The organism is Methanosphaera sp., from assembly GCF_016282985.1.
GTDB lineage: Archaea > Methanobacteriota > Methanobacteria > Methanobacteriales > Methanobacteriaceae > Methanosphaera.
Genome location: NZ_JAEELZ010000114.1, coordinates 1 through 57,671 on the forward strand (window position 1 = coordinate 1; position 57,671 = coordinate 57,671).

Annotated in this window: 58 protein-coding genes (1 of these 58 running past the window's edge); 30 read left to right on the plus strand and 28 right to left on the minus strand. The window is 28.5% G+C overall.

The window, feature by feature from the left end; all coding sequences use genetic code 11:
- Positions 1-313: 313 nt before the first annotated feature.
- The 8 genes from QZZ11_RS06770 to QZZ11_RS06805 all read left to right on the plus strand — a co-directional run bounded on the left by QZZ11_RS06770 (position 314) and on the right by QZZ11_RS06805 (position 10,202).
- Entirely contained in the window at positions 314-1,618 is a 1,305-nt protein-coding gene (locus tag QZZ11_RS06770; RefSeq protein ID WP_292474702.1) for a transposase, read from the plus strand.
- Between the two features lie 477 nt (positions 1,619-2,095).
- Positions 2,096-3,178 (plus strand): phospho-N-acetylmuramoyl-pentapeptide-transferase, encoded by a 1,083-nt coding sequence (locus QZZ11_RS06775; protein ID WP_292474704.1) that lies wholly within the window; start codon positions 2,096-2,098, stop codon positions 3,176-3,178.
- Positions 3,179-3,199: 21 nt separating this feature from the next.
- Positions 3,200-4,663 carry a Mur ligase family protein gene (locus QZZ11_RS06780; protein WP_292474706.1) on the plus strand — a complete coding sequence of 488 codons (1,464 nt, stop codon included), beginning with the start codon at positions 3,200-3,202 and terminating at the stop codon, positions 4,661-4,663.
- A 211-nt stretch (positions 4,664-4,874) separates the two neighbouring features.
- Positions 4,875-6,317 (plus strand): Mur ligase family protein, encoded by a 1,443-nt coding sequence (locus QZZ11_RS06785; protein ID WP_292474708.1) that lies wholly within the window; start codon positions 4,875-4,877, stop codon positions 6,315-6,317.
- Complete coding sequence (locus tag QZZ11_RS06790) at positions 6,286-7,854, plus strand: Mur ligase family protein (RefSeq protein WP_292474710.1); 1,569 nt, start codon at positions 6,286-6,288, stop codon at positions 7,852-7,854. Before QZZ11_RS06785 ends, QZZ11_RS06790 begins: the two co-directional genes overlap by 32 nt.
- A gap of 191 nt (positions 7,855-8,045) precedes the next feature.
- Positions 8,046-8,519: a hypothetical protein gene (locus QZZ11_RS06795; protein WP_292474712.1), complete on the plus strand. Its 474-nt coding sequence runs from the start codon at positions 8,046-8,048 to the stop codon at positions 8,517-8,519.
- 59 nt (positions 8,520-8,578) lie between these two features.
- Complete coding sequence (locus QZZ11_RS06800) at positions 8,579-9,796, plus strand: hypothetical protein (protein ID WP_292474816.1); 1,218 nt, start codon at positions 8,579-8,581, stop codon at positions 9,794-9,796.
- Between the two features lie 40 nt (positions 9,797-9,836).
- Positions 9,837-10,202 carry a DUF356 domain-containing protein gene (locus tag QZZ11_RS06805; RefSeq protein ID WP_292474713.1) on the plus strand — a complete coding sequence of 122 codons (366 nt, stop codon included), beginning with the start codon at positions 9,837-9,839 and terminating at the stop codon, positions 10,200-10,202.
- 10 nt (positions 10,203-10,212) lie between these two features.
- Here QZZ11_RS06805 and QZZ11_RS06810 read toward each other — a convergent pair whose 3' ends face one another.
- Positions 10,213-10,722: a multiprotein bridging factor aMBF1 gene (locus tag QZZ11_RS06810; protein WP_292474715.1), complete on the minus strand. Its 510-nt coding sequence runs from the start codon at positions 10,720-10,722 to the stop codon at positions 10,213-10,215.
- Between the two features lie 230 nt (positions 10,723-10,952).
- Between QZZ11_RS06810 and QZZ11_RS06815 the strand changes: the two genes are divergently transcribed.
- Positions 10,953-12,176 carry a proteasome-activating nucleotidase gene (locus QZZ11_RS06815; RefSeq protein WP_292474716.1) on the plus strand — a complete coding sequence of 408 codons (1,224 nt, stop codon included), beginning with the start codon at positions 10,953-10,955 and terminating at the stop codon, positions 12,174-12,176.
- Positions 12,177-12,301: 125 nt separating this feature from the next.
- Here the strand turns inward: QZZ11_RS06815 and cobK are convergent, their stop codons facing one another.
- The 3 genes from cobK to QZZ11_RS06830 form a co-directional block, all read right to left on the minus strand.
- Positions 12,302-13,075: a precorrin-6A reductase gene (gene cobK / locus QZZ11_RS06820; RefSeq protein WP_292474717.1), complete on the minus strand. Its 774-nt coding sequence runs from the start codon at positions 13,073-13,075 to the stop codon at positions 12,302-12,304.
- Between the two features lie 159 nt (positions 13,076-13,234).
- Positions 13,235-15,742, minus strand: coding sequence for a cation-translocating P-type ATPase (locus tag QZZ11_RS06825; RefSeq protein ID WP_292474718.1), 2,508 nt, complete (start codon positions 15,740-15,742; stop codon positions 13,235-13,237).
- A 1-nt stretch (position 15,743) separates the two neighbouring features.
- Entirely contained in the window at positions 15,744-16,154 is a 411-nt protein-coding gene (locus QZZ11_RS06830) for a UPF0146 family protein (protein ID WP_292474720.1), read from the minus strand.
- 148 nt (positions 16,155-16,302) lie between these two features.
- On the opposite strand from QZZ11_RS06830, the gene rimI reads away from it, so the two are divergent.
- From rimI to QZZ11_RS06850, 4 genes are all read left to right on the plus strand, one after another.
- Entirely contained in the window at positions 16,303-16,743 is a 441-nt protein-coding gene (gene rimI, locus QZZ11_RS06835; protein WP_292474721.1) for a ribosomal protein S18-alanine N-acetyltransferase, read from the plus strand.
- Between the two features lie 353 nt (positions 16,744-17,096).
- The gene (gene carA, locus QZZ11_RS06840; protein WP_292474723.1) at positions 17,097-18,194 is read left to right on the plus strand and encodes a glutamine-hydrolyzing carbamoyl-phosphate synthase small subunit; all 1,098 of its coding nucleotides are present in this window, start codon (positions 17,097-17,099) and stop codon (positions 18,192-18,194) included.
- A 26-nt stretch (positions 18,195-18,220) separates the two neighbouring features.
- Positions 18,221-21,403, plus strand: a complete 3,183-nt coding sequence (gene carB, locus QZZ11_RS06845) for a carbamoyl-phosphate synthase large subunit (protein WP_292474724.1) — start codon at positions 18,221-18,223, stop codon at positions 21,401-21,403.
- A gap of 53 nt (positions 21,404-21,456) precedes the next feature.
- Positions 21,457-22,599 carry an amidohydrolase family protein gene (locus tag QZZ11_RS06850; protein WP_292474726.1) on the plus strand — a complete coding sequence of 381 codons (1,143 nt, stop codon included), beginning with the start codon at positions 21,457-21,459 and terminating at the stop codon, positions 22,597-22,599.
- 7 nt (positions 22,600-22,606) lie between these two features.
- Here the strand turns inward: QZZ11_RS06850 and QZZ11_RS06855 are convergent, their stop codons facing one another.
- Genes QZZ11_RS06855 through glmS form a run of 3 tightly spaced genes read right to left on the minus strand, consistent with a single transcriptional unit; the run spans position 22,607 to position 25,241 of the window.
- A complete protein-coding gene (locus QZZ11_RS06855; protein ID WP_292474728.1) occupies positions 22,607-23,080 on the minus strand; it encodes a thioesterase family protein in 474 nt (157 codons plus the stop codon).
- 46 nt (positions 23,081-23,126) lie between these two features.
- Positions 23,127-23,450: a hypothetical protein gene (locus QZZ11_RS06860; RefSeq protein ID WP_292474730.1), complete on the minus strand. Its 324-nt coding sequence runs from the start codon at positions 23,448-23,450 to the stop codon at positions 23,127-23,129.
- An 18-nt stretch (positions 23,451-23,468) separates the two neighbouring features.
- Positions 23,469-25,241 carry a glutamine--fructose-6-phosphate transaminase (isomerizing) gene (gene glmS / locus QZZ11_RS06865; RefSeq protein WP_292474731.1) on the minus strand — a complete coding sequence of 591 codons (1,773 nt, stop codon included), beginning with the start codon at positions 25,239-25,241 and terminating at the stop codon, positions 23,469-23,471.
- A 174-nt stretch (positions 25,242-25,415) separates the two neighbouring features.
- On the opposite strand from glmS, the gene purC reads away from it, so the two are divergent.
- From purC to QZZ11_RS06905, 8 genes are all read left to right on the plus strand, one after another.
- On the plus strand, positions 25,416-26,165 hold the full coding sequence (purC, locus tag QZZ11_RS06870; protein WP_292474733.1) for a phosphoribosylaminoimidazolesuccinocarboxamide synthase: 750 nt from the start codon (positions 25,416-25,418) through the stop codon (positions 26,163-26,165).
- A gap of 23 nt (positions 26,166-26,188) precedes the next feature.
- Entirely contained in the window at positions 26,189-26,437 is a 249-nt protein-coding gene (gene purS, locus QZZ11_RS06875) for a phosphoribosylformylglycinamidine synthase subunit PurS (protein WP_292474734.1), read from the plus strand.
- A 2-nt stretch (positions 26,438-26,439) separates the two neighbouring features.
- Entirely contained in the window at positions 26,440-27,105 is a 666-nt protein-coding gene (gene purQ / locus QZZ11_RS06880; protein ID WP_292474735.1) for a phosphoribosylformylglycinamidine synthase subunit PurQ, read from the plus strand.
- Between the two features lie 134 nt (positions 27,106-27,239).
- The gene (cobA, locus tag QZZ11_RS06885; protein WP_292474736.1) at positions 27,240-27,965 is read left to right on the plus strand and encodes a uroporphyrinogen-III C-methyltransferase; all 726 of its coding nucleotides are present in this window, start codon (positions 27,240-27,242) and stop codon (positions 27,963-27,965) included.
- On the plus strand, positions 27,965-28,744 hold the full coding sequence (locus tag QZZ11_RS06890; protein ID WP_292474738.1) for a uroporphyrinogen-III synthase: 780 nt from the start codon (positions 27,965-27,967) through the stop codon (positions 28,742-28,744). Before cobA ends, QZZ11_RS06890 begins: the two co-directional genes overlap by 1 nt.
- A gap of 13 nt (positions 28,745-28,757) precedes the next feature.
- On the plus strand, positions 28,758-29,039 hold the full coding sequence (locus tag QZZ11_RS06895; RefSeq protein ID WP_292474739.1) for a signal recognition particle subunit SRP19/SEC65 family protein: 282 nt from the start codon (positions 28,758-28,760) through the stop codon (positions 29,037-29,039).
- A 28-nt stretch (positions 29,040-29,067) separates the two neighbouring features.
- Entirely contained in the window at positions 29,068-30,492 is a 1,425-nt protein-coding gene (recJ, locus tag QZZ11_RS06900; RefSeq protein WP_292474741.1) for a single-stranded-DNA-specific exonuclease RecJ, read from the plus strand.
- A gap of 162 nt (positions 30,493-30,654) precedes the next feature.
- Positions 30,655-31,446, plus strand: a complete 792-nt coding sequence (locus QZZ11_RS06905; protein WP_292474742.1) for a winged helix-turn-helix transcriptional regulator — start codon at positions 30,655-30,657, stop codon at positions 31,444-31,446.
- 15 nt (positions 31,447-31,461) lie between these two features.
- Here QZZ11_RS06905 and QZZ11_RS06910 read toward each other — a convergent pair whose 3' ends face one another.
- Positions 31,462-32,343, minus strand: coding sequence for a pantoate kinase (locus QZZ11_RS06910; RefSeq protein ID WP_292474743.1), 882 nt, complete (start codon positions 32,341-32,343; stop codon positions 31,462-31,464).
- A 73-nt stretch (positions 32,344-32,416) separates the two neighbouring features.
- On the opposite strand from QZZ11_RS06910, the gene QZZ11_RS06915 reads away from it, so the two are divergent.
- Positions 32,417-33,088: a histidinol phosphate phosphatase domain-containing protein gene (locus QZZ11_RS06915; protein WP_292474745.1), complete on the plus strand. Its 672-nt coding sequence runs from the start codon at positions 32,417-32,419 to the stop codon at positions 33,086-33,088.
- A gap of 13 nt (positions 33,089-33,101) precedes the next feature.
- Here the strand turns inward: QZZ11_RS06915 and QZZ11_RS06920 are convergent, their stop codons facing one another.
- The 7 genes from QZZ11_RS06920 to QZZ11_RS06950 form a co-directional block, all read right to left on the minus strand.
- Positions 33,102-33,749 carry a 2,5-diamino-6-(ribosylamino)-4(3H)-pyrimidinone 5'-phosphate reductase gene (locus QZZ11_RS06920; RefSeq protein ID WP_292474746.1) on the minus strand — a complete coding sequence of 216 codons (648 nt, stop codon included), beginning with the start codon at positions 33,747-33,749 and terminating at the stop codon, positions 33,102-33,104.
- 8 nt (positions 33,750-33,757) lie between these two features.
- Positions 33,758-34,147: a hypothetical protein gene (locus tag QZZ11_RS06925; protein ID WP_292474748.1), complete on the minus strand. Its 390-nt coding sequence runs from the start codon at positions 34,145-34,147 to the stop codon at positions 33,758-33,760.
- 9 nt (positions 34,148-34,156) lie between these two features.
- Complete coding sequence (locus QZZ11_RS06930) at positions 34,157-34,915, minus strand: TatD family hydrolase (RefSeq protein ID WP_292474749.1); 759 nt, start codon at positions 34,913-34,915, stop codon at positions 34,157-34,159.
- 12 nt (positions 34,916-34,927) lie between these two features.
- Positions 34,928-35,695 carry a polyprenyl diphosphate synthase gene (uppS, locus tag QZZ11_RS06935; RefSeq protein WP_292474751.1) on the minus strand — a complete coding sequence of 256 codons (768 nt, stop codon included), beginning with the start codon at positions 35,693-35,695 and terminating at the stop codon, positions 34,928-34,930.
- A 1-nt stretch (position 35,696) separates the two neighbouring features.
- A complete protein-coding gene (gene mtxX, locus QZZ11_RS06940) occupies positions 35,697-36,398 on the minus strand; it encodes a methanogenesis marker protein Mmp4/MtxX (protein WP_292474753.1) in 702 nt (233 codons plus the stop codon).
- Positions 36,399-36,532: 134 nt separating this feature from the next.
- Positions 36,533-37,798, minus strand: coding sequence for a glutamate-1-semialdehyde 2,1-aminomutase (gene hemL / locus QZZ11_RS06945; protein WP_292474755.1), 1,266 nt, complete (start codon positions 37,796-37,798; stop codon positions 36,533-36,535).
- 14 nt (positions 37,799-37,812) lie between these two features.
- Positions 37,813-38,448 (minus strand): cobalt-precorrin-8 methylmutase, encoded by a 636-nt coding sequence (locus QZZ11_RS06950; RefSeq protein ID WP_292474756.1) that lies wholly within the window; start codon positions 38,446-38,448, stop codon positions 37,813-37,815.
- Positions 38,449-38,712: 264 nt separating this feature from the next.
- On the opposite strand from QZZ11_RS06950, the gene QZZ11_RS06955 reads away from it, so the two are divergent.
- Positions 38,713-41,217, plus strand: a complete 2,505-nt coding sequence (locus tag QZZ11_RS06955; protein ID WP_292474758.1) for a DUF5814 domain-containing protein — start codon at positions 38,713-38,715, stop codon at positions 41,215-41,217.
- On the opposite strand, the gene arfB is transcribed toward QZZ11_RS06955, so the two are convergent.
- Together arfB and QZZ11_RS06965 are read right to left on the minus strand one after the other, a co-directional pair.
- Positions 41,218-41,913 (minus strand): 2-amino-5-formylamino-6-ribosylaminopyrimidin-4(3H)-one 5'-monophosphate deformylase, encoded by a 696-nt coding sequence (arfB, locus tag QZZ11_RS06960; RefSeq protein WP_292474759.1) that lies wholly within the window; start codon positions 41,911-41,913, stop codon positions 41,218-41,220.
- Between the two features lie 11 nt (positions 41,914-41,924).
- Positions 41,925-42,404 carry an RNA-binding protein gene (locus QZZ11_RS06965; RefSeq protein ID WP_292474761.1) on the minus strand — a complete coding sequence of 160 codons (480 nt, stop codon included), beginning with the start codon at positions 42,402-42,404 and terminating at the stop codon, positions 41,925-41,927.
- Between the two features lie 278 nt (positions 42,405-42,682).
- Here QZZ11_RS06965 and QZZ11_RS06970 point away from each other — a divergent pair, with 278 nt between their 5' ends.
- The 3 genes from QZZ11_RS06970 to oadA all read left to right on the plus strand — a co-directional run bounded on the left by QZZ11_RS06970 (position 42,683) and on the right by oadA (position 45,329).
- A complete protein-coding gene (locus tag QZZ11_RS06970; RefSeq protein ID WP_292474762.1) occupies positions 42,683-42,928 on the plus strand; it encodes an LSm family protein in 246 nt (81 codons plus the stop codon).
- A 214-nt stretch (positions 42,929-43,142) separates the two neighbouring features.
- On the plus strand, positions 43,143-43,328 hold the full coding sequence (locus QZZ11_RS06975; RefSeq protein WP_292474764.1) for a 50S ribosomal protein L37e: 186 nt from the start codon (positions 43,143-43,145) through the stop codon (positions 43,326-43,328).
- 294 nt (positions 43,329-43,622) lie between these two features.
- On the plus strand, positions 43,623-45,329 hold the full coding sequence (gene oadA, locus QZZ11_RS06980; protein ID WP_292474766.1) for a sodium-extruding oxaloacetate decarboxylase subunit alpha: 1,707 nt from the start codon (positions 43,623-43,625) through the stop codon (positions 45,327-45,329).
- A gap of 13 nt (positions 45,330-45,342) precedes the next feature.
- Here the strand turns inward: oadA and QZZ11_RS06985 are convergent, their stop codons facing one another.
- From QZZ11_RS06985 to larC, 3 genes are read right to left on the minus strand one after another with little or no spacing between them, the layout of a single operon-like run.
- Complete coding sequence (locus tag QZZ11_RS06985) at positions 45,343-45,903, minus strand: DUF2284 domain-containing protein (RefSeq protein WP_292474768.1); 561 nt, start codon at positions 45,901-45,903, stop codon at positions 45,343-45,345.
- An 8-nt stretch (positions 45,904-45,911) separates the two neighbouring features.
- Positions 45,912-46,595 carry a 7-cyano-7-deazaguanine synthase QueC gene (gene queC, locus QZZ11_RS06990; RefSeq protein WP_292474770.1) on the minus strand — a complete coding sequence of 228 codons (684 nt, stop codon included), beginning with the start codon at positions 46,593-46,595 and terminating at the stop codon, positions 45,912-45,914.
- Positions 46,588-47,817, minus strand: coding sequence for a nickel pincer cofactor biosynthesis protein LarC (gene larC, locus QZZ11_RS06995; RefSeq protein WP_292474771.1), 1,230 nt, complete (start codon positions 47,815-47,817; stop codon positions 46,588-46,590). The genes queC and larC overlap by 8 nt, the downstream gene beginning before the upstream one ends.
- Before the next feature lie 252 nt (positions 47,818-48,069).
- On the opposite strand from larC, the gene QZZ11_RS07000 reads away from it, so the two are divergent.
- Genes QZZ11_RS07000 through QZZ11_RS07010 form a run of 3 tightly spaced genes read left to right on the plus strand, consistent with a single transcriptional unit; the run spans position 48,070 to position 49,938 of the window.
- Positions 48,070-48,591, plus strand: a complete 522-nt coding sequence (locus QZZ11_RS07000) for a hypothetical protein (protein ID WP_292474773.1) — start codon at positions 48,070-48,072, stop codon at positions 48,589-48,591.
- 8 nt (positions 48,592-48,599) lie between these two features.
- Positions 48,600-49,397, plus strand: a complete 798-nt coding sequence (gene cobS, locus QZZ11_RS07005) for an adenosylcobinamide-GDP ribazoletransferase (protein WP_292474774.1) — start codon at positions 48,600-48,602, stop codon at positions 49,395-49,397.
- A gap of 13 nt (positions 49,398-49,410) precedes the next feature.
- Complete coding sequence (locus QZZ11_RS07010; protein ID WP_292474776.1) at positions 49,411-49,938, plus strand: tRNA (cytidine(56)-2'-O)-methyltransferase; 528 nt, start codon at positions 49,411-49,413, stop codon at positions 49,936-49,938.
- A gap of 70 nt (positions 49,939-50,008) precedes the next feature.
- On the opposite strand, the gene QZZ11_RS07015 is transcribed toward QZZ11_RS07010, so the two are convergent.
- From QZZ11_RS07015 to QZZ11_RS07030, 4 genes are all read right to left on the minus strand, one after another.
- Positions 50,009-51,112: an inositol-3-phosphate synthase gene (locus QZZ11_RS07015; RefSeq protein WP_292474777.1), complete on the minus strand. Its 1,104-nt coding sequence runs from the start codon at positions 51,110-51,112 to the stop codon at positions 50,009-50,011.
- 128 nt (positions 51,113-51,240) lie between these two features.
- A complete protein-coding gene (locus tag QZZ11_RS07020) occupies positions 51,241-52,128 on the minus strand; it encodes an HD domain-containing protein (RefSeq protein WP_292474779.1) in 888 nt (295 codons plus the stop codon).
- A 57-nt stretch (positions 52,129-52,185) separates the two neighbouring features.
- Entirely contained in the window at positions 52,186-53,031 is an 846-nt protein-coding gene (locus tag QZZ11_RS07025; protein WP_292474780.1) for a type II secretion system F family protein, read from the minus strand.
- A gap of 25 nt (positions 53,032-53,056) precedes the next feature.
- On the minus strand, positions 53,057-54,394 hold the full coding sequence (locus tag QZZ11_RS07030) for an ATPase, T2SS/T4P/T4SS family (RefSeq protein WP_292474782.1): 1,338 nt from the start codon (positions 54,392-54,394) through the stop codon (positions 53,057-53,059).
- Positions 54,395-54,482: 88 nt separating this feature from the next.
- On the opposite strand from QZZ11_RS07030, the gene QZZ11_RS07035 reads away from it, so the two are divergent.
- Entirely contained in the window at positions 54,483-55,421 is a 939-nt protein-coding gene (locus QZZ11_RS07035; RefSeq protein WP_292474784.1) for a methyltransferase, read from the plus strand.
- Here QZZ11_RS07035 and QZZ11_RS07040 read toward each other — a convergent pair whose 3' ends face one another.
- From QZZ11_RS07040 to QZZ11_RS07055, 4 genes are all read right to left on the minus strand, one after another.
- The gene (locus QZZ11_RS07040; RefSeq protein WP_292474785.1) at positions 55,422-56,660 is read right to left on the minus strand and encodes a tripartite tricarboxylate transporter permease; all 1,239 of its coding nucleotides are present in this window, start codon (positions 56,658-56,660) and stop codon (positions 55,422-55,424) included.
- A gap of 122 nt (positions 56,661-56,782) precedes the next feature.
- Positions 56,783-57,049 carry an elongation factor 1-beta gene (locus tag QZZ11_RS07045; RefSeq protein ID WP_292474787.1) on the minus strand — a complete coding sequence of 89 codons (267 nt, stop codon included), beginning with the start codon at positions 57,047-57,049 and terminating at the stop codon, positions 56,783-56,785.
- A gap of 32 nt (positions 57,050-57,081) precedes the next feature.
- Entirely contained in the window at positions 57,082-57,246 is a 165-nt protein-coding gene (locus QZZ11_RS07050) for a zinc finger domain-containing protein (protein ID WP_292474788.1), read from the minus strand.
- 1 nt (position 57,247) lies between these two features.
- On the minus strand, positions 57,248-57,671 hold the 3' portion of the coding sequence (locus QZZ11_RS07055; protein WP_292474790.1) for a delta 1-pyrroline-5-carboxylate synthetase. 236 nt of this gene lie beyond the right edge of the window; only the last 424 of its 660 coding nucleotides appear in the window; the start codon falls outside the window, past its right edge — the gene reads right to left on this strand; it ends in the stop codon at positions 57,248-57,250.

Sequence of the window (57,671 nt, forward strand, 5' to 3'; positions counted from 1 at the left end):
GAGTATCTGACAAAATTATCTTTTTATTTGTTTTTGTAATACTTTTTATCATTTTGACATTTTTTTGTTTATTATTATATTTATTTGATTATGGGTTTTATATTAGTTATCAGTTCCCCTTTTATTTGTTATCATGTCTGGATTACATTTATATATGTGTTTGTATAGAATATTATTATAAAATCATAAGTTTATTCAATAATTTTATAAATTATAAGTATATTTTATATTTTATGTTATTGTTTACTCTTTTATGATTTTTTTTTATAAAAATGGAATAATAAGGGGTGAAATTTTTTTTTAGTTATTTGTTATGTGTGTTAATGATAATTTGTATTTGACTAAGAGTATTCTGGTTCGTGGGCTTTCTAAGGAGCAGTTTAATGTTTTGGTGGATATTTCATCTAAACTTAATGATTTAAGAAATTATGCTGTAGAAACAACCTATTTAATTAAGAAAAGCGATGAAAAACATTATAAAAAAATAAATTATAAAACCATTATTAATAAAGTTAAATCTAAATATGATGATGTTTATTCTTTTATTCAAGCTCATTTGGCAAATGCTGCTATTAAAAAACATGTAGGTTCTTTTAATGGGTATGTTGCATTATTGAATAAAAAAATTGATAATGAATTTGATCGAGAGGTTAATAGTCCTAAAAAGCATGATAATCGTTTACATAATATTATTATACCGAAAGAGTCTATAACATCTTCTAAAAAGAAACTTGCTGAGGGTTTTATTGAATTACCTCTTAGTAGGAAATATAAGAAAGAATTAGATGATGTGAAATATAGGCCTAGGATTAAAATTCCAGAGGATATACGTGATAAAAAGATCATTCAGGTGGAAATAATACCAATAGACAATGGTAAAATGTTTAAGGCAAACTTTACTTATCAAATAGAAAAAGAACCACTCGGTTTGGATAAAGATAATGTTATGGGTATTGATCTGGGTGTTAATAATTTTGCAACACTGGTTACAACGGAAGGGACTCCATTTATTGTGGACGGGAGATTTCTAAAAAATCAAATAGCCTTCAAAAGCAAAAAAATAGCACATTACCAATCAATATTAAATAAACAAGGTCTAAAAAAATCCAAAAGAATAACAAAGATAAACACCACGTTTAAACAAATACAAAACAACTATTTAAATCAAGTCACCAAGTTTATACTAAGTATATGTGAAAAACAGGATATTGGTACAATAGTTCTCGGATATAACAAGGATTTTCAAAACCAAAGCAATATGAGACCACCTCAAAATCAAATATTCGCGCACATGGCATTCAAACAATTCAAAGAAAAACTAGAAAACAAATGCAAAATACACGACATAACACTAATAATCCAAGAAGAATCCTACACCAGCAAAAGCAGCTTCCTAGACAACGACATACTACCCAAATACCAGCCAAACAATAACAAATCTTATGAATTCAAAGGAACAAGAATAAAAAGAGGACTATACAAAACAAGTAAAGGAAAACTTATCAATGCCGATGTAAATGCTGCCGCCAATATTATACGTAAATGTAAGCAGAAATTCCATGTTGAACGACTGTATAAGTGGGTCCAGTACGCTCCAAGTAAAATTAAGCCCATTTAAACAATTTAGAAAAAAATTATGATTATGTCATAATTATTTTGTAATAATTGTTAGTTTGATTTTGCAAAGACAATCATTATTTTTATAAGATTAAAAGGATTATCCCAAAGGGAGTAATACTTTTTTTCTATCAAAAATAATTTTGTCAAGTACTCAATCTTCTGACTTATTTTTATTAACTTTTTTTAATAGTCCTATTTTTAAATTATTAATGATGATTTATTATTTTTAATATTTATTTGCAATATTTTGATTAGATGAGTATATGAAACTAAATGCAACGTATAGTCAATCAAATACAATTTAGGATTATATTTGGATTAAGAAAATTGTGATATTTTCCTTAAAATTATCTTGGATTATTTTTCTAATCTCATTTAAAGTATAGTTTTTTCAGAGTAGTTACTTATTTTAATCTTGAATTAAATAAATAATTAATATAAATTTATAGTTTTTTAACTTTAGGGGGTTAAAAATATGATTGGCCAAATGGATGTATTAATCTTTATAATAACGATTGTGGTTACTGCATTATTTACTGCAGTAGTTAGACGAGAATTGTTATTGGCAGATATTAGAGATAATCCTATTGTATCAGAACATAGGCAAAAAAGTGGAACACCAACGATGGGTGGTTTTGGAATATTAATTGGTGTTGCATTAATGGCTTTGGTAACGTTTACCTGGAATGCTGTCAGTTATTTGCATATAATGGTAATTATGATGTTTGTTGCCGGTATTTTTGGTATGTTTGATGATTTACTGGGATTTAAAGTTAAAGAATATCAAAAAGTTGTAAGAAACAATGGTGATGAACCAGTTAAAATAGGATTGTTATCTTTACAACCTGGTGAAGAAGCTAGAGTTGCTTCACCTCAAGCTAAAAAAGATTATGCAAAAATTGTAGAAAAGGATCATAAATTGGAATTAATTGATGAAATCCCTATTAAAACAGAAACTTCTGAAACATATAAATTATTTACTCAATTTATATTAGCATGTTTCTTGATTGTTCCTGGAGTTTTATCAACTAATATTAGTGGTTTTGAAATTGGTATTTTGATGATTCCTTTAGCAATTTTAGCAATTATTGGTTCAATTAATGCAGTTAATCTAATAGATGGTATGGATGGTTTAGCAGCAGGAATTATTGCAATTGCTTCTGTAGCATCAGCACTTTATTGTGGTGCAATAACGGGTTCCGTTGCATCATTACCATTTGTGGTACTTGCTGGGGCATGTGTTGGATTTTTAGTTTTAAATCATTATCCTGCAAAAATATTTATGGGGGATACAGGATCTTATGCATTAGGTACAGGTTATATGGTGGCAGCATTATTAGGAAATTCTTTAATTTTCTCAATTATTGCGTTAGCAGTTCCTATCATTTCAGTAATAATTAGTTTATTGCATAGGGCACATATAATTACATTACCTGTCGAACCGTTACATCATACATTAAATTATCATGGAATGTCAGAACAAAAAATCATATTGTTATATTGGGGCGTTACATTAGTTGTTTCAATAATCGCTTTATTATTATTTGGAATAATTTGATTTAATTATTGAGGAAATAAAATGAGTAATATCAACACATTGGATTTGTCAAAAAAGGTTGAAGGAAAGTTATATGGTTCAAATATCGAATTAAAGGGTAATTTTACTTTTCTTAACAAAGCATCTAAAAATGATATTGTTATAAGACATTGGATTAATGAAAAAGGTATTCAAATTGCCCATGATAAGGGAATATCTTGTTTAATTACACAAAATCCGCAAGGAAATTCGATAGATGTTGCAAAAGAATTGAATTTGCCATTAATAGTTACGGATCATATTGAATATGCAACTGCTTTTGCATTAAACACTTCCGTCAATAAATATGCTAAAGATGCATTTAAGATGTCTGTAACAGGTACGAATGGTAAATCCACTACAACTCATCTTCTTTTTACTATTTTTTCAGATTTGGGATTTAATACATATACAAATACTGATGCGGAATCTGAGGGGAATACTTTAATAGATCCAAGGGTATCTGATGAACTAACTGAATTTTATAATAATAATGGGGATATTGAAATAATTGCTTTAGAAGTCTCTGAAGTCCAAGGATGGGATGATAAATTAATGAAAAATCATTCTTGTCAAATGATTAATGCATTAGGTGCTGATGTAGCAGTAATTACTAATGCTTCTTTTGATCATATGAATTTAGTAGAATCCTTTGATGAATTATTATATGAAATTGGAGGGGCTGCTAGGGCTTTAACAAAACAAAATAAAGATACATTACTTGTTTTGAATAATGAAGATCAAAATATTAAAAAAATGTCAGAAATTGTTGAAAATAATTCAAATGTAAAAGTAATGTACTTTGGAGATTACGATTCTTCAAATTTATTGGATATTTCTTATAAAGAAAATGTTGGAATATTCTCTAAAGATAAATTGTATATTAAATATGATGATTTACCGTTTACTTCTTATCATTTTATTCAGGATATTATGGCCGCAATAGCAGTTTGCGAATATAAAGAATTAAATAAATATGATGTAATTTCTTCTTTAAAAAATTATAAACCATTGGCAAGACGATTCATAAAACTTAGAGAAAATCCGGTTATTATAGATGATTTTGCACATAATCCTTCAGGAATTCATTTAACGATTGAAAATGGCGCTAAATTGGGAGAACATCTTTATGTTATTGATGCTATTCGTGGAAGTCGGGGGGATGATATTAATGAGGAAATAGCCGAATCTCTTGTTGAAGTATTGGCTAACCGTGAAAATTATTCATTAATATTAACAACCAGTACTGATGTAGTAAATCATCTTAATACAGTAACTGATTCTGAATTAAGAGTATTTACCAATGTTTTAAAAGAAAATTCTATTTCATATGAATTATATGATACATTAGAAGAATCATTAATCTCAACATTTAATCATGCAAATGAATCCGATGTCATATTATTGTTGGGTGCACAAGGTATGGATCCTGCAAGAAATCTATTAGAACAAAATGATATAATTTAACCGCCTTATTTATTTTTATTTTTCTTTAATTTTAACAAAACAAAATAATATTAGAAATATTTCTTATTCTTTCTATATTTTCTGTTAAACACTATTTTTAAGTAATAATTACAGTTAGAAAAATATATTATTTATAAAAAAAAGATATGTAACTAAGATATTATATATTGATACTTAATAAATTTTTTGATAAAATAAGGAGTTGTTTTTGTTGAAATTTAAAAATTGTATTGTGATAGGTGCCGGAAATGCGGGACGACCTGTTGCTAGATTATTAAATCATCAGGGTGTTGATGTAACAATAGCCGATTCAAAAAAATATGAAGAATTTACTGAAATACGTCAGGATATGTTGGATGTTCTTAAAAGCGAAGGTGTTAAATTAAATTTGGGTGTTGATAATCCTAATATTTCTGAATATGAAGCAATATATCTTGCTCCAACAATACCTGAAACAGCACCAATTTATGAACAAATTAAAGAAAATGATATTACAATTGTCACCAGTAAAACAATAAGTGATTTGATTAACACTATTATCGATATGGATAAAATAGGTATAACTGGGTCATATGGTAAAACTACCACAACAACTATGATAACACATATTTTCAAAAAAGCAGGGTATAAAGTATACCAATGTTCGTCTATGAAATGGAATTTGGTAAGTGAAGCAATAGTTGATGATATTGTTCGAGGTGAATATAAAGGTGCAGATTTAGCAATATTAGAATTACCTCATGGAACTTTAGGTTTATTAAGTGATGTACAATTGAAAATGGGTGTTATTACAAATCTTCATCAAGAACATTTAAGTGAATTCGATGGTTCAATGCAAAGATATATAGATAGAAAATCTTTGATTTTAGATATGTGTGATAAGTTAGTTGCAAATATTCAATGTGCTGATTTACTAACATACAAAAGAGAAGATACTATTTACTTTGATTTTGAAAATAATAATAAGGATGCTGACAAAAACAAATACTCTCCTAAATATTTAGCTTCATATGATAAAGGTAATTATATTTTCAAAGTAGTTGGTGAAAATCCTTTTGAAAAAACAGATATAAATATTGATACTGTTGCTTCTTATAATTATGCAAATTTAACAGCAGCTATCTCTGTATGTTTGGAATATGGAATTTCATGGGATATTATAAAAGAAGGATTAGCTTTATTCACTGGAGTAAGTGGAAGAATGGAACATTTAGGTACTTTTAATGGTGTTGAAGCTTACTTTGATTCCTCTTGTTCTGAATTATCTATTAGACAGGCTTTAGATTTTATTAAAGATGAAAATATAATTGTTGTATTTGGTTGTGTTGATTCAACAACTATCCGAGATAATACTGAAAGTGGTAGGACTGTTGGAGATTATGCAAATATGGTTATTGCAACAGGATTTGTTGAAATAACTGGTGAATTACATATGGATTCTGCATTAGGTCTTTTAAATGCTATTGAAAATGATGATGTAATAAAATTAGCAGTTTGTACTGTTGATGAAGCAGCTGAATTGGCAATGAAATATGCTAAACCTGGTGATTACATAGTTCATTTAGGTATCGGAGGAACTACTTCTTATAATGAAGTTAAAGAAAAATTAATCAACGGATTAAATGAGGGTTGTAAACGATATGCAAATAACTGATATTAAGGAAAATTCTGTATTTGGCGTTATTGGTGTTTGTGGAGTTAATGGTAATTTAATTGCCAGAATTTTAATGGATCATGGATATAAAGTTCAAGCTACTGATATGGTGGATAAAGATAATTGTCGTTTTGGTAGTTCATTAAATGATTATCCAAATATGGAAATTTATTATGGTGAAATGCCTGAAGATTTTATTTCTTCATCAGACTATATAATTATGCCAACACAGTTAATAGAATCAAAATCTAATTTATTCAATAAAGTTCAAGAATTAGGTGTTCCAATATTAACTGTTGAAGATATTTTTAAATTATTTGAACCAGCACATCCAGTAATTTGTATTACTGGTACAAATGGAAAAACAACTACTACAACTTTATTAAAACATTTGGCTTCGGATAATGGATTAAAACCATGTGAACATAATTTAGCAAATATGCAAGGTAATCTTGCAGATATTCCTCCGTTACAGGCACGTTTAAATGGTGATTTAAGCATTTTAGAAACAGGAACATTTGGTTTTGAAGGAAGTTTAAACAGATTAATCACAAATTGTAAAGCAGATGTTGGTTTAATAACTAATATTACAGAAGATCATCTTACAAATAGTCATGACTTTTTAAATTATGCAAAAGTCAAAGGTGAATTTGTAGAATTACTTAAAAATAAGACTCTTATTGTAAATAGTGATGATCCAACAATCATGTCATTACTTAAAGAATTAAATTATGTTGGAAATTTAATAACTTTTGGTATAGATGCTAAATCATTTAGAAAATCAGTCAAACAGTGTTTTTGTGGTAATGATGTAGAAGTTTGTGAGTTTATAGCAGGCGTTGGTAAATATAATTGTGTTTGCGGAGTATCTTATTCACAACCTGATTATCTTGCAACTAATATTAATGATGAACATGATCAGTTTACTTTAGTTTGTAAAGATGGAAAATTTGATTTTAAACTTAAACTTAAAGGATTACATAATATTTATAATTCTCTTGGTGCAATTATTGTTGCTAACCAAGTCTTGGGAATGTCATTTGATGATATTAAAAAATCCCTCTTAAAATTCGGTGGCGTAAATGGTAGAATGCAAAATATTGGGGTTATTGGTGATAAAGAGATAATGATTGATTATGCACATAATCCTGCAGGTATTACTACAGTTTTAAAAGAATTAAAAAATATATATGGAATTATTGTCAATGTTATTACAACTTCTTCTGAATCGGGTATGGTTGGAGATATGGAAATATTGAATTGTTCAGCAGATTATTCCGATTATATAGTTCCTGCTTCATATAATGCTTATTTATGTGCTAAAGAAGCATTGGAAAAAGGGTTATTTGTTGATAAAATAATATTACCTGAAAATATGCCTACTGATGAAAAACAAGGTACTTTGGGAGCTACCGTTGAACAAGTATTATCGGGATTTAATAAATCTTTAGAAATTGATGCTGATTTAATAATATGTACTGGTGAAGCAGCCTTCAAATATAAAGATATTTTAATTGAAAAATATGATTTGGAGTAATTTATCCATAATTTTTTTTTTTAACAGAATCTTTTTAGGTTCTGTTATTTTTTAAAATTTTGCATTATCTACTTATAAAATAAAAAATATAATTATTATTTAATAATTATCTACTATAAACAAAGTGTAGTTAAATTAAAAAATTATACAAAAATTAGTTTTTTAATAATGCTTTTAATAGGGGTGAAATATTGTTTATAAAAGTTAGGAGAGATACTTTAATCATTTTGATTTTAGCATTTATTTTAATTTTATCCGGTCGTGCAATGACCTATATTGCATTTGCATCATCTGATAGTGTGGAAGATGGTGTTCCTATAGCAGGGGTAATGGTTAAAGGTAATGATATAGTACCTCTCTCTTCAATTAAATCAAATGTGGCAGCAGCTGGATTTAGGGATGGTAGTTATATAAAAGGGAATACTTTAATTACTTCTCAACGACAGTTATTGCTGTCAGATGCAATTAAAAATGCGGAACAATTAGTAAAAAGATCAACAATTCCTGGAACATCGATTGCTCCGATAAATGTTGTTGATATTCAAGTAGATTCAAATACTGGTAATGTAGTAGTAAATGTTGTTGAAGATTTTTCCGTAATAAAAGTTAATAATGTTAACAATGCGACAGCATCTCATACAGCTGCCGCTAATACAGAAACATAATTGGTGGTAAAATGAATAATCATTCAAAAATTGCAAAAATATCCGTTTTCTTGCTAATTATAATGTTATTCTCTTCAGTAGCTTCAGCAACAATGAACGTTGCAGTTATTACTGATCCTACAGGAAAAGATCCTAATGGATGTGCTGCAGGAAGTCAATCCTTTGCATCAAATATGTTTCAATCAACGTTCATATTTTCTCAAGAACACAAAACAGCTATATTGTCTGGGGGTGAAGGTACATCTGATGTACGTATTGCTGCAATTATCACAGCTTTAACACAACTTCAAGCAAACGCTTCACTTCAACAGATAGTAAGTGTTGCACAAAACTTTGAGGGTATACGTCTAATGGCAGTTAATCCTACGGAAGGTATTTCAGTAGGTGGGGATTTCCAAGTATATGTGGTTACAGTTGACAGTAGTAGCGCAATCAAAATCCAACCAGCAGCTGGTGGTGTAGTTTCTGTACCTGCTGGTACAAGAGGTGCAATTATTCACCTTCGTAATTCTGAAGGAAACCCTAAATCTGGAACCGCTGATAGAGTAAGATTACAAACAGCTATGAATATAGGTAAAATGATTAGGGATGGATATCCTGCAACAACTATTGTGGCTAAAGCATTTGAGGAAGTTGCAAAAGATTCTGGAGAAAATCACGGTGGGGGTGCAGTGAACCTAGTTTCTGGTGTTACTACTGGGGATATGTTTACACCTGAACAATTAAATGATGTTGGGTATGAAATGGATAAACCTTACAGTAAAGTAAGTAATACTGGGTGGAGTATTGGTTTCCCTGAAGCAAATAACTACCAAGTGTCTCCTGTAGATGGAAGTCCATTAACAACAATCTATGCTTATGATGCACTTAAAAATACAATTACAGTTACTGGAGATCATCCATCTGTGTCTGTATATGGTTCTGATAAAAGAGGATTGTCTGAAGCAACTGCTGATATAGTGTCTGCATCAGTTACCAGAAATGGTTATGATCCTGTTGCAATTACAAGATCAATTAACAGAGCGATTGATAGTGGTACTTTAGTTGGTGTTGAACATATAGATACATCTGATTTAAATGTTAAAGAAAATATTAGGGCAGTAGGGGTATATTTCACACCTGCAGCTAATGGAAGAACATCACCCGCATGGAATTTACCTATAAATTCACAAATATTTGATGTATTAGGAAATGTACAAACAATTATAGGAATATTGTTAATATTATTAGCATTATTTAGAAGTACTTTGATTAAATCATTCTTTAGAAGACGATAATCTTCTATCTTTTTTTTATTTATTTTTTAGGAGTTTATTTATGGCATTAATTTTAATAAGAGCAATGAATAAGAAAAAAGCTTTAAATGTTTTAGCTGATTTAGAAAGACATGCAAAATTAAACATTGTAGGTAAACCAAAATTAATCTCATCGGATAAAGTTTACGATGTTACAAAAAGAGTTATAAAACAAAAACCACGTGATGATATTAAAGTCCCTGTTTTAGTTCAAGTTAAAGAGGATACAACAGTTAGTATTTTAAATATTAAAAAAACTCATCCTCCGGCACATGTTATAGTGATTAGTGAAGAATATCCGGAATATGATGATTTATTAAAAGAATTTAATAAAGCAAAAGTATTTGATGGTTATTATTCTTCAAAAAAGAAAAAAGATAAAAAATAGTTATATACTTTTATTTTCTTTTTATTCTAGCTATATCTCCAATTGTTGCTTCTTTAAACCGTCTAACATCTTGGAATTCTCTTTCATCACTATCCGTTTTTTCTATTATTGATATGTTGAGAATTTTTTCAAGTTTTTTAGCTATTTTTTCATCTGGAACCATTTTTCCATTTTCAATTTTATGGATAACTGATTCTCTTTCGTACATTTGTTCTCCAAGTTGTTTTTGTGTCAGACCTTTTATTTCACGTTTTTGTCTAATAATTTTTGCATAGTCTTCTACTAATTCATATTCTTCTTCTTTTGTTTTTCTTGAATATGCTTGATTTTTCGGTCTGTTGTTGTAATTGTTACGGTTATTATTATTTTTTCCTTTTGGTGTTCGTTTGTTTGTTGGTTGTGGTTTACTTTGAACTTTACCATATCGAGAACATTCTTTACAAGTAACCATTATGGAATTATCAATTTTAGTTTTATAAGGTTCTCCTTTAATTTCGCTTCCACATATTTCACAGTTCATTTTATTCACTTAATTGATTTATTATATAATATTCTGTTTTTTAGTTAAAATATCTTTTTTGTATATAAAATTTCAAATTCATTTATTTGATACATTTTTTACAAATAATTTAATAATGATGAATTCTTAAACTATTAATGTAGGAATAATTATATTAAAAAAACAAAAAGTTAGAAAATTTGTTAATCTGATTTAAAGTTTAAAGATTCAATTTAAAAGGAGGGTACTTGATGCAAGAATCAGGATTTGATACTAATATCCAAGATGAAAAAGATTTAGAATTATCTAATTTATTGGATAAACATGAGACAATTGAACGAAATTTAACCTGGGAAGTAAGAAAATTAGAAAAAGATAAAGTGTTATTAGAAAATGAAAATTTAAGGTTAGATCGTGAAGTTAAATCATTAAAAAGTGAAATTAGTCGATTTAGAACACCACCATTAGTATTAGCAACAATTTCTGAAATATTGGAAGATAACCAAGTTGTTGTTAAAAGTACTACTGGACCTTCATTTTTATTAAAATATGCAGATAAAGATGCAGATAGGGTTGAAATTGGTTCTAGAGTAGCATTAAATCAACAAACATTCAGTATTGTTGATATATTAACTTCAGAAAAAGATCCATTAGTATCTGGAATGGAAATAGATGAAGCACCAGACATATCTTATGATAAAATAGGTGGATTAAAAGAACAAATAAGAGAAACTATAGAAACAGTAGAACTTCCTCTTAAAAATCCAGATATCTTTGAAAAAGTTGGTATTACACCACCAAAAGGAGTATTGTTTTATGGACCACCTGGAACGGGTAAAACTTTACTTGCTAAGGCAGTAGCACATGAAACCAATGCAACTTTTATAAAAATAGTAGCATCAGAATTTGTTAAAAAATATATTGGAGAAGGTTCACGGTTAGTACGTGGAGTATTTGAATTAGCAAAAGAAAAATCTCCAGCAATAATATTTATAGATGAAATTGATGCAATAGCAGCAAAAAGATTACAAGGTTCAACTAGTGGTGACAGAGAAGTTCAAAGAACACTCATGCAATTATTAGCAGAAATGGATGGTTTTGAATCTAGAGGAAATGTAGGTATTATAGCTGCTACGAATAGGCCGGATATTTTGGATCCTGCTTTAATACGTCCTGGAAGATTTGATAGAATTATAGAAGTACCATTCCCTGATGAAGAGGGTAAACTTGAAATTCTAAAAATCCATACTAAAAACATGACATTGGATTCAGATGTAGACTTAAGTATTATAGCTGCAAATGCAAAGAATGCTTCAGGAGCAGATTTAAAATCAATTTGTACGGAAGCAGGTATGTTTGCTATTCGTGAAGACAATTACAGTGTATCTGCTAAAAACTTTGAAGATGCATTAGATAAAGTTTTAAACAAAAATAAAAATACAAATGAAAAAGAAGCCGGAGTAATGTATCATTAATTGATACATCTCTAACTTTTTAAAAAATAGCCAATGATGAACCCTATGAGCTCTGATATGATGATGAATGATGGGCGAACTGAGGCTATTTATTATAAACCCCAATTCAAAAAAATTATTTATTTTTAAATTATTTCTTTAAGTTCTTTAATAGATCTAACCATAATATGATTATTCAATTTTTCAACTTTAGGTCTTGTAATTAAAACAACAGGTATTCCTAATTCTAGAGCAGCATTTATCTTATTTTCAGCGCCACCGCTTTCACCACTTTCTTTAGTGATAATTGCTTTAATGTTATATTCTTTCATTATGGCCATATTAAATTCTTTGGAGTAAGTTCCTTGCATAGCAACAATATTGGCTGCAGGTACTCCGGTGTCCTGAGTTTTTGTAATACTAAAAATATTTGGAAGAACACGAGGGACAACATTTTCTGGACCAACAACTTCTGTTATTTTATTTAAGTTTAATACTCCTGCAAGGTGCATTAATTTTCCGTCATTTTTATCAATTAATTCTTTAGATTTAATAGCTCCTTCTTCGAATGAATTTACTTTATAAATAAGTTCAGATTCTGGAAGAATAGTTGAAGCTCTTTCGTAACGTATGTAATTGATACCTGCTTTTTCACTACTTTCAATTGCGGTTTCAGTTGCCACAGCTGCAAATGGGTGGGTAGCATCAATTAATGTATCAATATTTTTTTCATGAATCAATTCTACAAAATCTTCTTTTTTCAATGCATGTGTAATAACTTCAGTTGCGCCTGCAGATTCTGCTATTTTTCCACCATAGTCTGTAACTGTGGTAGCTAAAATGTAATTATTTTCATCTTGGCTTAAAAATTCAATAACTTTTGTTGCATCAGATGTACCAGACATCACAATATATCTCATTTATTATCCTCCAAAACATTATGGTTAAATTCTTTTATTTATTTACTTTTCTATTTAATAAAATTAATACTTTTTTTTGTAATGATAAAATCATTTTGAAAAATATAGTATGGTTAATATTAAATTTAAAAAACAATATTAAAAAAATGAAAAAAAGAATTATATTATTGCATTCTCGAATTTTCGGATAATTCTTTCAGCAATAAAAATTGTAAATGAAATGATAATTATCAAGACCCATGAATTTAATGGAATGGCCGTAGTATGGAAAATGTTCTGAAGTAATGGGATGTAAACAGCACACAATTGAAGTATAAATGAAGCAAATACGGCTATTAGTAAAGTATTGTTTCTTACATCACTTTGTGATCTACAGTTAAACACATTGAATAATTGGTACATAACAAACACAGTAAACGCACAACTACTTGCCAATAATTGTGAGGAACCTTGATTTAATTCATAAATATATAATCCAAGTGTTCCTATAGCCATAACTAATCCTATCAGTGTTATGTGTAATAAGTTATCTAACGATAAAATGTTTTCATCACTAGGTTCTATTTTCATAATATTCTTGTCTGAAGCTTCTACACCTAATGATTGTGCAGGTGGACCATCCATTATAATATTTATCCACAATAGCTGTACAGGATTAAATGGTAAAGGCAATACCATTATCGAAGAAGCCAATATGGTCAATATTGCTGCAATATTAGTAGACAATTGAAATTTTATGAAACGTTTGATATTGGAATATATGGTTCTTCCTTCTTTAATTGCATAGATTATTGTAGAAAAGTTATCATCTTCCAAAATCATATCACTTGATTCTTTTGCTACGTCAGTACCGGAACCCATACTAACTCCGATATTTGCTGCAGTTAGTGCAGGAGCATCATTTACCCCATCACCCGTCATTGATACAGTTTCGTTATTTGCTTTTAAAGCTTTTACAATACGTACTTTTTGTTCGGGAAATACTCTTGCAAAAACATTTATATTATTTACTAACTTTTTGAATTCATCATCGGATAATAAATTCATTTCTTTTCCAGTTAACACATCATTTGGGTTGGATATTCCCACTTTTGCAGCAATTGCTGATGCAGTATTTTTATGATCTCCTGTTATCATCTTCACAGTGATGCCTGCATTATGACATGTTTCTATGGATTCTTTTACACCTTCTCTTGGAGGATCCATCATCCCAACAATACCAGTAAAAATCAAATTTTCTTCCAAGTCATTTAAAGTATATTTTTGATAATCATCTACTTTTTTATAAGCAAACATAATTACACGAAGTGCATTATTTGTAAAGTTGACAACATTATTATTAATAATATTAATGTCCTCATCTGTTAACTCTTTAATTATTCCATCATAACTAACATATTTGCACTTTTTTATTAATATTTCCGGCGCACCCTTTACCAGAACGTACTCCTCGTTATTTATTAAATTTATGGTTGTCATACGTTTTCGATTACTGTCTAAGGGTATTTCATGTAATCTGTTGTTTTCTATGTCAACTTCATTTTTTATCGCATACTCCAGTATTGAAATATCAGTAGCATCACCTAATCGTTTATCTTTGGTTATTTTTGCATTGTTACAAAGACAGGCTATGCTGGTTGTCATTTCATTATCAGTAATATATTCATCTGTAACAGTTAATTTGTTTAGAGTTAAAGTTCCGGTTTTATCAGTACAGATTACACTGCATGAACCAAGAGTTTCAACAGCAAGTAACTTTCTTATAATTGCCTTGTTTCCTGCCATTTTCTGCATACCTAATGCTAATGTTAATGTAAGAATTGCAGGTAAACCTTCAGGTATTGCTGCAACAGCTAAACTTACTGCTGTCATGAACGTATTTGCAGCCGGAATTCCCTGGAATAATTCCAATATAAATATAAGTATACATATTATTACTGAGAATATACTCAGGGTTTTACTAAGAGTTTCAATTTTTTTTTCAAGTGGAGTTTTATCTTTATCTTCTTCTTGAATCATTGATGCAATTTTACCAATTTCTGTCTGCATACCTATATTAACTACAACTCCTTTTGCTCTTCCTTTGGAAACTCCTGTGTTCATAAATGCAATATTATCATGTTTATCTTCATTATCAACAGCATGTGTTTTTGTCACAGGTAATGATTCTCCAGTTAAAGAAGATTCATCTATTTTAAGATTATATGTTTCAATTAACCTTAAATCTGCAGGAATATTGTCTCCTTCCTCGAGGATTACAACGTCCCCTATGGTTAAGTTTTCAACATCCAATTCTTCTTTTTTAGAATCTCTTAAAACTATAGTTGATTTGGAAGTCATTGATTTAAGTTTTTCCATAGCATTTTCAGCTTTATTTTCTTGACGATATCCAAGAATTGCATTCAGTATAACAACAAAAAATATTACTCCTGCATCAATAATGTCATTTATTAGTAAGGATATTACACCTGCAATAATTAACAGTACTGTTAATGGCTCTGTAAACTGCATTAGGAATTTTTTTACTTCGCTTTCTTTTTCTTTTTCTTCTAATGCATTTTTACCATAGATTTGAATTCTGTTTTCTGCTTCTTTGGTAGTTAATCCAGTACTTGAAGTATTTAATTCTTTTAATATTGAAGATATCTCTTCTTTTTCCCAATTCATTCTAATCTACTCTTTTGTAAACATAAAAAGCATGTCTCTTGTAATTAACTAGTTTTAACTTTGTTTGAAGATTATAATTTATTTCTTCACTAAATAATGGTTTTATAATAATATCTGCGTTGTATTTCAATCCTAAATTTACAATATCTTTTTGTAATTCTTCGGGTGGTCTTATGGAATATATTAAATTTGCATGTTCATATATTGAGTCTGTTGGATTGGTTATGTCGTCTTTAATAATTGTATTACTTGAAGGATAAATATCAACAAGATTTATTTCAGTATTAGGTAGTTTTTCTTTAAGGATATCACTTGGTTCAAGAATCTTTCCAACACCTACTTCAACAATTTTTTTGCTATATTTATAATTATTTACAATATACTCTGTAAAATTTGACCAAATACTACTCATAAATATCACAGAAATATCTAGTTTTATTTATTATCATCTTGATTTTATTTTTGTATTCCTTCTTAATAATGATTTTTTTTTCTAAAAAGTTATTAATTTTAAAAAATATATAATATGATATAATGTTTTATTATTTTAAGGGAATAATATGATTATTAGGGATTTCCGATTATCCGATATTGATGATGTTTTGGCAATTGAATATGAAGCATTTTCTGATCCATATCCTGTAGATATATTATTGCAACTATACGAAAGTGGTGCAGGTTTTGCAGTAGCAGAAATTGGTAAACGGGTTGTTGGTTACATTATTTTTTGGATTCGTGGAGGAATAGGCCATATTATTGCAATTGCTGTAAATTCTAATTATAGGAATATGCATGTAGGTTCTTTATTGTTAGAAAAAACAATTAAAGTCTTTTTATCAAACAATATCAACATAATTGGATTGGAAGTTAGAAAATCAAATACTTCTGCTATAAATTTCTATCTAAAACATGGTTTTGTTAAAATTAGGGAAGAAGATAATTATTATGGTGATGGGGAAACTGCTATAATAATGAACTATACAAAATCTGAAAATAATTAAATATTATCTTTTTTTTCCGTAACTTTTTTTTAGTATTAGGTACTATATATTAATATTAGAAATGAACAAGTATAATATTTTAAAAAAATTTTTTAGAATATCGTTTAATAATTGTTTTATCATTTAAAAAATAGTATATTAATTTTTATAAATTAATTTACAAATAGTCATGCTTTTATGTCATGATTGTTTATCATATAGATTTTTTTTTTAAAAATAAAATATTATTAGACAGTATAATGTAAATTTTTTGATTTTAAAATATTTTTATAGTTCATTCACAATTATTAAGAAAAATTGATGCTGATACATTATTAACAGTATCTTATTAAAAAATCAATCGGGGTTAAAAAATGATAAGAACTGCAAAATTAGCGTTGGAAGATGGAACAATTTTAGAAGGTGAAGGTTTCGGAGCTGAAACCATTAAAGCTGGAGAAATTGTGTTTTCAACCTCAATGACAGGTTATGTTGCTGCATTAACAGATCCGTCTTTTAAAGGTCAAATATTAATGTCAACATATCCATTAGAAGGAAATTATGGTGTATCTTCTGATTGGTATCAATCTGAAGATATTAAAGCTGAAGCATATGTTGTTAGACAAGTTTGTAACGAACCTTGTCATCCAAAATCTGAAAAAACATTATCTGAATTTTTAGAAGAAAATGATGTTCCTGGAATAAGTGGTATAGATACAAGAGCATTAACTTTAAAAATCAGAGAATTAGGGTCAATGAAAGCAGTTGTAGCTAATGCAGATATTAGTGATGAAGAATTACTAAAAATCTTAGAGGAACAGCCACGTCTTGAAGATATGAATCTTGTTGAAAAAGTAACAGTAAAAGAACCAAAAGTTCTTCAAGAAAGAAAAGAATATAATGTTGCTGTATTGGATTGTGGTGTTAAAAAGAATATCACTGACCATTTAATAGCACAAGGTGTTGGAGTTACATTAGTGCCAGCTACAACAAGTGCACAGGAAATATTTGATATGGATGTTGATGGTGTATTGGTTTCAAGTGGTCCGGGAAATCCGGAAAATGTAGAAATAATTCAGGATACAATAAAAGAAGTTTCACAAAAAATGCCTATTGCAGGAATTTGTTTAGGACAACAAATTATTGCTTTGACATTTGGAGCAAAGATTTTCAAGATGAAATTTGGACATAGGGGCTCAAATCAACCAGTTAAAGATTTAAAAACTGGTAGAGTATACATGACATCACAAAACCACAGTTTTTCTATTGATGAAAATACTATTGATGACACTGATTTAGAAATTACACAAATCAATTTAAACGATGGAACACCTGAAGCTATTAAACATAAAACATTACCTATTTCTTGTATTCAATATCACCCAGAAGCTGGGCCAGGACCACATGATTCTAAAGTATTCTTTGACAATTTTGTAAACACAATTAAAGAATATAAGGGGAATAAAGGTTAAAACTATTTTTTTTAGGAGTTAAAAAAATGCCAAAGGATGAAAATATTAAAAAAGTATTAATTATTGGATCAGGACCTATTCAAATTGGACAAGCAGCAGAGTTTGACTATTCCGGTTCACAAGCATGTAAATCTTTACGTGAAGAAAATATAGAAACTGTTCTAGTAAACAGTAACCCTGCAACTATCCAAACTGATATAGAAACTGCGGATAAAGTATATGTTGAACCATTAACTGCAGAAATTGTTGCAAAAATTATTGAAAAAGAGCAAGTCGATGCGATTTTACCTACTATGGGTGGACAGACTGGTTTAAACATTGCGGTTGATTTGGATAAAATCGGTGCACTTGACGGAATTAAAGTTTTAGGTTCTCCAATTCAAACAATTAAAGATGTAGAAGATAGGGATTTATTTGCAGAATTTATGGATAGATTAAATGAACCTATTCCAAAATGTCATGCAGTAAATTCATTAGAAGAAGCTTTTGAAGCAGTAGAGGATATAGGTTATCCTGTTATTGTTAGACCTGGATTTACTCTTGGTGGTACAGGTGGAGGTATTGCAAACAATAAAAAAGAATTTGAAGAAATTGTTATTCACGGATTAGACATGAGTTTCAATGATCAGGTATTAATTGATGAATCAGTACTTGGATGGCAAGAAATTGAATACGAAGTAATGCGTGATAAAAATGATTCATGTATAATTGTTTGTAACATGGAAAATGTTGATGCAATGGGAATTCACACTGGGGAAAGTATAGTAGTGGCTCCAACTCAAACTTTGTCCGATGAGGATAATCAAAAGTTAAGAAATGCTTCAATAAAAATTATTAAAGCATTAGGTATTCAAGGTGGATGTAACATACAATTTGCTTTACATCCTGAAACTAGAGAATACAAAGTTATCGAAGTAAACCCTCGTGTAAGTAGAAGTAGTGCATTAGCAAGTAAAGCAACAGGTTATTCTATTGCTAAAGTATCCTCAAAAATCGCATTAGGTATGACATTGGATGAAATTAGAAATGATATTACTAAAGAAACACCAGCATCATTTGAACCAGCAGTTGATTATGTAATTGCAAAGGTACCTAGATGGCCATTTGATAAATTCAAAACTAGTTCTGGAGAATTAGGTGTACAAATGCAATCTACTGGTGAAGTAATGTCTATTGGTAGAACAATTGAGGAATCTTTACAAAAAGCTATACGCTCTTTAGACATAGATCAGGATGCTTTTGAATATGTTGAATATACTGATTATTACTTAGAACATGCTACTGATCAAAGATTATTCTATGTTTATTCAGCAATTAAAGATGGTAGAGATATTCAAGAATTAGCAGATATTACTAAAATAAGTCCATTCTTCTTAAATAAAATCAAAAGTATTGTTGATTGTGAAGAAGAGATTCAAAAACAAGGCGTAGATATTTTAAAAGATCCAAAAATGTTTAGAAAAATTAAACAATTTGGTTTCTCTGATAAACGTCTAGGTCAGTTATTGGATTTAACAGAAGATGAAGTTTCAAAAGCTCGTCATGATTTAAATATTATTCCAGAATACAAAATGGTAGATACTTGTGCAGCAGAATTTGAAGCAAAAACACCATATTATTATGGAACATATGATTCTCCATCTGATATGAAAACTTCAGATAATAAAAAAATTGCAGTGCTCGGTGCAGGACCTATAAGAATTGGTCAAGGAATAGAGTTTGATTACTGTTGTGTACATGCTGCTTTAGCTCTAAAAGATGAAAATGTTGAAACAATACTTATAAACAATAACCCCGAAACAGTAAGTACTGATTATGACATTTCAGATAGATTGTATTTTGAACCTTTAACTAAAGAAGATGTATTAGCAGTGTTAGAACAAGAAAAACCAGATGGTGTTATTGTTCAATTTGGTGGTCAAACTTCCATTAACTTAGCAGAAAGTCTTAATAATGCGGGAGTAAAAATCCTTGGAACTCCATTTGAAAGTATTGACATGGTTGAAGACAGAGAACAATTCACAGAAGTACTAAATGAACTAGGAATTCCACAAGCAGATTATGGAATTGCAAATTCTTTTGATGAAGCAAGGGATGCAGCTCATTCCATTGGGTTCCCTGTTTTAGTAAGACCATCTTATGTTCTTGGTGGACGTGCAATGGAAATTGTTTATGATGACAGTGAATTAGAGGAATATATGAAAGAAGCTGTAAAAGTTTCTAAAGAACATCCTATCCTTGTTGACAAGTTCTTAGAAGATTCCATTGAATTAGATGTGGATGCATTATGTGATGGAGAAGATGTATATGTTTGTGGAATAATGGAACATATTGAAGAAGCTGGTATTCACTCTGGTGACTCTGCATGTGTAATCCCACCACAATCAGTATCTCAGGAAATTATAGATCAGGTTGAAGAATATACTAAGAAATTAGCTTTGAGATTAGGCGTTATTGGTTTAATTAACATACAATATGCAATAAAAGTTGATCCGGAACCAAAATTATACATTATTGAAGCAAACCCAAGAGCAAGTCGTACAGTTCCATTTGTAAGTAAATCAATTGGTATACCAATAGCAAAAATAGCTTCAAAAATAATGTTAGGCTCAAAACTTTCAGACTTTGATTTAGTAAATTATGCAGATATTAAACACGTGGCAGTTAAAGAATCAGTATTCCCATTCCTTAAAATCCCAGATTCTGATTCAGTATTAGGACCTGAAATGAAATCCACTGGAGAAACAATGGGTATAGATAAAAACTTCGGTTTAGCATATTATAAATCACAATTATCTGCAAGTAACAATTTACCTACAGAAGGTAAAATATTTTTAAGTGTTCGTGACTTGGATAAACCAAAAATTGCACCAATAGCTAAAAAGGCTAAAGAATTAGGATTTGATTTAATTGCAACCAAAGGTACTGCAGAAGCAGCTCCGGATGTTGACATTGAAGTAATTAGAAAAGTAAGTCAAGGTTCTCCAAATATCAGGGATGCAATGCTTAATGGTGAAGTGGCATTCTTAATCAACACTCCTAGTGGAAAACAATCAGCTGATGATGGATATATTATTAGAAGATTGGCAGTAGAATTAGGTATTCCTTATGTGACCACTATTGCTGCAGCAAATGCTGTTTTAAAAGCTATTGAAGAAGCAAGTAATGGTGAATTAACTGTTAAATCATTAAATGAATATGCAGAATAACAATTCGAATTTTTAACCTCCTTTTATAACTTTTTTTTGAGATGATTTTCCATATGATAACTATTAAGAATGGTTTAGTTTTAACTGGACATACTTTAAAACCAGTAGAAACTAATGTTATAATAAATGATGAAGGAAGGATAATTAAATTATCACCTAATGATGAAGATGGTGAAATAATTGATGCTACAAACTGTATAGTGTTACCCGCTTTTATAAATGCACATATTCATATAGGTGACTCTATATCTAGAGATGTGGGGGATGGTTTATCAATCAAAGAACTGGTAGAACCACCTCATGGGTTGAAACATAAAATATTAGCCAAAGCTTCTGATGCTGAAATAATTAATGCAATGCATGAAACAGCTAAAGAAATGTTATATTCTGGAACAAGTACTTTTATTGACTTTAGGGAAGGTGGAATTAAAGGAATAAATTTATTAAAACAAGCAATATTTGATTTACCAATAAATGCATGTATTCTTGGAAGAAGTGATAAATATTATGATCCATCTACAACTCCTGAGGAAGCTAGGTTAATAACAAGGGAATTGTTGCAGCATTGTGATGGAATAGGATTAAGTGGAGTACAGGATGTGGATTCTGAAATAATGCTACAAATTGCAGAAGTTTGTAACCAAGAAGATAAATTAGCTGTTATTCATGTGGCAGAATATTATGAACTTCAAGAACAATCTGTACAATTAACCAATCAAACAGAAATAGAACGTGCATTAAAAGCCGGATTTACCACTATAGTTCACGCCACTCATCCAATTTTGCAAGATTTGGAATTGTTGGAAGCGACGAGTCCTGTTGTTGTTGCATGTCCTAGATCAAATGGTATGTTATCAGTAGGTATTCCACCTGTTAGTGCATATGTGGAAAATGATATAGATGTTGCATTGGGAACTGATAATGTAATGTTTAATCAACCGGATATGTTTAGGGAAATGGAATATACATTAAAAGCAGTACGGGGATCATATAAAAATAAAATAACTGCTTATGATATATTAAAAATGGCTACAATTAATGGATTTAAAATATTGGGTAAAGATATTAGTATTAAAGAAGGAAATGTATCTGATATTTTAATAATTAAACGTAAATCTGATGATCCTTATTTATCCATTGTTAACAGATCTTCTTCTGAGGATATCATGAATTTTATCATGGGAAATCAAATGTGATTTTATTTTATTCTATAAAATCATACTTGTTTCTATTTTTATTATTTTTCATTTCTATTTTATTATTTTCTTCAATTTCTTCAAGAGTTATTAAATGTTTTTTCAATTGATTTCTAATGTTTTCTGAAATAAATTTATTTTCTTGTTTAATATAATCATAGTATAACAATATGGATTTTCCGGTTACTCTTAAAATTCCGTTTTGCCATACTTCTTGTTGTATTGTAATTGAACTTTTACCAATTTTGATTAAATAAGTCCTAATTTCCACATTATATCCAAAATATAATTGTTTGATAAAATTAAAATCCATATGAACTAATAATAAGTTCCATTTTTTGTATGTTAATTCATGGGTTGGATTAAAAATATTATATAATTCTGTTCTTCCAGTTTCAAACCAGACTGGTATAATATTGGGATTAATGTGTCTTAAAGCATCGGTATCTCCAATATTGGGTGTAATTTTTATTTTAAACATGTAATCTTTCCTAAAAAAAATATAATTTTTGGGGAGGTTAAACAAATTATGTACTATTTGTTCTATTGTATACAGATGTATTATTAGTATAATTTGAAGAAGTATTGGTAGTATTTGTATTATTAGTGGTTGTATTGTTGGTTTTTACAACCGGTTTTGGAATATATAGTTTAATAGTAATATCCTTAGCTTCAAAATCTTTTTCATCAATGACTTGAATAACATCTACTGGAGTACTAACTGATGTTGGAATAATCTGTCTGCTGAAATCTTCACCTATGTTGTTCATTCCACATATTGCTCCACAACATAAAGCAAGAATACTTACAAAGAGAATAACAACTATTCCTCCATAAGAACTTTTTTTCATTCTATCACATTATAGTAATTATACAACTGTAACTGACTTTGCTAAATTTTTTGGTTTATCCGGATCAATATCTTTTTCTACACTTATATGATAAGATAGTAATTGTAAATCGATAATGTAGATTAAAGGTGCAATTAATTCATCAACTATTTGATTAAATACTATTTTATCATGCACATCATCTATTTTCGTATCTTCCTCTGAACCTAATATAATCATATGAGCTCCTCTTGCTCTGATTTCTTGAAGGTTATTGAAAGTTTTTGAATAACTTGGTCCTGGTGGGAGTAATCCTACAACAGGTATTCCATCTTCAATTAATGCTAATGGACCATGTTTTAATTCTCCTGCAGGATATCCTTCTGCATGTATGTATGTGATTTCTTTAAGTTTTAATGCGCCTTCTAATGCAGTTGGATAATTGAATCCTCTTCCAATATAGAAGAAATCTTTTGCAGTTTTATATTTTTTAGCAATTACTTTAATATCTTCTTCACGTTCAATGGATTCTTCAGTAAGTTTCGGAATTGTATATAATCTTTCGATAAGTTCTTCGTTTTCACTAAGATGAGCTACTAATAAATATATACAAATTAACTGGCTAATATAAGTTTTTGTAGCAGCTACTCCAATTTCTGGTCCCGCTCTTGTATAAATAACGTGGTGGGCTTCTCTTGTAATGGAACTACCTACAACATTTACTATTGCAAGAGTTTCTGACACTTGTTTAGCAACTTTCAATGCATTTATAGTATCTGCAGTTTCACCGGATTGAGTTATAAATATTACTAATGTATGGTCATCTAATGTGTTTTGGAAATATTCGAATTCACTTGCTAAAATTACTTCTGTAGGGATATGTAATTGTGTTTCAATTAAGTATTCTCCAATTAATGAAGCGTGATAACTGGTTCCACATGCTACAAAACATATTCTATTGAAGTTTTTAAATTTACTAACAATTTCCTTGATTTTTGGTGATTCAGATAATGTGTCTTTAATCACTTGTGGTTCTTCATATATTTCTTTTAGCATGAAATGGTCGAAACCTCCTTTTTCAGCCATTTCAGGATCCCAATCAATTTCGACAATTTCTTTTTCTATTGGATTTAAGTTTTTATCCATAATTATAACATTATCTTTTTCTAATTGGATAATTTCGTTATCTTCTAAGTATATTACATTTCTTGTTTCATTCAAAATGGCTGGAACATCTGATGCTAAAAAATTTCCATGATCTGATACACCAACAATTAGAGGACTTTCTTTTCTTGCACCGATTATTTTATCTGGTTCCTCGGTACATATCACAGCTAAAGCATATGAACCTATTAATCTGTTTATTGTGAGTTGTGTGGATTTAAGTAAATCATTTCCTTCGTTCATGTATTTTTCAATTAAATGAGGAATAATTTCAGTATCAGTTTCTGATTTAAAGGTATGTCCTTCTTGTTGTAGTTCTAATCGTAATTCTTTGTAATTTTCTATGATTCCATTATGCACAACACTTATTTTATTGTCACAACTACAATGTGGGTGGGCATTTTCTTTTGTTGGATTTCCATGGGTAGCCCATCTTACATGTGCAATACCTATTTTTCCATCAATATCTTCGAGGTGAATTTCATCATCCACTTCTTTAATTTTTCCACTACCTTTTTTAACATTAATTTTGTCCGTAACAGTAGCAATACCTACAGAGTCATATCCTCGATACTCTAATTTCTTTATTGAATCAATTATGGTAGGAGCTACTTCTTTATTTAGGATGCAACCGACAATTCCACACATTATTTAATCACCTATTTATAATTTAGAGATTTATTTTTTCTTTTATAATACTGTTATATATTATTTAATTCATATATTATAATACTTATTATTTACAAAGATAATATTAACTAAAAAAAGATATCAATATTATTGTTTAATTATATCTTTCAAAAAATTTTTGTGGAATTTAATATGAGTGACGTTAATAGAGAATTACTTTATGCAGGTAAAGCTAAAGACATTTACAAATCTGAAAATGAAAATGAAGTAATCATTAAATTTAGAGATGACATTACTGCTGGGGACGGTGAAAAGAAAGATACCCTTAGCAAAAAAGGATTCTGTAATGTTTTAATCTCAGCAAAATTATTTAAAGTTTTAGAAGAAAATGGTATTGCTACACAATACATTGAATTATTATCTTCTGATGAAATGAGAACTAAATCTCTCGAAATGATTCCTTTGGAAGTAATTTGTAGAAATATTGCAACTGGGAGTTTATTGAGAAAATATCCGTTTGAAGATAAACAAAAATTGGAACCTCCAGTATTACAATTTGATTATAAAAATGATGAGTATCATGATCCTATGCTTAATGATAGTATTATTAAAGCTTTGGGCATAGCTACTCAAGAAGAACTTGATGAAATTAGAGAAATTACTTTGAAAATTAATAAAATCTTATCAGATTATTTAATTGAAAGAGGAATTATATTAGTAGATTTCAAACTAGAATTTGGTAAAGATTCAGAAGGAAATATTATTCTTGGTGATGAAATAAGTCCAGATACTACAAGATTATGGGATTCTGAAACTTATGAAAATTTTGATAAGGATATTTATAGAAAAGGTGAAGAAGGAGTAGTCGATGCTTACCTTAAAGTAGTCAATTTAGTATTATCTGATGATGAAAAAGAAAAATGGAATGTAGAACAAATATAATGTTACAGTGGGAAGGATTAATTATGAATTATAATGTTGAAGTAAAAACTAGTTTAAAAAAAGGAATGTTAAATCCGGAAGCATCAACAATTGAAAAAGCATTATCTTTACTTAATTTTGAAGTAAATAATACTAAAACAATTAACATAATTCAATTTACTTTAAATGCTGATTCTAAAGATGAAGCTTTATCACAAGTTGATGAAATGTGTCAAAAATTATTATGTAATCCAGTTATTCATGATTATGAAATAAATATATGTGAGGAATAAGATTGACAGATGTATCTGATGTTAATGTAGGTATTATTAGATTTCCAGGTACAAACTGTGATAGGGACATAGAATATGCAGTTAACTTGGTAGGTGCAAACCCTAATTATATTTACTGGAATGAAACTGATTTATCTAAAATGGATGTAGTAATTATTCCTGGTGGTTTTTCATATGGGGATTATTTAAGGGCTGGTTCAATTGCCGGTATTACACCAATTATTTCCGCAATTAAAGAATTTGCAAAAGAGAATAATCCTGTTCTGGGAATATGTAATGGTGCACAAATTCTTGGTGAAATAGATTTAGTGCCTGGTGTATTTATAGAAAATGAAAATGCAAAATTTATTTGTAAAAGTAAAAAATTAGAAGTTAAAACTAATAGAACACCTTTTACTAAATTGTACAAAAAGGGAGATATTATTGATTTACCTATTGCACATAAAGAAGGTAGATATTATACAGATAATTTAGAAGAATTATATGATGATGATCAAATAGTTTTAACATTTAATGATGGAAATCCAAATGGTTCTTTAGATGCAATTACTGGTGTATGTAATAAAGAAGGTAATGTAGTTGCAGTAATGCCTCACCCTGAAAGAGCAGTTGAGGACTTATTACGTTCTAAAGATGGTTTAAAATTCTTTGAAAGTTTTTTAGATTAATTTTCTATCTTTTTTTTTTAAAATATTTTAAATAAATACTTTTTATTATAATAATTTATTATTAAATCAATTTTAATACTAATTAAAACTATATATATTAATATTGAAATCAAAAACTAATAGAGATGATATGAATGACCGTGTATATGATTGGTGCAGGACCGGGTGATCCTGATTTAATAACAGTTAAAGCAGTTAAAATCTTAAAAGAAGCTGAAGTAGTATTATATGATAGCCTTGCAAATGATGTTTTATTAGATTATGCTCCTGATGATGCAGAAAGGATATATGTTGGAAAAAGAGCAGGGGAACATTATAGAAAACAACCAGAAATAAATGAATTATTGGTTGAACAAGGTAAAAAATATGATAAAGTAGTACGACTTAAAGGTGGAGATCCATTTATATTTGGTCGTGGTGGAGAAGAAGAATTAGCTCTTCTTAAAGAAGGAATTGATGTTGAATTTGTTTCTGGTATAAACTCAGCTATAGGTTCAGCAACAGGTATTGGATTACCATTAACTCATCGTGCAATTGCAACTAGTTTAACTTTAGTTACTGGACATGAAGATCCACAAAAAACAGAAAAACAAGTTAACTGGGATTATACTGCCGATACAATAGTAGTATTTATGGGTGTTGGATTACTTAAAAAATATGTTCCAAAAATATTAAAATATAAATCACCAGATACTCCAGTAGCAGTAATTGAAAATGGTACTTTACCTAATCAAAAAGTTATAACAGGTACTTTGGCAAACATTACGGAAAAACAAATTAAACCTCCGGCATTAGTTATTATTGGAGAAGTTGTTAATATTTACTTAGAGTGTGAAGAATTAAGGAGTAAATTTGAATAATGTCATCTGAAGGTTTTAAAAATAAAAAAATTGTTGTTACAAGACCTGTTGAACGTTCAGAATCTTTAGCTAATATAATTCGTGAAAATAATGGACAACCAATAATAGTTCCAACATTGGAATTGCAAATTGTAAAATCAAAAGAGTTACTCTATATAGTTGAAAATATAGGTGAATATGATTGGATAGTATTTACTTCTCCTGCCGGGGTTAAATCATTTTTCAGTGTATATGGAAAAAATCCAATCCCTTCAAAAATAGCAGTAATTGGTGTTAAAACAGAAGAAATATTAAAGAAATTTGATGAAACTCCTGATTTAATACCTAAAGATTTTACAGCAGAAGGACTTTTAGAATCATTTGCGTCAATTGATTTGGATGGAAAAAAAGTGGCTTTACCTCGTACTTTAAGTGCAAGAGATGTTTTACCTAAAGGATTAGAAGAATATGGTGCTGTCGTAACGGTTGCTGAAGCTTATACTTCAAGTATTCCTAAAGATAAAACCAAAATCATAAAATTAATGGATGATATTTTAAATGATGAAATTGATATAATCACATTTACCAGTCCATTGACGGTTCATAATTTATTAAAAGTCATTAATGAAAATTGTAATGAAAAATATGATGAATTTTTAGATAAGTTACGTTCTGATGTAATAGTTGCTTCTATTGGTCCTATAACGGGTAAAGCATTAAAACAATATGATATTCCTGCGATTGAAGCAAATAGATATACAGTTAAAGACATGATTGAAATATTATTACAAAATATTTGATGGTGAAAAAAACATGGAAACTATAGTATGGCCAGTATATATTAATTCAAATCATTCACGTAAAGAAGGACGAAGATTATCTCTTGAAGAATCAGTGGATGAACCAAAAATTCGTGAAATCAGTCAAGCTTTACGCAGATTAAAATTACAATATACTGTTGAACACGATAAATCTTTCCCAGGTTCTTGGTGGGAAAAATCTGGACGGGTAGTTGTTACACACGAATATGAAACAAAATTAGAGTTGTTACGTAAGATTTCAAATACGATTAAAATTAATCGTGTCTCTAATTAATTTTTTTTTCTTTTTTAAGGGGCTTTTTATGAGTTCGAATATTAATAATATAGAAGAATCTAGAAATCATATGGACTTGTTATTGAATAAAGCAAAAGATAAAATATTGGATGCTGAAGATGTAACTATTTTTACACACACTGATTGTGATGGAATTACTGCAGGTAGCATATTATCTTCTATACTTGATAAATTGGAAATAGATCACACAGTGAACTTTGTTGAAATTAATGAAGTTGAATCTTTAGATACTGAAACTGATTTAACTATTATTTCTGATTTAGGTGCAGGACAAAATATTGCTAATTTATGTAATAATTCAAATTCTTCTGTAATAGTTTTAGATCATCATCCGCCTATACGAAAATTAGGAACAGAGTTAAAAGGTGACTTAATTGAAATAAATCCTAATTATTATGGATTGGATGGTTCCTATACTATTTCAGGGGGAGGATTATCATATTTTTTAGCTAAAACATTTCATTTCTATGACTTAAGTTGGATGGGTATTTTAAGTGCTGTTGGAGATATGCAGAATAGTATGACTGGAAAACTTAGAGGTTTAAATAGGGAAATTTTAAATGATTCTACAGAAGTTGGTTGTGTAGATTATGTAAATGACTTATTATTGTATGGTAGACATACCAGACCTTTATTTGTGGCATTGTCTTACTTTGGTGATATTAATTTACCTTTGACTAATAATAGAAATGAATGTATTCATTTTTTAGAAAATTTGGATATTCCTGTGAAAAATGATTTAGGTAGTGTACGTTATTTATGTGATTTGAACATGGATGAGAAAAGTAGACTTTTTACTGAATTGTTAAAGATGATGACAAGAGCAGTTCCTGATAAATATGTGAAATATGTGCCTAAATTAATTTCGGGTGAATCATATGAATTTACTTTCGAAGATGATTATACTTCCTTTAAAGATGCAAGTGAATATAGTACTGTAATTAATGCTTGTGGTCGAAATGGAAGACATGAGTTGGGTATGGAAGTTATCAAAGGAAATAGATTCGAAATATCAAATGAATTGGAAGGATTAGTAAAAGAGCATAGGGCTTATTTAGCTCAAAATTTATCAAAAATACAGGAATCAAACAATGTGGAAATATTGGAAAATATTCAATATTTTGATGGAAGCGGAATTAAACCTAGTGTTGTTGGAACTATTGCTGGAATGTTATTAAGTAATTATGACTGGCAAAAACCAATAGTTGGTTATACTCATATAGATTCTGATGAACCCGGTTATAAAGTATCATTAAGATGTTCTAAATTATTGGGTTATGAAGGAATACACTTTGGAAATATTGTTAGAGATATTTCAGAAAAGTGTGGAGGTTCTGGTGGAGGACATAGTGTAGCATGTGGTGCTTATATTCCTGAAGAAAATATGGGAAAATTTATAAATTTATTAAATAATTCAGTAAACATTGTATAAATCAATATTACTTTATTGATTTTTATTATTAAGTAATAATACCTTGTTTAATAATTTCCAACTTGTTTTGTTCTATAAAAGTTTAAATAAAATCAAAAATATATAAATTAGTAATAATCAAATTTATTACACATCGAATTATAACTAGATAGGTGCAGAAGAATGAGAATTTTTAAGAATAAAGGTGAATTCACTAAATTCCAGATATTAGCAAAAATAGCTCAACAGGAACCACATCTTAAACAGAAAGATATAGCAGATGAATTAGGAATTACCGTTCAAGCAGTTTCAGAAAACATTAAAACTTTGGTTAAAGAGGGTTATGTTGAAACAGGTAGTTCAAATTTTAGATATAAAATTACAAAATATGGTATTGATAAAGTCAAAACAGAGGCAATTAATCTTAAAGCTTACTCTGACATGGTATTAAATACTATGAATGGTTACAAATCTATTTGGCCTGCAATTGCTGCTGAAGATTTACATCAGGGAGAGCAAGTATGGTTAAATATGGATGATGGTATCTTATATGCAGATACTGAAGATAAATCCGGAGCTTATGCGGAAGTATTTAGTGATGCTTTAGAAGGTGAAGATGTAACTTTAATCAATTTAGGTGGAGAAATAGATTTAGTTCCTAAAGATGTAGTTATAGTAAAAATTCCGCCAATTTCTGAAGGTGGATCAAGAGTATGTGATATGGATAAAATTCATGAAATTTATTCACAAGAATTTGATAGAATTGGAGTTTTGGGTACAAGTGCAAGAGCTATTACAAATCATTTAAATGTTTATCCCGATTTTGAATTTGCTACAGCTTCTGCTACAGCAAGTGCTGCAGAAAAAGGTTTAAGAGTTTTAGTATTTTCTGTAGGAAAAATGACTAATAGAATAATCTCCAAATTAGAAGAAAAAGGTATAGTTTATACCATTGAAGATGTTAAAAAAGCATAATCTTCAATCTTTTTTTTATATAATATATTTTACTCCAGAAGTATTTATTTTGGTAGTTATACAATTTTCAATATTTATGTCGGGTGTATTGGATAAACAAAAAGCAGTATTTCCTAACATAGCCATTGATGAACCAATGCTTTCTTCATCCATAATTTCCAATATTTCCTGTAATTCGGGATTAATTAATTTTGCATTTTCTGAGAATTGTCTTGATAATTTAATGAAATTTTCAATACTTGGATTTGAAAGAAGTATATTCAGTAATTTGTTTCCGCTGGAGTTAATTCTTTTTTGATAAACCGGATTGTCAATGATGTCTTTTGTATTTAATGGACTTAATGTTTTTGTAATCACATATGTTGGTTGGGTAATTGGAATTTTATCTATTTTAGCTATCATAGGTGAACCTTCTTTTAATCTAATAACAAGACCACCATGCATTTCTGAAATTACATCACCAAGACCACTTGATTTTGATATTTCAGTTAAATGTGCTATTTCTCCGGCTTTATTAAAGGATATGTTTAATCCTAATAATTTCGGTAGTGTGTAACTAATTCCTAAAGCAAATCCGGCACTAGTTCCAAATCCTGCACTAATAGGTAAACTGGTTTCATGATTAATGGTAATATCATAATTATTTAAATTCAAGTTAAAAGTATTCTTAAGAATATCAATTGCTTGTGGGCTAATAGTATTTAATGAATCTTTTTTATTATTTAATTTTATAATGATTTTTCCAGAACCTTCTTCAACAGTTGTTTCAGTAATAACACCTTTATCTAATGTTATTCCAGCACCTTTTGAACCTTTTAGGATAGGGTCATCATTTGTCATTATTTCAAAAAAGCCAGTAATGTGTGCAGGAACAAATACTTTAAGTTTGTTAATCATATATCTATTTATATTTTTCTTTTCATAAATAACATTATATACATAAATATGATAATATTAGGAGTATTATTCAATGTCTGAAAATTTAAGAATAGATTTACATACCCATAGTATATTTAGTGATGGGGAATTATTACCTTCAGAACTTGCTAGACGTGCTGATGTATTGGGACATAAAGCATTAGCAATTACTGATCACGTGGATGCATCAAATATACAAGTTGCATCACAAATAGCAGAAGCAGTTAATGATATTAGAGATAATTGGGATATTAATTTAATTCCTGGTGTAGAAATTACTCATGTACCAATAGAAGTAATTGATAAATTAGCAAACAAAGCAAGAAAATATGGTGCAGAGATAGTTGTTGTTCACGGAGAAACAATAGTTGAACCAGTAAGGCCAGGTACAAACAGAATGTCTGCAGAATGTCCTGAAGTTGATATTATAGGTCATCCAGGATTAATTACTGAAGAAGAAGTACAAATTGCTATTGATAATGATGTTTCATTAGAAATCAGTGCACGTAAAGGTCATTGCCTAGGAAATGGGCATGTAGCAAAATTAGGATTAGAATTAGGAGCAAATTTGGTATTAGATACTGATACTCATGCACCAGAGGATTTAATTGATTATGAATTAGCAGAAAGAATTGCTAAAGGAGCTGAAGTTCCTGATTCAGAAATTCCTAAAATATTAAAAGATAATCCTGAAAAAATACTTAAAAAACATGGATTATTATAAAAAAAGTATGAATTTAATTTAAAACGTTGTATGATAATACAACATCATTGTCTATTTTTTCAATATTTTTTAACTCTAATTTTACACAATTTTCCGGTTCAAAACCTTCTCCATCAACAAATGTTTTTGAAGTAGAACCACCTAATATTTTTGAACCGATACATATAGATACTTCATCAATTAATCCTTCTTTAAACATAGAGAAGTTTAATGTTGAACCTCCCTCTAATAATATTGAATGAATACCTTTGAGGTATAATTTTCTCATAGCTTCTTTTAAGTTTACTTGTTCATTTCCACAAACTAAAATATCACATTTTTTTTCTAGTTTTTCAAGATTTTTTTTAGGTGCCTTTTTTGAAACTATGATAATTGTTTTTGCATCATTATTTAATACTAATGCATCTGAGGGAGTTCTACCTTTGCTATCTATTATTATTCGTATCGGATTATCTTTTTTTGGTGCTTTAATTTTGTGAATAGTTAATTTGGGATTATCAACGATTACAGTATTAATCCCAACCATTATAGCATCATATTTTTTTCTAAGTTCATGAACCCGGATTAAATCTTGTTCACCGGATATTTGCATAGAACTATTTTCTGTAGCAATCTTACCATCTACAGTCATTGCTGAATTTAATAAGACAAAAGGTTTCAATTTAACACCTACTCATAATCAACTTTCAATGCTTTAAGTGTGTTAATAATGTTTTCTCCATTTCTTACAGCATTTATCAACACTTCTTTAAATCCTTCTTTAATCAAGGAATCGTTTTGGATAATCCAAAGAATCAAATCAGGATGTTCTGTAAGTGTTAATTGATTAAATGGGATTTCCTGTTTGTTAGTATCAGTAGAAATAGTTATATGTTTTTTGTCATTGATTTCTACAGCTTTAATAGTGATTAAAATATCTTCACTTTTTACACTAAAATAGTCGCCTGGTTGTGCTAAATCCTTTACGGAATCTTCTATTTTTTCTAAATCACTTTGAATTTTTTTTTCATATTCTTTTCTTTTTTCTACATATAACATTAACATTTCATCTTGACTCATAAAAGTCACCTATAAATTATAAACTTGTATAGCATTTTTTTCTGTCTGCTTTTCAATTTCTTCAAAGTCAATATGTTTTGTTCGTTCAATTCTTTCAATAGTCATTTTAATATTTGATGGTTGATTTGGTTCTCCCTTAATTGGTGATAAATAAGGACTATCTGTTTCTGTAAGCATATTTTCTAAGGGAACAGCTTTAATATTTTTTTTATGTTTTTTTGAAAAAAGAGCATTTGTAGCAAATGAAATATAGTATCCACAATCAACAGCTTCAAGTGCCGTAGATTTTCCTCCACTAAAACAATGGAAAATAACATCAGGTATGTTGGGATATTCTTTAATTATATCAAGTGCATGTTTTTCAGCTTCACGAACATGTAATACAATTGGCATATTGTATTCACTAGCTAATTCCAACATTTTATGAAAATTATCATGTTGTCTTTTAAGTTCATCTTCTGATCTTTTTTCTGAAAAATCTAAACCTATTTCACCAATTGCTTGAATATTATCTAAATTTTCTATAATTTGAGCAATGGTTTTTTGTGTAGTTTCTTGATTATCTCTTCCAGCATATACCGGATGGTAACCCATAGTTGATTTAATAAATCCATCATATTTTTCTTTAAGTTTTAATGATCTTAAATTACCCTCTATACTTGCTCCACAATCTACAATATATTTAAATTCGCTCTTACATTTGTTAATTATTTCATCCCTATTCTCATCAAAATCAACAAAATTTAAATGACAATGTGAGTCAATCATTATATCTTCCTCTTATTTACCAAATCTTCTTTGTCTTTTTGTATATGAACGTATTGCTCTTAAAAAATCAACTTTTCTGAGTTCAGGCCATAAACTATCAGTGAAATATAACTCCGAATATGAGGATTGCCATAATAAAAATCCACTTAAACGTTCTTCACCACTAGTTCTTATTACTAAATTAGGATCTTCTAATCCTGCAGTATATAAATTCTCATTAATCATATTTTCATCAATATCTTCCGGATTAATTTCACCTGATTTTACTTTAGCTGCGATTTTTTTGAAGGCATCTACAATTTCTACTCTACCATCATATCCCATAGCAATGTTGATTAAGCGTTTATCATATTTTTCTGTAGATTTTTCAGCATCTTTAATTGCATCTCTAACCTCTTCTGGGAATAAATCTAATCTTCCCACAGCTTTTAATCTTACTTCATTTTTATGAATTTTTTTATTTGAACTGATGCTGAGGAAACTATCAACAAATAGTTTCATTAAATCTTCAACTTCTTTTTCTGAGCGTTTAAAGTTTTCTGTTGAAAATGCATATACGGTAACAATATTAATTCCTAAATCAATACACCATTCTAAAACATTTTCTAAAGTATCAACTCCTCTTTTATGCCCTTCAATCGCATTCAAATTTCCTTGCATTTTTGAATAACGTCTATTTCCGTCCATGATTATTGCAACATGTTTTGGCATTTTATCTTTTTCTAAGTTTTTAGAGATGTACCATTCATAAACGGAATATAATGGTTGTAATAATATCATTTTAAGGACCCCTATTTTTTTCTATAAGTTTTTTCATTAAATTAATCGAGTTGATATAACCTTGTGTGTTCTGTGAACGTGAAGTGTCTATAAAAATATACGGTTGGTTTAGCGTTAATGCACCGTTACTTTTCATTCCAGCTACTAAAACCAAACTTCTGAATATAAGATTTCCTGTAATTCCGTCTGGTGCTATAATTATATTTGCGTGTTCTTTGATTGCTTCTTCTATTAGAATATAATAATGTTTAATATCATATCTGTCTTTTAATAGCTTTTCAATTTTTTCACAAGTTTCAATACTTTGGTCAATTTTTTCGCTTCGTCCTTTATCATTTTTTCTACCGCCGGATATTAATGCGATTTTTGGTTCTTCTCCAAGAAGACTAATTGCTTTAGCGCATTCTTCAACGATAGTAATTTTGGAAGATGTTGAATCTCCTTCATCAATTCCTACAGGACTCAATAGAAATTTATGGCCATCTTTTTCAAGCAATGATGCTCTAAATATCTCAGGATATTCCTTTTTTAAATCCAAAATTATGTTTGATTCTAATGAACCTCTAATTACTCCATCTATTTTAGGATTTTTTAAATAATTAAGTAATTCTTGATTATTTTTTGCTAAATGAATTTTAAAAGGAAAATATTCTATCGCTTTAAGAACATCTTCATTTTCTCCTAGACCAATTGCAATTTCCATTTTTTTACCCAATTCATTAAAGTTTTATAATATTATATTTTTCTTTTAATTGATATTAAAAATTTTCTAAAAAAATATAAGCGAGTTTAAAATAATCATTTATTTAAGAAGATTAAATAAAAAAAGGAGGGAGGTTATAATTCTTTAAATGCTATTTCCATAGCTTCTAAAGTTTTATCGATGTCTTCTTTTGAATGCTCACCAGATAAGAAACAACATTCAAATTGACTTGGTGCAATAAATACACCGTTTTCAAGTAATTTATGGAAATATTTTAAGAAACCTTCACTATCTGAAAGTTTTGCTGTTTCATAATCATAGACTTCATGCTCTGTGAAATATACTTGAGTCATTGATTCAGCACCATTAATTTGGAAATCTAATTTTAGGTCATCTAATATGTTGGACATACCATTTCTAAGGTATTCTCCTTTGTCATGTAAATCTTTGTAAAATTTATCATTTAAAACTTTAAATGCTGCAATTCCACCATTGATTGACATTGGATTTCCACTAAAAGTACCTGCTTGATAAATGGAGCCACTTGGAGCAAACTGTTCTATGTATTCTTTTTTACCAGCAATAGCTCCAATAGGGAATCCTCCACCCAATATTTTTCCAAATGTTACAAGATCTGGAACTATGTTATAATATTCTTGAGCTCCACCTTTACTTAATCTGAATCCTGTGATTACCTCATCGAATATTAATAAAATATTATTTGATTCAGTAATTTCTCTTAAGAATTTAAGGTAATCATCACGTGGAGGTACACATCCAATATTACCCATTATTGGTTCAATGATAACACATGCAATTTCATTTTTGTTTTCATTAATGATTTTAGTCATTGCTTCTTTATCATTAAAAGGTACTAGTATTGTGTTTTTAGTAGCGTCTTCAGGAACTCCTGGAGAATCGGGTTTACCTGCCATACCTGAACCTGATTTAACTAACACAGCATCATGAGCTCCATGATATGCTCCTTCAAATTTGATTATTTTATTTCTTTTAGTAACTCCTCTTGCTAATCTTATTGCACTCATAGTAGCTTCGGTACCTGAATTACAAAAACGAACCATTTCAGCGCAAGGTACTCTATTAATTACTTCCTTAGCAAGAATTATTTCTTTTTCTGAAGGAACACCATAAGCTGTTCCTAATTCTATTTGTTCTATTGATTCTTTTATAATTGTTTCATTAGCATGTCCAAAGATTATTGGACCATACCCTAAACAATAATCAATATATTCATTTCCATCCACATCAAATAATTTGGAACCTTTTGCTTTTTCAACAAAAAATGGATATGGTTTAAATGCTCTTATTGGTGAATCAACTCCTCCTGGGAGGAAATTAACAGATTCTTCATATAATTTTTTGGATTTATCGAAATTCAATTTATGTTCTCCTTTTATTTTTTTCTAATATTCAATAAAGAATTAATAACTGCTACTGCAATAGGTGTTCCACCTTTAGGTCCTGTGGTAATTACATAAGGTATGTTTGTTTTGGATAATGCTTCTTTGGAATCTGCTGCTCCAACAAATCCGACTGGTACGCCAGCTACAGCTTTAGCATCCATTTGACCTTCTTCAACTAATCTCATTACTTCAAATAATGCTGTAGGTGCATTTCCAATCGCTACAACTCCTTTAAAACCATCTTCAGCCGCAATTCTCATAGCTGCTGCGGAACGTGTTATCTCTTCTTTTTTAGCTAATTTTACAGCTCGTTCATCTCTAATGTAACACATTACTTTTCCATCATATCTTGTTATTCCTGATTTTACCATGTTAATATCAGTAAGAATATCCTCTTTATTGTCAAAGCAGTTTAATGCTGTTTCAACAAATGTTGGTGATATTTTAACTAATTTGGCATATTCCGGATCGGCTGTTGAATGGACTACACGTTCCACAATATCTCGTTCTTCATAAGTTAAATCTTTTGTATCTTCATCAATTAGTGATTTAATAATTTCTCTACTTTTATTAGCTATATCATAGCCTGGTTTTGTTGATGCACCCATATTATACATAGATTTCACATCCTTTATTATTATAAAATTTTTTCTTTACTTTATTTACAAATATATTGTATATAATATTTGATGTACTAATTAATTATCTTTTTCTAATGTATTACTCAACATTCCTTGTATGTTTTTAATAAAAATTGATATGGGTTTAGAATATTTTAAAAATTAGACTTTTTGAAATTTCTTGTTTTGTTAGTAAAATACTAAAAAAAGCTATTACAAATATTTAATTAATATAATTGATGAATTATTTTTTAATCAGATATTGATAACATGATAATCTTAAGACGCAATAAAAAAAATGTTGAATTATATCCTATAGGGCCAGCAAAAGGTGCATTAAATAGTGAACGAGAACCTTTATTCTATAGCTATTTTAAACTCAAGGAAAATAACGGAAAAATAAGGCCATATCGTTTTATTATCCAACAAGATAATATTGAGACCTTAAAATCTCCTAAAGAAGTTATAAAGATATTGAGAAAACAAAGCGTCTTGTTAGCTACTAAAGATGAGGATATTGAATCAATGTTAAATTCTTTGAACATAGCCTATCAGTATACTCATATTTGTAGACACTGTACTTTCGAAGGGAAAATAACTATATTAAAAAAATCTTCTTCTTACAAATTATATGATGAATATATATGTAAAAAGTGTGCTCTTAAAGAAATTAAAAGAATAATGCATTTAAGAGGATATGATGAAAAATCATTTTCTAGTTTTAAGAAATTATTGGATAAAACGAATAATCTTGAAAAAGTATTACAAGTATTTGATCCTAAGTTTAATCCAATAAAGCATGATGATTTAACAATTTATGATAAAATAAAAGTAAAGAAAACTAAATATCCTAAGATTACCATTAATCAACTAAAAATACCTAAACAATTGAAGAAAATTTTATCTCCTAAGATAAAACATTTATTACCAATACAAATTTTATCATTAAATGCAGGTCTGCTGGATAATAAAAACTTATTGGTAGTTTCTGCAACAGCATCTGGTAAAACATTGGTTGGAGAATTGGCGGGTATACCTAAAGCAATGAATCATCAAAAATTTATCTATTTAACACCTTTAGTTGCATTAGCCAACCAAAAATATCGTGACTTTAAAAAACAATATAAACCATTGGGATTAAATGTTGCTATTAAAGTTGGTTCTAATCGTGTTAAAGCAAAAGGAGAATTAACAATATCCAATAAATCTGTTAAAAATGCAGATATTGTGGTTGCAACATATGAAGGATTGGATTTTTTATTACGTTCTGGAAATCATCATCAATTAAAAAATGTGGGAACTGTTGTTATTGATGAAATACATATGTTGGATGAAGAAGAAAGAGGTCCAAGATTAAATGGTTTATTAAAAAGATTATTGGAAATATTTCCTAAATCACAATTAATTGGTTTATCTGCAACAGTTAAAAATTCTAAACAAATTGCCGATGAATTTGGCATGAAATTGGTGGAATATAAAGAAAGACCCGTTCCATTGGAACGACATTTAATCTTCACAAAAAACGAATTTGAAAAGAGAGATTTATTGGGTAAACTTGCTAAAAAAGAATTCGAATCTAAATCCAGTAAAGGTTTTAAAGGACAAACAATTATTTTCACCAATTCCAGAAGGAAAACTCATTCAATAGCTCAACAAGTGGAAAAAAAGGGTATTTCAACTGCAGCTTATCATGCGGGTTTGTCTTATTCAAAAAAGGTTAAAATTGAAAAAGACTTTGCCGATCAAAAAATTTCAACAGTTGTTACTACAGCAGCATTAGCTGCTGGAGTAGACTTTCCAGCTTCACAAGTATTATTTGAAACGTTACGTATGGGAAATAAATGGTTAACAAATAATGATTTTTCACAAATGTTGGGACGTGCAGGAAGACCTACTTACCACGATATGGGTAAAGTATATTTGTTACCTGAGTTAGGTAAAGAATTTGAAAATGAATCAGAAGAACAAAAAGCTATTGATTTATTAGATAGTGATGTTGATAATGTCAACGTTGAGTACAATGAAGATGACACTATTGAACAGGTATTGGCTGATATTTCCGCAATTAAAAACGTAGATGTTGATGATTTGGAAGAAAAATATTCTAAGATTGAATCACCTATTGTTTTTGAAGATGTTATAAATACATTGATAGATAAGAAATTAATCAAAGAACATAAAGATTTCTCAAACAGGTATTTGCCAACAAGATATGGTCGTGCAACTTCAGTATCATTCCTAACAGTACCTAAAGCAGAATATATTCGTAAACATTTGAAACAAAATCCTCTATTGATTGTAGAACATCTTGAACCATTTGAAAACGCATACATCAGTAACAGATTATCAAGTCGACTTTCATCGGCTTTAAAAACAAACATTAGTTCCAGATTGTTTGCTGATTCTAATAGAGATATAATTACATCGGGTGATGTTTTAGCTAAATTGGATGATCAATTTGCTGAGAAATTAATTACATTTCAAATTGACTTCATGAATTGTGAATGTAAGGAAAGTCCTTTTTGTAAATGTTTGGAGAAAAATGTTTCAGATAAGATAATTAAACAAAGATTAAATGGTTGGAATCCAAATAGTATTAGCAAATATTTCATATCTAATTATGATATACACATATATCCTGGTGATATTTTCACATGGTTAGATGCTATAATTCGTATGTTAGAAGCAATATCCAGAATAAGCATTGCATTTAATAATAAAAAAACAAGTAATGAATGTAAAAGGTTAATTAAAAAAATAGAAAAAGGTAATTAACTATAATAATGATTTAATATCATTAATAATTTTTTTTTCAGCATTATCAAGTAATTGTTTTCCAAATTTTTCATCAATTTTAAAGCCATTTTCTTCAATGAACTTAGCTTCTCGATCAATTATTGGTTCATTTTCACGGGCTAATTTTAGGCCTACCATACCTACTTCAGGGTTTTTTATAAAATTTCCATGTTCTTTTATTCTACTTTCATCTAGGAATCCTAACACTTTTCCCATAGATAATTCGCCCGTGCATGCATGAGGTCCTTCTTTTTCTATAATTGAATTATTGAAAATTATTTTCAGTCCTGTTTTTTCGGAAATCTTATCAATTTCATTAATTATTAGATTATTACCACCATGACCATTTACAATTATAACCTTTGAAATTCCCAATAATTCTTTGGCATTAATTAGTTGGGGGATAATTTGATTATTTATTAAATCGTCTTTTTTAAGATGAATTCCATGTTTTACAAAGTCATATTCGGTAGCGCCATAAAATATTCCCAAAAAGGTTGCACCGGTTTTAGTAGCAACATTCAAAGCAACATTTGCGGCTATTTTGGAATCTGTATCTATGGGCAGTGCCGTTCCGTGATTTTCTCTATGTGATCCTAGAGCTATTATTCCTATTTGATGTATGTCTTCAGAAATCACATTTCCTGACCTATATTTTAGTTTAATGTTATTCATCTTATAATCCTCTATAAGTTAAGTTCCCAAATTGAATCTCCAACATAATGCAAGTTTTCAATAGCTTTACCCTTATTATTATCAACCATTTCTTTTCCAGTAATTAAACTGATTCCTATTGCTAAAGGTTTGTGATGTGTTTCTTCAATGATAACTATTGTATCTCCAGGTTCAATATTTTCATCTGCATCAACAATACCTGGGGACATTATGTCAGCACCTTTTATAACGAAGTTAATAGCACCCATATCTACAGTAGCATATTTTTCTTGTATATCTTCATTAATCATTGCATGTAAAGTGGGTATTGTTTTACCTTCAATTTGCATTAATAATGGTTTTCCATCTATTAATAAGATATCAGGATAATCTTCTATTTTAACAAGTTCAACTTGTGATTTTTTAGGAATAATGGTTTGGAAGTTTCCTAATTCTTTTTTTATTTCTTTAACTTTTTTATTTTTTAAAAAAAAGCGTTTTTTGATTTTCAATTTTTTATCCTCTCAAAATTATTTTTTAAGTATTATTTTATATTTTTGTCTTTATTTTCTATATAATTCCTTAAATTTTTTCTCAATAACTATTTTTTTCTTTTTTTATTAATTTGATTTAAGTTAAAGTAATAATTATTGATAGCAACTTTTATTAGATATTAATATAAAATATATATCTAATTATAAATAATTATTTTTAATAATTAAGTTTTGAGATACATTTAAATATAATCTAAAACATATTAAAATATATATTATTGATAAGGTGATTAATAGTGAACGATCAAAAAAATAATAACAATACATCTAGACCATTAGATGCATTAGGAAAGGCTTTAAATTCTCAAGTTCTTATCAAACTTAAAGGTGGTAAAGAATTTAGAGGAGCTTTACAAAGTTTTGATATGCACATGAATTTAGTGCTAAATGATGCTGAAGAACTAGAAAATGGAGAATCTACTCGTAGATTAGGAGTAGTTTTAGTTCGTGGAGATAACATAGTATACATATCACCAGGATAATTATTTAAAGGACAACTTAGTAGTTTAACTATTAATATTAATCGTCCTTATTAAAAAGTAATACCTGATTGTTGTTTATTGATTAAGGTATAATAAAGATATATTTCGATCGTGTATCTTATTTGAATAGAATTTATTCTATTCTCTAGTTTTTACCTTTTTTAAAGGTTTAATTTTATTCATTTATTTTTTCACAGTTTATGGAGGTTATATAATGAAAGGAACACCATCATTTGGGAAACGTAATAAAAAGAATCACATCAGATGTAGAAGATGTGGAAGAAACGCATACAACCCAAATAAAAAATACTGTGCTTCTTGTGGATTTGGAAGATCCAAAAGATTAAGAAGATACAGTTGGCAAAACAAAAAACCTGTTACAGGTCAAAGATTAAAATAGATAGTTATTAGAATTTTCCTAATACATTATCTTTCTTACTATTTTTATATTTTAACTTTTTCTTAAATTAAAAACTTTTTTTAAATTATTTCTATTTAAATTCTTAAATTAAATTTATTAAAAATAGTAACCTTTGTATATTAGGTTAAACATAACTGATAAATAGAATATAATAGTATGGATAATTATTACTTATTCTTAAAATAATAAGAATTATAATTTAATTAATTACCTATTCAATTACGTTTTAACAATTATTTATATTACAATTAAACAAAAAAAGTAGGTGTCATTATGCCAAAAGTAAAAATTATTGAAACCGCATTACGTGATGCTCATCAATCTTTAATTGCTACTAGGATGAGAACAGAAGATATGGTTCCAATTTTAGAAGATATGGATAAAGTTGGATACTTTTCTCTAGAAGCATGGGGTGGAGCAACTTTTGATTCATGTATTCGTTTTTTAAATGAAGATCCTTGGGAAAGATTAAGAACATTCAAAGATCACGTTACAAAAACACCACTTCAAATGTTATTAAGAGGACAAAATTTAGTTGGTTATAAACATTACGCTGATGATTTTGTAAAAGCGTTTGTTGAAAAATCATATGAAAACGGTGTTGATGTATTTAGAATCTTCGATGCATTAAATGATTCTAGAAACATGGAAATGTCTATTAAAACAGCAAAACAACAAGGAGCTTATGTACAAGGAACAATTAGTTACACTATCAGTCCAGTACACACCATAGAAAAATATGTTGATTTTGCAAAAGAGTTAGCTGCTATGGACTGTGATGCTATAACCATCAAGGATATGGCAGGGTTAATTTCTCCACAAGTTGCAACTGACTTGGTTACAGCTTTAAAAGATGAAATAGGATTACCTGTAAATTTACACAGTCATTGTACTAGTGGAATGACTTTAATGAGTTATCAGGCTGCTGTTGATGCTGGTGTTGATATTTTAGATACAGCAATATCTCCATTTTCTGGAGGAACAGCCCAACCACCAACAGAAAGTGTCGTTGCAGCTTTACAATCAACTCCATATGATACGGGAATTGATTTAAAATTATTATCACAAATCAAAGAATATTTCTCAACTTTAAATGAGAAGTATCATGCACTCTTTGATCCATTAGCATCCACAGTAGATACTGACGTGTTAATTTACCAAGTACCTGGTGGAATGCTTTCTAATTTAGTATCCCAATTAAAACAACAAGATGCTATAGACAAATATGACGATGTGTTAGCAGAAATTCCGAAAGTACGTAAAGATTTAGGATATCCTCCATTAGTAACTCCTACCAGCCAGATTGTTGGAGTTCAATCTGTTATGAATGTATTAATGGGTGAAAGATATAAAAATGTAACTAAAGAAGTAAAAGAATATCTTAAAGGATATTATGGAAGAGCACCTGCTGAAATTAATCAAGAATTATATAAAGAAGCAATTGGTGATGAAGAACCTATTACTTGTAGGCCTGCAGATTTATTAGAACCTGAATTAGAAAAAGCTCGAGCTAAATTAGAAGAAGAAAATTTACTAAAAAAAGAAGAAGATGTTCTAACTTATGCTATGTATCCTACAGTAGCTGAAAAATTCCTTAAAGGAGAAGCAGTTGCAGAAGAAATTCCAGAACCTAAAGTTGAATACACAGCATCAAACATTCCAAATTCCTATGATGTGGAAGTTGATGGGGAAGTATTTAGTGTTAAAATATTACCGACAGGTTACATGGAAATGGAACCATCATCACATCAAATTAAACCTTCAGTTGAAGGTGCTTTAACATCAGCTATGCAGGGTATGATTGTAAAACTCAAAGTAAGCGTTGGGGACAACGTTAACGAAGGAGATACAGTTGCAGTTCTTGAAGCTATGAAAATGGAAAATGATGTAAAAGCTGATAAATCAGGTAAAGTAACTGAAATCTTCATTAATGAAGGGGATACCGTTGAAAAAGACGATGTTTTAATGGTTATAGAATAACCATCTTTTTTTCTTATTTTTTGTATAAAATGGAAGTTACATTATTTAAATATTTAGGTAATACTCCATTAATTAATAACAGTTCTATATCAAATAGATCTTTTAATATTTTTCTACTATCCATTCCAATCGATGCTAATGAATAGCGTCTAATTTCAGGATGTTTACATTTGGAAAATAATTCTTTACAATTCTCTGCACAATGATTACATGGTCCAGTTAAACTTTCTGCTTTCGAATAGTCTTTTTCGGACTCTAATACTTTATTAACAATCTTTTGTTTTTCTTTAAAGAAAGTATTATATAATAATTCTTTCAATTCATCAGAACTATACTCTTTCTCATAATCTTTTGGTTCAAAAAACAATTGTGTGACGTGAATATCTATAAAATCATATTCAAGAACAAATTTTTTGATATCTATATCTACAGGGGAACAGGAATAATTAGTGTCATAACGTGGACATTCCTTACAAAATCCTTGAACCAATTCAAAATTATAAAATTTTTCAAAGAATTCTTTTGTAGTCAAGGTTTTTTTGAAATGTTTTACGTCGTAATCAATTTCTTTCATACTTTCCCTCATTTTATGTAGTTTGTATGGTCAACGATATTGGCTTGAACAAATGCTCTTCTTCTTCTTTTACAAGATTCACAAGTACCACAATGTTCTTCTGTACCCATATAACAAGAATAGCTTAAATGCATTGGGGCATTAACATTTACTCCTTTTTTTACAATGTCAACTTTATTCATATCAATAAGAGGTGCTTTAATTTCAATATTATCAAATGAACCATATTTGATTGTTTCATTAAATGCATTCAAATACTCTTTTGAATTATCAGGGAATGTAATAGCTTCTTCATAATCCCATCCGACAATTATTATGTCTGCTTTAATACTTTCAGCGTAAGCTAATGCAATACTACAAAAAACAGTATTCCTGGCAGGAACCCATACTGATTTTGCAGTTTCTATAGCAACATCATAATTATCTAAGTCTGATTCTTCAATTACTGGAATTTCTTCATCATTTGTTAAACTAGAATTACTTATATCCTTTAGCCAGGGTAGATCAATAATTACGTGCTTCATATTTAATTCTTTACAAATTAATTTGGCATGTTTAATTTCTTGATCTAAACTTTGTTGTCCATAATTGAATGTTATTGCAGTTAAATCATAATCATTTGAGTATATGCTTGTTGCAACAGTACAATCTAGTCCGCCAGATAAAATACTTATTCCTTTGGGTTTAGTCATTTGAGTCACTTCTTAAGTTCATTTTAAAGTCTTGTTCAACATATTCCTTTAAATCTTTAATAGGTATCTTTGTTTTTTCAGAAATTATTTTTAAATCATCATACTCAGCATTACATTTGATAATTTTTCCATCGTGTTCTCCAATTTTAAAACGTATATCCTCCATATTATTTAGAATTTTTATTTTATGTTTAACATTTTCTCTTACAGCAACGCCTCTATGAACATAAGGTAAAATTCTTACACCTAAAGTTCCTGTTTCTTCCATTAATGTATTTACTAAATGTTCAGCATCTTCTTGTTTAGATATTACTTTAACAATATGTCCCGGACGATTCTTTTTCATAATAGTTGGAGTAATACATACATCTCGAGCACCTTCATTTAACAATTTATCAAATAAATTTCCTAATATTTCCCCACTTAACGTGTCAATATTGGTTTCAAGAATTGAAACAGTGTTTTCTGTAGAAATATCATCGGATTTGATAATTCTAAGTGCATTTAATATTTCTAAATCTTTCTTACCTGAACCATATCCTATACTTTTATTTTTTAATATTGGTGTTGAAGTTGTGTATTCATCAGTAATATTTACTAATATGGCACAACCTGTTGGGGTTGCTAATTCTGTATTAACATGTCCTCCTATAGTAGGTACATTTTTTAGAATATTAATCACGGCCGGTGCAGGTACTGGAAGAATGCCATGTTGGGTATTAACAGTACCATTTCCAGTGGCAACAGGTAATGAATATATTTTTTCATTATCAAATTTTAATAGATGGTAAGCATAAGAAGCACCTACAATATCTGCTACAGCATCTGCACAGCCTACTTCATGAAAATGTAATTCTTCTAAACTTTTTCCATGAACTTCTGATTCTGCATCCGCTAATGTTTTAAATATATTTTTTGATAATTCAACACTTTTTATGACAGTTTCATCATCAGGATATTTTTTTCTTGTAATTTCATCTAATTTGTTTATTATCTCATCAAAATGTCTTACAGAATTATCTTGAGTTTGAATATTTGCATATGTAGTCATTACACCCGATTTGGTTTTTTTATCAATGTTTACGCTTATGTCTCCAAATTCTTCAGCATAATTAATTATAACTTCTTTGATTTTTTCTTTATCTGCACCTAAATCAACAAATGCACCTATAAACATATTTCCAGATAATCCTGAAACTTGAGGATCTATTACTACAACCATTTTTGTCTTCCTATAAAAATTATTGTATAAATATTTGTATTTTCATTTTTATAATAATTTTTTTTAATCTTTTTTGAGTGAAATTATAGAGACAATTATATAAAAATCTTCAAATATAATATAATTAGAATAAAATAAAGCTTTAAGCTATTAAAAATCAATTTTAGTTTATTTAACTAAATAAACTTTAAATTTTTTTTTAATTAAGGGATATTTTCAAATTCTTTATTAAAAATTTAGGGGAGGGTCTGTTTGAAGGTAAATATGGATGGAGTAACTATTTCTAAAAGAGGTAATGGTATAATTATAAAAAGTAATAAACCGTTATATGTTCTGGCTAATAGAGACAATTTTGACTTTCAATACATTGATGAATTTGATAATCATTATTATAATCAGCCAAATTTAGAACGTATTTTAGTAGAAAGAAATGGAATAAGTATAATTAGTACAGTTGAGTTTTTTGAAAATAAATTTTTTACAAATATTACAGTTTTACTTGATGTTCAATTAGATAATATTACGTTATTAAATATTTACCGTACAGTAACAGAAACAATATCTACAATTTCATGGCAAGTTAATGCAATAAATAGAGATGACTTATCAAATAAATTAGGTAATTATTATAATATGATTTACATTGCATGTAAAGGAAAATCTGATAAGATAATTTCATTTGATATTTCATTATTTTATGAAGTCAAAGAATTAGTTGGTGAAGCATTGACGAAATCTTTTAGTAATTTGGGATATTTCAAAAATTCAAATTAGGTGATAAAATGGATATTCAAGATGATGATAATAATGAATCGAAAACAATTGTTCACCCTACATTAAATGGTTTGTTGGGAATAATTTCTTTTTCAACAAGAATTCCTATAAATCGTATGGTGACAATTGAAGAAATGGCTAGTAGTGTTGTTATTTGGCCATATGTGGGTCTCTTTATAGGTGTTTTTGGAGCTATATTGGCATACATATCTCATTTTTTCTTAAATTTAAATACTATGCTAACAGCAGTATTGATTTATGGATTTATAATATGGTTTACAGGATTTAATCATGTTGATGGTGTTATGGATATGGGTGATGGGTTAATGGTTCATGGAGATTCTGAAAAAAGATTAACCGTTATGCGAGATTCAGTGGTAGGTACTGGGGGAATAGCAACATTTTTTATCGTTGCCAGTTTAACTTTAGCAGCACTATCATCTATACCTTCACAATATCTGCTTCAAACAGTATTATTGATGGAATTTGCTTCTAAATTTAGTATGATTACTTCTATGGTTATTGGAAAAGATGATACTAGAGGAATAGGTCGTTTAATAAAATCAGGTATAAATCCTAAAATTTTATTAATATTGGTTATCATAAATTCATTAATAGGATATTTAATTTTAGGTTTGCCGGGTGTATGTGCAATTATTGCAGCAGTATGTACTGGATTATACCTTGCACATATGGCAGATAATAAATTTGGTTGCGTAACTGGAGATATTATGGGAGCTTCAAATGAGATAGCAAGAGTAGTATCTTTAATTATTTTAATAATAGCTTTTAATTTTATAATGTAAAGGGAAGATAAAAATGATAACAGTATTAAGATTAGATCATAGACTTGGAAGAGATACTAGAATTACAACACATGTTTGTTTAACTGCAAGAGCTTTTGGGGCAGATAAGGTTATTTTAAGTGGAGAACGAGATAAACATATTATAGAGTCAGTAGAAAGTGTGGTTGAAAATTGGGGTGGAGATTTCCAAGTTGAATATAATGAAAAATATTTGCCCGTCATTAAAGAACATAAAAGAAATGGTTATGAAATTATCCATTTAACGATGTATGGAAAACATGTTGAAGAAGTCATTCCAAAAATAAGAGATAACGGTAAGGATAAATTAATTATCGTTGGTGGTTCAAGAGTACCTACGGAGGTATATGAATTAGCAGATTGGAATTTAAGTGTTACTAATCAACCTCATTCAGAAGTAGCTGCTTTAGCTATATGTTTACATTATGTCATGGATGCAAAAGAATTAAACATAACTTATGAAGATAGTAAAATGCAAATAATCCCCAATAATGAACATAAAGAAGTTATAAAAAATAAGTAATTTCTTAATATCTTTTTTTTAAAAATTTTAATATATAAAAAATAGTTTAGAAAAATAATAAATAATATTATTATCTTTCTAATTTTCCTTCTATAAATTCATCAACTTTATCATGAGCAATATCATCAGGATATTGGATTGGTGGGTGTTTCATGGTGTAAGAAGATATTGAAGTAAGAGCACCACTAATTCCTCTATTTAATGCTAATTTACAGCATCTTATTGCATCAATTACACATCCTGCACTATTAGGACTGTCTTCAACACTTAATCTTAATTCAATGTTCATTGGAACATCACCAAATGTTCTACCTTCCATACGTAAGAAACAAAGTTTGTTATCTTTTTGCCATGCAACGTAATCACTTGGTCCAATGTGGATATCATCCTCATCTAATCTGTGTGCTAATACAGATTGAACTGCTTCTGTTTTTGATTCTCTTTTTGATGCTAATCTATCTCTATTAAGCATATTTAAGAAGTCTGTGTTACCACCAGTATTTAATTGGTAAGTTCTGTCTAATCTGACTCCTCTGTCTTTGAACAAACTGGCTAATGTTCTGTGTGTTATTGTTGCACCTATCTGTGCTTTAATATCGTCACCAACACAAGGTAATCCGGCTTCTTTAAATTTGGATTCATATTCTGGGTCACTTACAATAAATATTGGAACACAATTTACGAAAGCAATACCTGCTTCTAAGGCACAATCAGCATAAAATTTTCCAGCCTTTTCTGAACCCACAGGTAAATAATTAACTAATATTTCTGCTCCACTTTCTTTTAATAATTCAACTATTTCTTCTTTGCTTTTTTCAGCTTCATCGGAAATAACAAAAGTTGCATCTTCTTTGTAATTACTCATGTGTGGTGCAACACCATCAAGAACTTGACCCATTGATACTTTTACGCCCATTTCTTTCATATCTGGGTAAAAAATGGTTGTACAATTAGGTTTTGCATAAATTGCTTCACTTACGTCTTTTCCAACTTTTCTTTTGTCAATGTCTATAGCTGCAACTACTTCAATATCAGAAGGTTTATATCCTTCTATAGACCAATGCATTAACCCATCTACATCTTCTTCGTTTTTGTCTGCATAATAATACAATCCTTGGATTAATGAACTTGCACAGTTTCCTATTCCAACTACTGCAATTTTAATTTTTTCCATATTTTACACCTTTAGTTATTTTTTTTAAAGTTACTCAAAAGTGAATGAATTTATAACTTTTTATAATTATTCAATACTTAATTAGATATTTTTAGTTATTAGATAATAAATTTATTGTATTCTCATAATTAAAATTCTATTGATTTAGATATTTTTGCACTCATATCATCTGCATGATGTAATGCAACTGCTTCAGGAATTCTTGGATTTACAGAAGAACCCCAACCCAATTCAACATCACCATGATGACTTAAAATAAGATGTATTAAATTTATCTTTTTATTTTCTGAGATTTTTAATGAATCCATTTTTTCTTTTACAATTGATGCACTGATAAATATATGATCTACGAGAATTCCTTTTTTGTTCATTTCAATTCGTTCAGTTTTATAGTCATATGTTTCAATTTTCCCAATATCATGCAAAATTGCACCGGTGATTAATAAATCTCTATCAATATCTTCATAAATTGTTGAAATGGTTTTACATATCTCCACAACTTCATTTGTATGGACTAATAATCCTCCTTTATAATTGTGGTGATGTTTCTTTGCTGCAGGAGCAGTAATAAATTTTTCAAAGAATTCTTCATCTTCAAATAGTGATGCTAAAAGTAATTTGAGTTCTTTGTCTTCAATTTCATGAATAGTGTTGATTAAATATTCTATATGGCTGTCCTGATTTTCTATTTGAATTATAAATTCTTCTTCATTAAAGTTATTAGCTAAGATTATACGTTCGATTAATATATTGAATTTATTTGAACCGTGAGGAAATTCCTGAATTTTTCCTACAATATTATATATTTTACCTTCTTCAATTTTTTCAAACTCATTATATGCTTTTTTGTTGAACATACGTCCAACAATTTGTCCAGTTTTATCCTGTAATAATAATTCTAAAAATGGTTTATTGTTTTTAGATTTTTTGATACTTTTTTCTATTATAAGAAATTGGCTTATAATTTTTCTGCTTTCATTGAATTTCTTAATATAATCAGCTTCTTTTTTTGGCAATTTTCTTCCTTCATTATTTTATAGTTTAATTTTTTATTTTTTTATTAATTTATATTTTTAATCAATACTTGGTTCCAAACGTTTAATTAATATTATCATAAAGGAGATAATTAAGGGAAAAAAGAATAAGTATAAAATTAATAATAGTTCTGGTTGAACAATTGAACCCATCACTGTTGTAGCTGCTATAATTAGAATAAATAAAATCACAGGAAATAGTACTGCAATAAACATATATAATAACATTATAGCATTCAATTTTTCTGAGTATTCTTTGTACTTAATTTTCATATTAGATGAATTTTCATCGGCTAATGTATTTAATGTCTCGGCTAAGTTGCCACCATTATTTAAAGTTCTAATAATTTGACCTACAAATTTTTCAATACTTGGTAAATTAATCCGTTTAGATAGATTTTCAAATGATTCAACATAGTTTGAACCATATTGAATTTCATTGAGTGTTATTTGAAATTCTTCGGATAATATTCCATAGTTACTATCGGCAATGCTTTTCATTGAATCATATAATCCTATTCCTGCTTTTAGTTGGGTGGATATTTGTCTTAAAGCATAAGGAAATTCTCGAACAATTTCTTTTTTTCTTTTTTCTGATTTTATTTTTGGAATATTACTTTTTAATATTGGATAACCAATTAATATAATGCCCAATTTTAAACTTAAATCCATACTTTTAGTAATTATAAATACAGTTATAAATAACAGAGGAATGAATAAAAAATCTTTATTAATTTTATTTTCTTTGTTTTTATTTTGTTTAATAAGTTCATTAAACGTTTTATTTTCAATTTTTTCTTCATTAACTATTTGTTTATTTTTAGATAAGTTTTTATAAATTTTGATAGTTTGTTGACCTATTTTAATAAATACTTCTTTTAACATTTTAACTTAAAATTATTTAAAATCATTAATATGAATAATCATTTAATATTTTTTTAGTTTCATAAATATTTCTTCCATTTTCACTATTTTCAATTAAATAAGATTCCCTATCTTTTATTTCTTTTGTAATTTCTTTAATTGAAATTCCTTTCATAGAAGCCATTTCATTTAAAGCTTTTGAACTAATGGCTGTATATTCTAATTTATCTTCAGAATAATCGTATTGGTATATTTTGTTTAATTGTACTTTATTCATTTCCATTCCAACTACTTCGGCAACCTCAGTAACTCTTCTTATAATACCTTGGGTTGGATGAAATATTCTGTTTTGCATTACTATAAAATCTATTGAATTAATCATTATTGATGGAACATTCATTGGTGGATTGATAAGTCTTGTGATGGTTTCTTGAGTTGAATTTGCATGTAATGTACCCATTCCTGAATGTCCAGTATTCAATGCTCCAAACAGTGTGATTGCTTCTTTTGATCTTACTTCTCCTACAATAATTCTATCTGGGCGTTGTCTTAATGAATTTTTTAATAAGATATCCATATTAATTTCGCCTTTACCTTCTATGTTTGGGGGTCTTGTTTCGGTCCTTATCACATGTTCTTGTGGTATTTGAAGTTCAAGCACATCTTCAATTGTAATTATTCTTTCATCTGATGGGATAAAAGAACTTAATGTATTTAGTGTTGTTGTTTTTCCAGAACCGGTTCCTCCAGAAATTATTATATTTGAAGGTCTGACATTTAATCCATCTATATTAATCCATAAAAATGCGGCTAAATGTGGACTCAATGAATTTGATTTGATTAAATCTAATATGGTCAATTGTTCTTTTTTAAATTTCCTAATAGTAATTGTTGAACCATCTGCGGTGATGGGAGGTATGGTTGCATTAACTCTACTCCCGTTTGGTAATCTAGCATCAAGAATTGGTGTTTCTTTATCAATTTTTCTTTGAACGTAATTTGCTATTTTATTAATAATTTGTTTGGTTTCAATTTCGGAAAGATTTATTTCTGTAATCATCATTCCTTTTTTTCTATGATAAACGTATACTGGTTTATTTTTTCCTATTATCATTATTTCTTCTAGTTCATCATCTTTTAATAATGAATCTATTTTTCCATAACCTTTTAAATCGTTGGTTAATTTATCGATAATTTTTTGTGAATTTATTGATTTTTCTATCATTAATTCTTTTATTTCTTTTGTTTCTACATTTAAATTCTTATCATTAATTTTTAATTGAATTATTTCTTCTTTGATTTTTTGATATTCTTTTTCTTCTTTTTTTGTTAATTTTTCATTTGTTTCTGTTTTATAGAGTGGTAAATTATTTTTTATGATCATAATATTTTCTAATTATTATTATTACTTTTATATTATAAAAGTATTACATCATTTAATAATAATTAATTTGATATTCAAATATTAACATATGAAATGTAATTGTACTGAAAATTGTATTCGAGATAAATCTGATGTTTTGGGAAGTGTAACTAATTTATATGATAATTGTCCATCTTGCATTAATAAAAAATTTAAAAAATCGATTCCCTTAAAAAGACAAATTAAATTATCCAAATTAGATAAAAATTATGGTTTATGTGAATCTTGTGGAAAAAGACATATAGATATTGTGATGGCACATGTATTGAAAATAATGATTGATAATAAACAAATTTCTGATTCTGCTTCCATCAGGAAAGTGGGAGTGCCATTGATTACACCGGCTATAAATTTGGATTTTTTACCTTATCTATCTAAAAAGTCTTTAGTAATTATCACAAGATTTTGTGATAAACAAACTGCTGACATAATACTTGAAAAAGTCCCTGAAATAAAAGCAATAATCAATGGAGATACTGATATTACAATAGGTAAACTTAATGAAAATAATTCAGTCATGATTTATGAACTATTGGGTGGTTGTGATATACGTTGTGATATTCAAAATACTGATTTGGGACCTATCTTGATTTACAAAAATCAATCTTTATTACATATTGAATACCCTAAAGAAGAATCACCAAAGATTAAACAATTATCTGAAATATTAGATAAATATGAAAATCCGTTAGTATTGGATGCTATGTGTGGTCCCGGTACATTAGGTATTTATGCATTAATGAAAAATGCTAAAAAAGTTGTATTTAATGATATTTATATAGAAGCATTAGAATCGCTAAAAATCAATTTAGAGGTTAATGAAATTAATAAAGATAAATATGAGATATTCAATGAAAATATATTAAATTTACCAAGTGTGGTTGAAGAAAAATTTGATATTGGTATAGTAGATGCTTTTCCAAAAGTAGATACTACTCATTATGTTGATATTTTAAAAAATATTTGTAAGGAAGTAGTTATAATATAATTACATTAATCCTAAATAAGTTATTATTGATGGAACAATTAAAACTCCCATTAAACAACTTTTATTTAAATCCAACGTGTTTGTAATAAATCCCAATGAGGTACTGGTAATATAACATAATAACACATAATATAAACAGCCATTTGTTGAAATAGTAAATATTATAATTATTAGACTTATTATAATAATTATAGTAATATTTATTTTTTTATAATCTATTTTTGTAATGTTTTCAATCATAAAATCACCAAGTTTCATTGATAAAATTGTTGCAATTGAAACACTAGTCAAACTAATCAATATGAAAAAAATAATCTTTGTCAGGTCAATGTTAGGCATTAAATTTTGAATATAAACACTAATTGCACTTCTGGGATTATTTATCAAATATATTGCTATTAAAGAAAATAATGTGTCTGAAATATTTACTCCACTGTTTGTTACTAAAAATTCTTCTGAACTAATATTTTTATTAAATGTTGCAATTTGTGCAATGATAGTCCCTTGTGCAGGACCTAACCCCGGCAATAATCCTAAAATACATCCGGAGATACTTCCAGCTAATATGGATCTTTTAATTTTATTGTTAAAAATTATTGTCTTATCTTCATCTTGTGGTGGAATTTTAGATTTGGAGTTTAAACTATACAATAAATTACTGATACTGAATAATCCTGATAATAAGGCTAATAAACCTAAATTATTTCCTACATTACTAGTTAATACGAATAATCCTAGAATTCCGGAAATTAAGAACAATAAAATATTTTGTAATCTTTTTTCTTTTTTATTAAAAAAGAACAATAAGATCACCATTGTTATTAATAATAAATATCCAATGAAATTTTTTAATATATTGTAAATTAACGGTAAAATAATCATTAGGATAGGCATTAGTAATATTAAAATTATTATAGAAAAATAACCTCCAAAACTGATTAATCTAATTGCTTCTTTTCCTTTTCCTTTAAATAATAATCTATGTCCTGGTTGTATACTTAAAACGGTATCTTCTTCAGGAATTCCTAATAATAGTGAGGGGATAAATTCAATCATGGCGTGACATATGGATATGCTAACTAAAAATGTGCATAAAGTTAAAGGATTTGTGTATTTGAGTATTTCATCGGATATTGAAAAGATAATGATTCCTATTGTATTCACATGTAATCCTGGTGTTATTCCAGAGATTACTCCAAAAAAAATTCCTAGAAAAATTGCTAAAATAATTTCAATCATAATGTTGTTAATAATTATATTATTAAAAGTATTACTTATATGTTATGATAATTCTGTTTAAAAAAGTAATAAATCTAAATAATTTTAAAAAAAGAAAATGTTGTTAGTAAATATTCGCATATTTACATTAATCTTGTCATGTGAGTAACTTCGACAGTTGCTACATCATCTAAAGCTGCAATAGCTTGTTCAGCAGGTTCACTTCCACCTTCACCATCGTCTACAACGATTGTAACAATTAATGCAACTAATCCAAAACCTATTGGTTCTTCTTCAATTCTTTCGAATTCTTTTTCGTCTACAGCATTTTTAATTGCTTCTTTTAATGCTTCTAAGTCTACTTCTGGACTTTCAGGCATTACTTTTAATGTTACTGCTACTTCTCCCATAATCATATCTCCTTCAATTTGTTAAAAAAAATTTATGGTCCTTTAAAACCACATTCACAAGTGTATTCATGTCCGAAAGTTCTGCATTTAGGACATCTGTATATTTCTGCATCACATTCTGGACAGTGGAATTTCACATATTCATCGATTGGTGAAATTTCTTGTTTACATGAAGTACAAGTCATTTTATCTGCCATATTATTCTCCTCCTATATGTGTATAAAAATTGTTAATATTATTATTGCTGTTTAAATGAGCCATAACCCTAGCAGGGTATTTCCCATTAATTATAAAACAGTCTAAATGATATTTAATTAGTAATTTTGGTAAACATTTATCAATACAAGTTTCTTTAAAAAATAATAGATTTTTTGCATTAATGCTTTTAATTAGTTTTTTATTATTTGAAGAAATGTTACCTCTATATATACCATCTACATTTGTTAATATTAATAGTTTGGCATTTATTTTATTTGCTATCCAACATGCTATAGAATCACTAGTCACATCCCAACTGTGTTTTAAAGGATCTTCTTTTCTCATTAATTCATAAGTTAATATTAATGGAATTTTATTAGATTTATGTATACTTTCAATCTCTTTTAAGTCTGTAATTGGGATA

Excerpts from the sequence above, each read along its gene's own strand:
- QZZ11_RS06770 (WP_292474702.1), top strand. The coding sequence starts at position 314 with ATGTGTGTTAATGATAATTTGTATTTGACTAAGAGTATTCTGGTTCGT.
- QZZ11_RS06775 (WP_292474704.1), top strand. The coding sequence starts at position 2,096 with ATGATTGGCCAAATGGATGTATTAATCTTTATAATAACGATTGTGGTT.
- QZZ11_RS06780 (WP_292474706.1), top strand. The coding sequence starts at position 3,200 with ATGAGTAATATCAACACATTGGATTTGTCAAAAAAGGTTGAAGGAAAG.
- QZZ11_RS06790 (WP_292474710.1), top strand. The coding sequence starts at position 6,286 with ATGAGGGTTGTAAACGATATGCAAATAACTGATATTAAGGAAAATTCT.
- QZZ11_RS06805 (WP_292474713.1), top strand. The coding sequence starts at position 9,837 with ATGGCATTAATTTTAATAAGAGCAATGAATAAGAAAAAAGCTTTAAAT.
- QZZ11_RS06810 (WP_292474715.1), bottom strand. The coding sequence starts at position 10,722 with ATGAACTGTGAAATATGTGGAAGCGAAATTAAAGGAGAACCTTATAAA.
- QZZ11_RS06815 (WP_292474716.1), top strand. The coding sequence starts at position 10,953 with ATGCAAGAATCAGGATTTGATACTAATATCCAAGATGAAAAAGATTTA.
- cobK (WP_292474717.1), bottom strand. The coding sequence starts at position 13,075 with ATGAGATATATTGTGATGTCTGGTACATCTGATGCAACAAAAGTTATT.
- QZZ11_RS06825 (WP_292474718.1), bottom strand. The coding sequence starts at position 15,742 with ATGAATTGGGAAAAAGAAGAGATATCTTCAATATTAAAAGAATTAAAT.
- QZZ11_RS06830 (WP_292474720.1), bottom strand. The coding sequence starts at position 16,154 with ATGAGTAGTATTTGGTCAAATTTTACAGAGTATATTGTAAATAATTAT.
- rimI (WP_292474721.1), top strand. The coding sequence starts at position 16,303 with ATGATTATTAGGGATTTCCGATTATCCGATATTGATGATGTTTTGGCA.
- carA (WP_292474723.1), top strand. The coding sequence starts at position 17,097 with ATGATAAGAACTGCAAAATTAGCGTTGGAAGATGGAACAATTTTAGAA.
- carB (WP_292474724.1), top strand. The coding sequence starts at position 18,221 with ATGCCAAAGGATGAAAATATTAAAAAAGTATTAATTATTGGATCAGGA.
- QZZ11_RS06850 (WP_292474726.1), top strand. The coding sequence starts at position 21,457 with ATGATAACTATTAAGAATGGTTTAGTTTTAACTGGACATACTTTAAAA.
- QZZ11_RS06855 (WP_292474728.1), bottom strand. The coding sequence starts at position 23,080 with ATGTTTAAAATAAAAATTACACCCAATATTGGAGATACCGATGCTTTA.
- QZZ11_RS06860 (WP_292474730.1), bottom strand. The coding sequence starts at position 23,450 with ATGAAAAAAAGTTCTTATGGAGGAATAGTTGTTATTCTCTTTGTAAGT.
- glmS (WP_292474731.1), bottom strand. The coding sequence starts at position 25,241 with ATGTGTGGAATTGTCGGTTGCATCCTAAATAAAGAAGTAGCTCCTACC.
- purC (WP_292474733.1), top strand. The coding sequence starts at position 25,416 with ATGAGTGACGTTAATAGAGAATTACTTTATGCAGGTAAAGCTAAAGAC.
- purS (WP_292474734.1), top strand. The coding sequence starts at position 26,189 with ATGAATTATAATGTTGAAGTAAAAACTAGTTTAAAAAAAGGAATGTTA.
- cobA (WP_292474736.1), top strand. The coding sequence starts at position 27,240 with ATGACCGTGTATATGATTGGTGCAGGACCGGGTGATCCTGATTTAATA.
- QZZ11_RS06890 (WP_292474738.1), top strand. The coding sequence starts at position 27,965 with ATGTCATCTGAAGGTTTTAAAAATAAAAAAATTGTTGTTACAAGACCT.
- QZZ11_RS06895 (WP_292474739.1), top strand. The coding sequence starts at position 28,758 with ATGGAAACTATAGTATGGCCAGTATATATTAATTCAAATCATTCACGT.
- recJ (WP_292474741.1), top strand. The coding sequence starts at position 29,068 with ATGAGTTCGAATATTAATAATATAGAAGAATCTAGAAATCATATGGAC.
- QZZ11_RS06905 (WP_292474742.1), top strand. The coding sequence starts at position 30,655 with ATGAGAATTTTTAAGAATAAAGGTGAATTCACTAAATTCCAGATATTA.
- QZZ11_RS06910 (WP_292474743.1), bottom strand. The coding sequence starts at position 32,343 with ATGATTAACAAACTTAAAGTATTTGTTCCTGCACACATTACTGGCTTT.
- QZZ11_RS06915 (WP_292474745.1), top strand. The coding sequence starts at position 32,417 with ATGTCTGAAAATTTAAGAATAGATTTACATACCCATAGTATATTTAGT.
- QZZ11_RS06925 (WP_292474748.1), bottom strand. The coding sequence starts at position 34,147 with ATGAGTCAAGATGAAATGTTAATGTTATATGTAGAAAAAAGAAAAGAA.
- QZZ11_RS06930 (WP_292474749.1), bottom strand. The coding sequence starts at position 34,915 with ATGATTGACTCACATTGTCATTTAAATTTTGTTGATTTTGATGAGAAT.
- uppS (WP_292474751.1), bottom strand. The coding sequence starts at position 35,695 with ATGATATTATTACAACCATTATATTCCGTTTATGAATGGTACATCTCT.
- mtxX (WP_292474753.1), bottom strand. The coding sequence starts at position 36,398 with ATGGAAATTGCAATTGGTCTAGGAGAAAATGAAGATGTTCTTAAAGCG.
- QZZ11_RS06955 (WP_292474758.1), top strand. The coding sequence starts at position 38,713 with ATGATAATCTTAAGACGCAATAAAAAAAATGTTGAATTATATCCTATA.
- arfB (WP_292474759.1), bottom strand. The coding sequence starts at position 41,913 with ATGAATAACATTAAACTAAAATATAGGTCAGGAAATGTGATTTCTGAA.
- QZZ11_RS06975 (WP_292474764.1), top strand. The coding sequence starts at position 43,143 with ATGAAAGGAACACCATCATTTGGGAAACGTAATAAAAAGAATCACATC.
- oadA (WP_292474766.1), top strand. The coding sequence starts at position 43,623 with ATGCCAAAAGTAAAAATTATTGAAACCGCATTACGTGATGCTCATCAA.
- QZZ11_RS06985 (WP_292474768.1), bottom strand. The coding sequence starts at position 45,903 with ATGAAAGAAATTGATTACGACGTAAAACATTTCAAAAAAACCTTGACT.
- queC (WP_292474770.1), bottom strand. The coding sequence starts at position 46,595 with ATGACTAAACCCAAAGGAATAAGTATTTTATCTGGCGGACTAGATTGT.
- larC (WP_292474771.1), bottom strand. The coding sequence starts at position 47,817 with ATGGTTGTAGTAATAGATCCTCAAGTTTCAGGATTATCTGGAAATATG.
- cobS (WP_292474774.1), top strand. The coding sequence starts at position 48,600 with ATGGATATTCAAGATGATGATAATAATGAATCGAAAACAATTGTTCAC.
- QZZ11_RS07010 (WP_292474776.1), top strand. The coding sequence starts at position 49,411 with ATGATAACAGTATTAAGATTAGATCATAGACTTGGAAGAGATACTAGA.
- QZZ11_RS07015 (WP_292474777.1), bottom strand. The coding sequence starts at position 51,112 with ATGGAAAAAATTAAAATTGCAGTAGTTGGAATAGGAAACTGTGCAAGT.
- QZZ11_RS07025 (WP_292474780.1), bottom strand. The coding sequence starts at position 53,031 with ATGTTAAAAGAAGTATTTATTAAAATAGGTCAACAAACTATCAAAATT.
- QZZ11_RS07030 (WP_292474782.1), bottom strand. The coding sequence starts at position 54,394 with ATGATCATAAAAAATAATTTACCACTCTATAAAACAGAAACAAATGAA.
- QZZ11_RS07035 (WP_292474784.1), top strand. The coding sequence starts at position 54,483 with ATGAAATGTAATTGTACTGAAAATTGTATTCGAGATAAATCTGATGTT.
- QZZ11_RS07040 (WP_292474785.1), bottom strand. The coding sequence starts at position 56,660 with ATGATTGAAATTATTTTAGCAATTTTTCTAGGAATTTTTTTTGGAGTA.
- QZZ11_RS07045 (WP_292474787.1), bottom strand. The coding sequence starts at position 57,049 with ATGGGAGAAGTAGCAGTAACATTAAAAGTAATGCCTGAAAGTCCAGAA.
- QZZ11_RS07050 (WP_292474788.1), bottom strand. The coding sequence starts at position 57,246 with ATGGCAGATAAAATGACTTGTACTTCATGTAAACAAGAAATTTCACCA.